At 33.4% G+C, this 57,671-nt stretch carries 59 protein-coding genes and 1 riboswitch; of the genes, 10 read left to right on the top strand and 49 right to left on the bottom strand.

What is annotated here, in order from left to right:
• Positions 1 to 106: 106 nt before the first annotated feature.
• The 12 genes from Q5O73_RS00295 to Q5O73_RS00240 all read right to left on the bottom strand — a co-directional run bounded on the left by Q5O73_RS00295 (position 107) and on the right by Q5O73_RS00240 (position 11,495).
• Positions 107 to 832, bottom strand: a complete 726-nt coding sequence (locus tag Q5O73_RS00295) for a hypothetical protein (protein WP_186840323.1) — start codon at positions 830 to 832, stop codon at positions 107 to 109.
• A 115-nt stretch (positions 833 to 947) separates the two neighbouring features.
• Positions 948 to 1,628: a LytTR family DNA-binding domain-containing protein gene (locus Q5O73_RS00290; RefSeq protein WP_186840324.1), complete on the bottom strand. Its 681-nt coding sequence runs from the start codon at positions 1,626 to 1,628 to the stop codon at positions 948 to 950.
• Positions 1,629 to 2,078: 450 nt separating this feature from the next.
• The gene (locus tag Q5O73_RS00285) at positions 2,079 to 2,843 is read right to left on the bottom strand and encodes a DeoR/GlpR family DNA-binding transcription regulator (protein WP_021953525.1); all 765 of its coding nucleotides are present in this window, start codon (positions 2,841 to 2,843) and stop codon (positions 2,079 to 2,081) included.
• 69 nt (positions 2,844 to 2,912) lie between these two features.
• The gene (locus tag Q5O73_RS00280) at positions 2,913 to 3,749 is read right to left on the bottom strand and encodes a Cof-type HAD-IIB family hydrolase (protein WP_186840326.1); all 837 of its coding nucleotides are present in this window, start codon (positions 3,747 to 3,749) and stop codon (positions 2,913 to 2,915) included.
• A gap of 54 nt (positions 3,750 to 3,803) precedes the next feature.
• Positions 3,804 to 5,495, bottom strand: coding sequence for a phosphoenolpyruvate--protein phosphotransferase (ptsP, locus tag Q5O73_RS00275; protein WP_186840327.1), 1,692 nt, complete (start codon positions 5,493 to 5,495; stop codon positions 3,804 to 3,806).
• A 17-nt stretch (positions 5,496 to 5,512) separates the two neighbouring features.
• On the bottom strand, positions 5,513 to 5,776 hold the full coding sequence (locus tag Q5O73_RS00270) for an HPr family phosphocarrier protein (protein WP_302624413.1): 264 nt from the start codon (positions 5,774 to 5,776) through the stop codon (positions 5,513 to 5,515).
• 184 nt (positions 5,777 to 5,960) lie between these two features.
• The gene (locus Q5O73_RS00265) at positions 5,961 to 6,269 is read right to left on the bottom strand and encodes a PTS fructose transporter subunit IIB (RefSeq protein WP_021953529.1); all 309 of its coding nucleotides are present in this window, start codon (positions 6,267 to 6,269) and stop codon (positions 5,961 to 5,963) included.
• A 122-nt stretch (positions 6,270 to 6,391) separates the two neighbouring features.
• Positions 6,392 to 7,627: a PTS fructose transporter subunit IIC gene (locus Q5O73_RS00260; RefSeq protein WP_302668778.1), complete on the bottom strand. Its 1,236-nt coding sequence runs from the start codon at positions 7,625 to 7,627 to the stop codon at positions 6,392 to 6,394.
• 44 nt (positions 7,628 to 7,671) lie between these two features.
• On the bottom strand, positions 7,672 to 8,115 hold the full coding sequence (locus Q5O73_RS00255; protein WP_021953531.1) for a PTS sugar transporter subunit IIA: 444 nt from the start codon (positions 8,113 to 8,115) through the stop codon (positions 7,672 to 7,674).
• A 194-nt stretch (positions 8,116 to 8,309) separates the two neighbouring features.
• Positions 8,310 to 10,274 (bottom strand): transcription antiterminator, encoded by a 1,965-nt coding sequence (locus tag Q5O73_RS00250; RefSeq protein ID WP_186840329.1) that lies wholly within the window; start codon positions 10,272 to 10,274, stop codon positions 8,310 to 8,312.
• 26 nt (positions 10,275 to 10,300) lie between these two features.
• Entirely contained in the window at positions 10,301 to 11,248 is a 948-nt protein-coding gene (gene manA, locus Q5O73_RS00245) for a mannose-6-phosphate isomerase, class I (protein WP_021953533.1), read from the bottom strand.
• Positions 11,249 to 11,360: 112 nt separating this feature from the next.
• The gene (locus tag Q5O73_RS00240; RefSeq protein ID WP_302624970.1) at positions 11,361 to 11,495 is read right to left on the bottom strand and encodes a hypothetical protein; all 135 of its coding nucleotides are present in this window, start codon (positions 11,493 to 11,495) and stop codon (positions 11,361 to 11,363) included.
• Between the two features lie 16 nt (positions 11,496 to 11,511).
• On the opposite strand from Q5O73_RS00240, the gene Q5O73_RS00235 reads away from it, so the two are divergent.
• Entirely contained in the window at positions 11,512 to 13,227 is a 1,716-nt protein-coding gene (locus tag Q5O73_RS00235) for a DUF885 domain-containing protein (protein ID WP_302668777.1), read from the top strand.
• A gap of 258 nt (positions 13,228 to 13,485) precedes the next feature.
• Here Q5O73_RS00235 and Q5O73_RS00230 read toward each other — a convergent pair whose 3' ends face one another.
• Together Q5O73_RS00230 and Q5O73_RS00225 are read right to left on the bottom strand one after the other, a co-directional pair.
• On the bottom strand, positions 13,486 to 14,082 hold the full coding sequence (locus tag Q5O73_RS00230) for a LytTR family DNA-binding domain-containing protein (protein WP_186840331.1): 597 nt from the start codon (positions 14,080 to 14,082) through the stop codon (positions 13,486 to 13,488).
• Positions 14,083 to 14,281: 199 nt separating this feature from the next.
• Positions 14,282 to 14,521: a helix-turn-helix domain-containing protein gene (locus Q5O73_RS00225; protein ID WP_302668776.1), complete on the bottom strand. Its 240-nt coding sequence runs from the start codon at positions 14,519 to 14,521 to the stop codon at positions 14,282 to 14,284.
• A gap of 334 nt (positions 14,522 to 14,855) precedes the next feature.
• Here Q5O73_RS00225 and Q5O73_RS00220 point away from each other — a divergent pair, with 334 nt between their 5' ends.
• On the top strand, positions 14,856 to 15,578 hold the full coding sequence (locus tag Q5O73_RS00220) for a helix-turn-helix domain-containing protein (protein WP_118589835.1): 723 nt from the start codon (positions 14,856 to 14,858) through the stop codon (positions 15,576 to 15,578).
• Between the two features lie 49 nt (positions 15,579 to 15,627).
• Here the strand turns inward: Q5O73_RS00220 and pfkB are convergent, their stop codons facing one another.
• The 10 genes from pfkB to Q5O73_RS00170 all read right to left on the bottom strand — a co-directional run bounded on the left by pfkB (position 15,628) and on the right by Q5O73_RS00170 (position 25,886).
• A complete protein-coding gene (gene pfkB / locus Q5O73_RS00215; protein ID WP_021953538.1) occupies positions 15,628 to 16,536 on the bottom strand; it encodes a 1-phosphofructokinase in 909 nt (302 codons plus the stop codon).
• 45 nt (positions 16,537 to 16,581) lie between these two features.
• Positions 16,582 to 17,106: a spore maturation protein gene (locus tag Q5O73_RS00210; protein ID WP_021953539.1), complete on the bottom strand. Its 525-nt coding sequence runs from the start codon at positions 17,104 to 17,106 to the stop codon at positions 16,582 to 16,584.
• 93 nt (positions 17,107 to 17,199) lie between these two features.
• A complete protein-coding gene (locus Q5O73_RS00205) occupies positions 17,200 to 18,543 on the bottom strand; it encodes a cation:proton antiporter (RefSeq protein ID WP_021953540.1) in 1,344 nt (447 codons plus the stop codon).
• 112 nt (positions 18,544 to 18,655) lie between these two features.
• Entirely contained in the window at positions 18,656 to 19,330 is a 675-nt protein-coding gene (locus Q5O73_RS00200) for an ECF transporter S component (protein WP_243053107.1), read from the bottom strand.
• Positions 19,309 to 20,949, bottom strand: a complete 1,641-nt coding sequence (locus tag Q5O73_RS00195; protein ID WP_302629315.1) for an ABC transporter ATP-binding protein — start codon at positions 20,947 to 20,949, stop codon at positions 19,309 to 19,311. The genes Q5O73_RS00200 and Q5O73_RS00195 overlap by 22 nt, the downstream gene beginning before the upstream one ends.
• On the bottom strand, positions 20,922 to 21,758 hold the full coding sequence (locus Q5O73_RS00190; protein WP_302668788.1) for an energy-coupling factor transporter transmembrane component T: 837 nt from the start codon (positions 21,756 to 21,758) through the stop codon (positions 20,922 to 20,924). The genes Q5O73_RS00195 and Q5O73_RS00190 overlap by 28 nt, the downstream gene beginning before the upstream one ends.
• Before the next feature lie 29 nt (positions 21,759 to 21,787).
• Positions 21,788 to 22,276 carry a DUF4430 domain-containing protein gene (locus tag Q5O73_RS00185; RefSeq protein WP_118589832.1) on the bottom strand — a complete coding sequence of 163 codons (489 nt, stop codon included), beginning with the start codon at positions 22,274 to 22,276 and terminating at the stop codon, positions 21,788 to 21,790.
• Positions 22,277 to 22,393: 117 nt separating this feature from the next.
• Complete coding sequence (locus Q5O73_RS00180) at positions 22,394 to 23,491, bottom strand: DUF4430 domain-containing protein (RefSeq protein ID WP_302668775.1); 1,098 nt, start codon at positions 23,489 to 23,491, stop codon at positions 22,394 to 22,396.
• Between the two features lie 29 nt (positions 23,492 to 23,520).
• Positions 23,521 to 23,706: riboswitch (cobalamin riboswitch) on the bottom strand.
• 59 nt (positions 23,707 to 23,765) lie between these two features.
• Positions 23,766 to 24,380: a nucleoside recognition domain-containing protein gene (locus Q5O73_RS00175; protein WP_021953546.1), complete on the bottom strand. Its 615-nt coding sequence runs from the start codon at positions 24,378 to 24,380 to the stop codon at positions 23,766 to 23,768.
• 135 nt (positions 24,381 to 24,515) lie between these two features.
• The gene (locus Q5O73_RS00170; RefSeq protein WP_302668774.1) at positions 24,516 to 25,886 is read right to left on the bottom strand and encodes an exopolysaccharide biosynthesis polyprenyl glycosylphosphotransferase; all 1,371 of its coding nucleotides are present in this window, start codon (positions 25,884 to 25,886) and stop codon (positions 24,516 to 24,518) included.
• 298 nt (positions 25,887 to 26,184) lie between these two features.
• On the opposite strand from Q5O73_RS00170, the gene Q5O73_RS00165 reads away from it, so the two are divergent.
• Positions 26,185 to 27,537 carry an LCP family protein gene (locus tag Q5O73_RS00165; protein WP_118589829.1) on the top strand — a complete coding sequence of 451 codons (1,353 nt, stop codon included), beginning with the start codon at positions 26,185 to 26,187 and terminating at the stop codon, positions 27,535 to 27,537.
• A gap of 20 nt (positions 27,538 to 27,557) precedes the next feature.
• Positions 27,558 to 28,622, top strand: a complete 1,065-nt coding sequence (locus Q5O73_RS00160; RefSeq protein WP_021953549.1) for an undecaprenyldiphospho-muramoylpentapeptide beta-N-acetylglucosaminyltransferase — start codon at positions 27,558 to 27,560, stop codon at positions 28,620 to 28,622.
• Between the two features lie 135 nt (positions 28,623 to 28,757).
• Here the strand turns inward: Q5O73_RS00160 and Q5O73_RS00155 are convergent, their stop codons facing one another.
• From Q5O73_RS00155 to Q5O73_RS00140, 4 genes are all read right to left on the bottom strand, one after another.
• Complete coding sequence (locus Q5O73_RS00155) at positions 28,758 to 29,210, bottom strand: hypothetical protein (protein ID WP_021953550.1); 453 nt, start codon at positions 29,208 to 29,210, stop codon at positions 28,758 to 28,760.
• Positions 29,211 to 29,304: 94 nt separating this feature from the next.
• Positions 29,305 to 30,033 (bottom strand): DUF4367 domain-containing protein, encoded by a 729-nt coding sequence (locus Q5O73_RS00150; RefSeq protein ID WP_021953551.1) that lies wholly within the window; start codon positions 30,031 to 30,033, stop codon positions 29,305 to 29,307.
• Positions 30,034 to 30,066: 33 nt separating this feature from the next.
• A complete protein-coding gene (locus tag Q5O73_RS00145; RefSeq protein WP_021953552.1) occupies positions 30,067 to 30,483 on the bottom strand; it encodes an HIT family protein in 417 nt (138 codons plus the stop codon).
• Positions 30,476 to 31,117, bottom strand: coding sequence for a rhomboid family intramembrane serine protease (locus Q5O73_RS00140; RefSeq protein ID WP_302668773.1), 642 nt, complete (start codon positions 31,115 to 31,117; stop codon positions 30,476 to 30,478). Before Q5O73_RS00140 ends, Q5O73_RS00145 begins: the two co-directional genes overlap by 8 nt.
• A gap of 219 nt (positions 31,118 to 31,336) precedes the next feature.
• Between Q5O73_RS00140 and Q5O73_RS00135 the strand changes: the two genes are divergently transcribed.
• The gene (locus Q5O73_RS00135) at positions 31,337 to 31,798 is read left to right on the top strand and encodes a GtrA family protein (protein ID WP_021953554.1); all 462 of its coding nucleotides are present in this window, start codon (positions 31,337 to 31,339) and stop codon (positions 31,796 to 31,798) included.
• Positions 31,799 to 31,826: 28 nt separating this feature from the next.
• On the opposite strand, the gene Q5O73_RS00130 is transcribed toward Q5O73_RS00135, so the two are convergent.
• The 3 genes from Q5O73_RS00130 to Q5O73_RS00120 are packed head-to-tail and all read right to left on the bottom strand — an operon-like array spanning position 31,827 to position 34,092.
• The gene (locus tag Q5O73_RS00130; RefSeq protein WP_302624153.1) at positions 31,827 to 32,387 is read right to left on the bottom strand and encodes a DUF5662 family protein; all 561 of its coding nucleotides are present in this window, start codon (positions 32,385 to 32,387) and stop codon (positions 31,827 to 31,829) included.
• Positions 32,388 to 32,408: 21 nt separating this feature from the next.
• Entirely contained in the window at positions 32,409 to 33,203 is a 795-nt protein-coding gene (locus Q5O73_RS00125) for a RimK family alpha-L-glutamate ligase (RefSeq protein WP_021953556.1), read from the bottom strand.
• Between the two features lie 10 nt (positions 33,204 to 33,213).
• Entirely contained in the window at positions 33,214 to 34,092 is an 879-nt protein-coding gene (locus tag Q5O73_RS00120) for a RimK family alpha-L-glutamate ligase (RefSeq protein ID WP_302668772.1), read from the bottom strand.
• A gap of 305 nt (positions 34,093 to 34,397) precedes the next feature.
• On the opposite strand from Q5O73_RS00120, the gene Q5O73_RS00115 reads away from it, so the two are divergent.
• From Q5O73_RS00115 to Q5O73_RS00105, 3 genes are read left to right on the top strand one after another with little or no spacing between them, the layout of a single operon-like run.
• Positions 34,398 to 35,075, top strand: coding sequence for a hypothetical protein (locus tag Q5O73_RS00115; protein WP_302624155.1), 678 nt, complete (start codon positions 34,398 to 34,400; stop codon positions 35,073 to 35,075).
• Positions 35,076 to 35,124: 49 nt separating this feature from the next.
• Complete coding sequence (locus Q5O73_RS00110; protein WP_302668771.1) at positions 35,125 to 37,026, top strand: BMP family ABC transporter substrate-binding protein; 1,902 nt, start codon at positions 35,125 to 35,127, stop codon at positions 37,024 to 37,026.
• Positions 37,027 to 37,053: 27 nt separating this feature from the next.
• Positions 37,054 to 37,647: a metallophosphoesterase gene (locus Q5O73_RS00105; protein WP_021953560.1), complete on the top strand. Its 594-nt coding sequence runs from the start codon at positions 37,054 to 37,056 to the stop codon at positions 37,645 to 37,647.
• A 499-nt stretch (positions 37,648 to 38,146) separates the two neighbouring features.
• On the opposite strand, the gene Q5O73_RS00100 is transcribed toward Q5O73_RS00105, so the two are convergent.
• The 18 genes from Q5O73_RS00100 to Q5O73_RS00015 all read right to left on the bottom strand — a co-directional run bounded on the left by Q5O73_RS00100 (position 38,147) and on the right by Q5O73_RS00015 (position 55,667).
• Entirely contained in the window at positions 38,147 to 39,982 is a 1,836-nt protein-coding gene (locus Q5O73_RS00100; RefSeq protein WP_302668770.1) for an ABC transporter ATP-binding protein, read from the bottom strand.
• Between the two features lies 1 nt (position 39,983).
• Positions 39,984 to 41,879: an ABC transporter ATP-binding protein gene (locus Q5O73_RS00095; protein ID WP_302668769.1), complete on the bottom strand. Its 1,896-nt coding sequence runs from the start codon at positions 41,877 to 41,879 to the stop codon at positions 39,984 to 39,986.
• A 160-nt stretch (positions 41,880 to 42,039) separates the two neighbouring features.
• A complete protein-coding gene (locus tag Q5O73_RS00090) occupies positions 42,040 to 42,372 on the bottom strand; it encodes a DUF2007 domain-containing protein (RefSeq protein WP_021953563.1) in 333 nt (110 codons plus the stop codon).
• 143 nt (positions 42,373 to 42,515) lie between these two features.
• Positions 42,516 to 43,265, bottom strand: coding sequence for a hypothetical protein (locus tag Q5O73_RS00085; protein WP_021953564.1), 750 nt, complete (start codon positions 43,263 to 43,265; stop codon positions 42,516 to 42,518).
• Complete coding sequence (locus tag Q5O73_RS00080) at positions 43,252 to 43,935, bottom strand: DUF6273 domain-containing protein (RefSeq protein ID WP_302668768.1); 684 nt, start codon at positions 43,933 to 43,935, stop codon at positions 43,252 to 43,254. The genes Q5O73_RS00085 and Q5O73_RS00080 overlap by 14 nt, the downstream gene beginning before the upstream one ends.
• A 262-nt stretch (positions 43,936 to 44,197) precedes the next feature.
• Complete coding sequence (locus Q5O73_RS00075) at positions 44,198 to 45,019, bottom strand: hypothetical protein (RefSeq protein WP_302668767.1); 822 nt, start codon at positions 45,017 to 45,019, stop codon at positions 44,198 to 44,200.
• A gap of 561 nt (positions 45,020 to 45,580) precedes the next feature.
• Complete coding sequence (locus tag Q5O73_RS00070) at positions 45,581 to 46,612, bottom strand: S8 family serine peptidase (protein ID WP_302668766.1); 1,032 nt, start codon at positions 46,610 to 46,612, stop codon at positions 45,581 to 45,583.
• A 142-nt stretch (positions 46,613 to 46,754) separates the two neighbouring features.
• On the bottom strand, positions 46,755 to 47,453 hold the full coding sequence (locus tag Q5O73_RS00065; RefSeq protein WP_302668765.1) for a LytTR family DNA-binding domain-containing protein: 699 nt from the start codon (positions 47,451 to 47,453) through the stop codon (positions 46,755 to 46,757).
• A 5-nt stretch (positions 47,454 to 47,458) separates the two neighbouring features.
• The gene (locus Q5O73_RS00060) at positions 47,459 to 48,742 is read right to left on the bottom strand and encodes a sensor histidine kinase (protein ID WP_302629103.1); all 1,284 of its coding nucleotides are present in this window, start codon (positions 48,740 to 48,742) and stop codon (positions 47,459 to 47,461) included.
• A gap of 810 nt (positions 48,743 to 49,552) precedes the next feature.
• Positions 49,553 to 50,254, bottom strand: coding sequence for a hypothetical protein (locus Q5O73_RS00055; RefSeq protein ID WP_021953567.1), 702 nt, complete (start codon positions 50,252 to 50,254; stop codon positions 49,553 to 49,555).
• 25 nt (positions 50,255 to 50,279) lie between these two features.
• Positions 50,280 to 50,729: a rhodanese-like domain-containing protein gene (locus Q5O73_RS00050; protein WP_021953568.1), complete on the bottom strand. Its 450-nt coding sequence runs from the start codon at positions 50,727 to 50,729 to the stop codon at positions 50,280 to 50,282.
• Positions 50,722 to 51,498: a hypothetical protein gene (locus Q5O73_RS00045; RefSeq protein ID WP_302668764.1), complete on the bottom strand. Its 777-nt coding sequence runs from the start codon at positions 51,496 to 51,498 to the stop codon at positions 50,722 to 50,724. The genes Q5O73_RS00050 and Q5O73_RS00045 overlap by 8 nt, the downstream gene beginning before the upstream one ends.
• Positions 51,495 to 52,130 (bottom strand): ATP-binding cassette domain-containing protein, encoded by a 636-nt coding sequence (locus tag Q5O73_RS00040; RefSeq protein WP_021953570.1) that lies wholly within the window; start codon positions 52,128 to 52,130, stop codon positions 51,495 to 51,497. Before Q5O73_RS00040 ends, Q5O73_RS00045 begins: the two co-directional genes overlap by 4 nt.
• 58 nt (positions 52,131 to 52,188) lie before the next feature.
• The gene (locus Q5O73_RS00035; RefSeq protein WP_021953571.1) at positions 52,189 to 52,662 is read right to left on the bottom strand and encodes a hypothetical protein; all 474 of its coding nucleotides are present in this window, start codon (positions 52,660 to 52,662) and stop codon (positions 52,189 to 52,191) included.
• Between the two features lie 117 nt (positions 52,663 to 52,779).
• Positions 52,780 to 53,577 carry a DUF6040 family protein gene (locus Q5O73_RS00030; protein WP_021953572.1) on the bottom strand — a complete coding sequence of 266 codons (798 nt, stop codon included), beginning with the start codon at positions 53,575 to 53,577 and terminating at the stop codon, positions 52,780 to 52,782.
• Complete coding sequence (gene mobQ, locus Q5O73_RS00025; protein ID WP_021953573.1) at positions 53,522 to 54,949, bottom strand: MobQ family relaxase; 1,428 nt, start codon at positions 54,947 to 54,949, stop codon at positions 53,522 to 53,524. Before mobQ ends, Q5O73_RS00030 begins: the two co-directional genes overlap by 56 nt.
• A 178-nt stretch (positions 54,950 to 55,127) precedes the next feature.
• The gene (locus Q5O73_RS00020; protein ID WP_021953574.1) at positions 55,128 to 55,436 is read right to left on the bottom strand and encodes a hypothetical protein; all 309 of its coding nucleotides are present in this window, start codon (positions 55,434 to 55,436) and stop codon (positions 55,128 to 55,130) included.
• Positions 55,437 to 55,451: 15 nt separating this feature from the next.
• The gene (locus tag Q5O73_RS00015; RefSeq protein WP_021953575.1) at positions 55,452 to 55,667 is read right to left on the bottom strand and encodes a helix-turn-helix domain-containing protein; all 216 of its coding nucleotides are present in this window, start codon (positions 55,665 to 55,667) and stop codon (positions 55,452 to 55,454) included.
• Positions 55,668 to 55,834: 167 nt separating this feature from the next.
• Between Q5O73_RS00015 and Q5O73_RS00010 the strand changes: the two genes are divergently transcribed.
• Both Q5O73_RS00010 and Q5O73_RS00005 read left to right on the top strand, forming a co-directional pair.
• On the top strand, positions 55,835 to 56,434 hold the full coding sequence (locus tag Q5O73_RS00010; protein WP_021953576.1) for a helix-turn-helix domain-containing protein: 600 nt from the start codon (positions 55,835 to 55,837) through the stop codon (positions 56,432 to 56,434).
• Positions 56,435 to 56,562: 128 nt separating this feature from the next.
• A partial coding sequence (locus tag Q5O73_RS00005; RefSeq protein ID WP_302668763.1) for a site-specific integrase occupies positions 56,563 to 57,671 on the top strand: 1,109 nt, incomplete at its 3' end.

Genomic DNA, 57,671 nt, shown 5'->3' with positions numbered 1-57,671 from the left:
TTTGATGTCAAAAAAAGCCTGACTGGATTTTTTCCCAATCAGACTTCTTTATTTAAATATTCCTTTTATATACTATTCCACATGCTATTCTTCAAACTTCCACATACTACTCCTGAAAGCTTTGTCCTATATCTACAGGTTTCTGAACATCTTTAAATTGCTGCTCTTTTACTAACTTTTTCTTGATAGAATCCAGCTTGGTATTCCAATTCTGTGCCAATTGTTCTTCTGTAAATTCGTCCTGATGTGCATTATTATAATCATTTTCAAGGCTCTTAACATATTTCTGAATAGGCAGTTGTTTCTGATAAACCATATATTCATAATCCCAATATTCATCTTCTGAACCAAAACCTTTTAACACTGAATTAAGCTGTTCCTTATTCTCCGGTTTGTTAAGTTCCTCTTTTAGACTATCAACATATGTTTTTACCTCCTCATCTGTAGCATCAAAGCCATTCTTTACAGCTTCTACATACAGTGCATTATATTCCTGAGCATACTCTTTTGCTGTTTTGTCAGCCTCCTGTCGGCTCTTTCCCTGTAATACATAAAAGTCTGACATCTGATTGAGTTCCGAATCAGTAATTAATATATCCTTTCCAACCTGACTAACTTCATCACCTTCTACCTTATTTGCCGAGTAGTTTCCCACTAATGAAGTTTTATATTTCTGTTCATCTGCTACTTTCTTTTCGTCATAAGTTTTTTTGAGTGATTGACCCCACTTTTCATTTTTATCAGTTACCTGAGTTGCATTACTTATAAGTGGAATACTTATTCCAACGGCTAAAACCATAACTACAGCTATTGCAATAATTTTTTTCTTCATAGTTCATCCAACCTTTCTCTATATTGTTTGTCAATATCAACATATTCCTTCTTTTATTAACTTTCAATCCTTTTGTTGTAAACGCAACCTTTTTGTTGTAAACGCTATTCACTACCTAATTTATTATATGTAAATTTTTATATTCGTATTTTTTTAGTTCATTAAATACCTTTGTACGCATTCTTGTACTGACAGGTATTTTCGCATTATCAATTATTAATTCGTTTTCTTTAATATTGGAAACATACGCAAGATTAGCTATATATGACTTGTGCACTTTCACTAAGTCACTTCCCCTCAATTTCTCTTCCATCTTCGTAAGACTCACTCTTTTTAAAAAGCTGGTATTATCTTTCATAAAAACTCTACAGTACACATCCTCTGCCTTAATATATAAAATATCTTTACAATTTCGGCCGTCGATATCAACATTCTTTTTCACCATACCCATTGCTTTGTTCAGATATTGACCAAGCTCTTTTTCCAAATCACTTTTCTCTATAAAACCTACTACATTCTTTCCAAAAGCTTCGTGTATCAGTTCTCCGTGATTAGTAACAAAAATTATCAAAGTATCCTTTTTCTGTTCTTCAAATATATTTTTAACTTCAATACCGCCAACCTTTGGCATTTTAATGTCTAATATTAAAACATTAATATTAACATTGGTATTTTCGACTTCCTCTCCATCTGCAAATTGTTCATAATGTACATTTTGTATGTTGTAATTTTTTCTGCACAGTTTTTCAATTTTATCTCTCATCTGCTCTTCATCATCACATATACCTACAATCATTGATTTTCCTCCCCTATGTTTTTCCGGTAAAACTATAGTTATGCAAACAAAAATATTTTTCAAGTGATATGTTTCGTAATTTTACGTCCTCTTTTGTGATTCTCTAGTATAAAAACAAATGGAAAACATAATGATCTGAAGTACAATTTCATATGCCACTAAACAAATTGTTATTGGTAAGGCTTCATTAATATAACCATACTCTCCTTAACTAGAATTTCACTTGAGCGTAAAGAGAATATCATCATTTACAAAATATGTCAATACTTTATAATAATTTTTTTATTTCTTTTAATTTATTTTTATAAATTTTACCACCACATAAAATCAGGGGCACCCCGAAATGTAATCCAACATTCTAACTTCTTGAATTACACCCGGGATGCCCCTTTTGAAAGATAAATTATGACATACTTATTAAAAACAATATTTTTGTTTATCTAATCTATTTTAATAGAACAATTCCACGTTGTACTGTTGCAAGTCCTTCAGTGCTTTTTCCTCCGGTTTGCTATCCATTACAATTCCTGCGAAATCACTAATATTTGCATATTTATAATTACCTTCACGGGCAAGCTTTCTCGTTTCCAACATAACGTAGGACTTGTTGCTGACATCCATTATCATCTTTTTAGTTAATGCGTCATCTGTAGCATATGTATAAACTTTGTCCCTGTCAGTGTCTACACCTACTGCACCCATAAAAGCCTTATCAAAATTAAATTCCTGAATCTGTTTGTTTGTATATGAACCAATGAAACCGTCTCTTCCCCTGTTCATCTTTCCACCAACAAACACAAAATTTGTATCTGAAGGTTGCACAAAAGAAAGCATAACATCTATCATATTACTTACAACGGTTATCTTCAGATTGGCTTCAATAATTAATTTAATCAGTTCTATATTACTGGTAGAAATATCAAGAAAAATCATATCCCCTTCTTCTATCAGTTCAAACGCCTTTTGCGCTATAAGCTGCTTTTCTTTTACATTCTTTCCCTTTCGCTGGGAAACATATATTTCATGGGTATTCACACGATTCTTAATGGCACCGCCATAAGTCTTTTTTAACAGCCCTTTTTTCTCTAACGCAGATAAATCTTTTCGAATACTGTCTTCTGTAACTTTAAATAACTCGCTTAATTCCTTAACTAATACGGAACCTTCTCTATTTACAATTTCGACGATTTTATTTTGTCTTTCTCTTGCCAGCATAAATCCTCCTTAGTAAAATTTATACCTACTATTGTGTACCATTATTTAATTTATGTCAAATAAGTCTTCTTATATTTTGCCGTTTTTTAACCATTCTTCTATGGTAATTCCAACGCCGCCGTCTGCGTTGCCTTCTGTCGTAATAAACTTTGCTTTTTCCTTTGCCAAATCATTTCCTGTCTTTAATGCATAAGAACATCCGGCATACTCAAGCATTGTGGCATCATTTCCTGAATCACCAAATGCCATAATATTTTCACTATTTATTCCAAGAAAATCTGCTAACCATTTAAGTCCATTCCCCTTGTCAGCTCCCACAGCAGTTATCTCCATATTTCCTTTATATCCTGCCGAATAAACCAAATCAGAAATTTCACTTAAATCCTTCATCAAAGGTTCAATACATTCATCAGGAATATGTGAAACATTAAACTTTTCAACATTTTTAGTCCTTATAATATCCCACGGGCTGTCGCATCTCTCCATTATTTTTCTGTATTCAGTTAAAAAGACTTCAGGAAGACCTTTAGCTTCAAAATAATGTTCATATGTATAATCCGTAATGTAACCTGCACCATCTGCATAAATCTCATATACCAACGGATATTTTTCAAAAACACTTAATATTCTCTCTAGGGATTTAAAAGGAAGGTAGCAGCTGCAGAGAACCTTTGCGCTGTGCATGTCCACCACAGCTGCTCCGTTTGATAGTATCAAATAGTCTACGCAACCTAACAAATCGCATTCCCTTTTTGTTAATGAATATGGTCTTCCGGTGCTTACGGCTATTAATGCACCGTTTTCTTTAGCCTTTCTAAACGCATTAATATTAATTGGGGGGATTGTTAAGTGGTCATCTGCAACGAGAGTACCATCTACGTCAGTGGCTATAAGTTTGATATTCATTTTGGGCTCCAATCCATTAAATATTGTAATACTATTTGCATTTCGCAAATTAAATTATAATAACTTTAAGACTTCCTCCTCAGTAATGCACTGCATAACCTTTTCGGCTAATTCCTTACATGCCCCAACATCGCAATCAGAAATAATCTTTCTTGTTTTCAAAACACTTGTGGCACTTACACTGAATTCATCCAGACCAAAAGCCAAAAGTAATGGTATTAACTTTGGATCAGCTGCTGCTTCACCACACATACCAACCATGATTCCTTCTTTTCTTCCGCACTCAATTATTCTCTTAATAGCACGGAGAACCGCAGGGTTATATGTGGAATACAGGTATGCTACCTTTGCATTACCTCTGTCAACTGCCATAGTATATCCTGTTAAATCATTTGTACCTATACTAAAGAATGCAGCTTCCTTTGCCAACGCATCTGCCATCATACATGCTGCCGGTGTTTCCATCATAACACCAATTTCTATGTTTTTGTTATACGGAACGTCTTTTTCGTCAAACTCTTTCATAATGTCAGCTACCATAGTCTTAACCTGACGAAGCTCATCTACTCCTGTAACCAATGGAACCATTATCTTTATTTTACCATATGCACTGGCTTTTACAAGTGCTTTTAACTGTGTTTTGTAAATATCTTGTCTCTGAAGGCAAAACCTTATTGCTCTAAATCCTAAAAAAGGATTTTCTTCCTTTTCAAGTCCAAGATACGGTACATCTTTGTCGCCTCCTATATCAAGGGTTCTTATAATTACCGGCTTACCTTTCATTGTTTCGGCAACCGCTTTATATGCTTCAAACTGTTCATCTTCCGTAGGAATGCTGTCTCTGTCCATAAACAAAAATTCAGTTCTGAATAATCCGATACCTTCTCCGTCACATTCAACAGCTTTCTTTGCATCTTCCGGCTTTCCAATATTGCATACTAATTCTACCTTTGTTCCATCTTTTGTAACAGACGGCTTTCCGGCATATGCCTTAAGAAGAGCCTTATCCTTTGCAAACTGTTCACGTTTATCTTCAAATTCCTTAACAACATCCTCTTCCGGATTAACTAATGCCTCACCACTTGTTCCGTCTAGAACAACAGTGTCACCATTCTTTACAATATCACATATTCCTTCAATACTTAAAACCGCCGGAATTTCCATTGCTCTTGCCAATATAGCTGAATGAGATGTTTTTCCACCCATCTCTGTAAGAATACCTTCAATATTTTCAGGCTTAATTCCTGCTGTCATAGATGGAGTCAAATCTTTTGCCACTAAAACAGTTCCTGCCGGTACCTGGGAAATATCAACATCTTCAATTCCCATAAGTAACTTAATCATTCTTGCTTTAATGTCTCTAAAGTCTGTAGCTCTCTGCTGTAATAATTCATCAGGTATCTGTGAAAACATTTCTGCTGTCTGCTCTAACACCTGATCAACTGCCATTTCAGCAGTAATCTTTTCAGCTATAATAAGTGAGGAAATCTGTTCCTCAATCATTGGATCCTGAAGCATTTGTATATGACCTCTTAAAATGTCTGCGTCCTTTTTACCAACAGTTTCATCCATTTTATCAGCCATCTTATTTGTAATTTCCACAAACTTTTCAATTGCCTCCTGTAATCTGGCAATCTCTGAGTCTGTTTCCGGAACATGCTTTGTTTCAATAGTAATGTCGTGGTCTTCAATTATAACAACTTTTCCTATTCCGATACCTTCGGAACCTGCAATACCTTTGTACATAATCTTACCTCTTATTATTATTCACCAAAATTCTGACTTTCAAGTTCAACAATCTTTGCCATTGCTGCTTCTTCGTCCTCACCATCACACTCAAATGTTACTTCTGCACCTGTTTTGATACATGCTGAAATGATGTTTATAAGACTCTTTGCGTTTATTCTCTTTTCACCAAATACAATTGTTATGTCGCATGCGAATTTACCCATTTCCTTTGCGATAACTCCTGCCGGTCTCATGTGTAATCCCTCCGGATTGTTTACTGTTAATGTCTTGCTTATCATATTTTCGTTCTCCTTCTTATTCGATACTTTATTTAAATTGCTTTCGCAACAGTTTTCTAATTTAATGTTTTACTCTACGATTCTCTCTTAATTTTATATATCCGGGCAGGCATACGCTCCACCCACCCGGATAAATTTGGCTTAATAATTTTAACTTGAGTTTGGCTTAAACAGCTATCTGCTATTATTTAAGCATTCCAACCATCTTAGCTACGATGGCATCTGCCTGCTTAATTGCCTGACCTGTAGTGATTTTAACTTTCTTTAAGTTATCAAAACGACCTGCATTCTTAATAGGCATATCTGTTGTTAATATTACTGCATCTGCTGTAGCAATATCTTCTGCTGTAATAGCATTTTCAATACCTATAGAACCCTGTGTTTCAACCTTACACTCAATTCCTGCTTTTTTGCAAGCCTGCTGAATAGCCTCTGCTGACATATAAGTATGTGCAACCCCTGAAGGGCATGCTGTAACTGCTAAAAATTTCATATCATTCACTCTCTTTCTTGTTAATTTAAATTCGACTTATCAGTTTATTTTATACAAGTTATATTTTCCTGACTTAAATCCGACTTATCAGTTTATTATACAAATTATATTTCTTATATGATTTATTCAAATGAGATATCAACATCTCCTAAATCCTCCGGTTCAGGTGCAACATAATCTTTCTTTAATAATGCACACAAACCAACGTAAATTGCTACACCAACTAAAATACAGATTAAGTAAAGTGGCCAACCTGAAATAAAGCTTTCACCCTGAATAACAGGAGCTACAATTAAACCACCCCAGCAAGCTGACATCTTAGCACCAACTCCAAGGAATCCTGCAAGACCACCTGCAATTGCTGATGCAATCATGTTAATAGGAATCATTCTTGTCGGATCAGCAGCTGTATATGAAATAGCTCCTTCTGTAATACCACAGCAACCCATCGCTATAGCACCGATGCCTGCATTCTGTTCTTCCGGTGAGAACTTCTTTCTTAAAACTAATGAAGCAACACCACATCCGATTGGAGGAATACAAATAGCAATACCAACAGGAGCTGCGAATGTGTAAATACCTGTACCTACAAATGCTACCATTAAAATTGAGTAAGCAACTTTGTTTACAGGACCACCAAGGTCAAATGCTATCATAAGTGATGCCAAAGCACTAATTCCTGCAAGGGCAAGACTTCCATGATTTCCATGTGCCATATCTGTCATTACACCTTCAAGCCATGTCATAAATGATGCAATTGGTGCTCCACATGAGAACATTATAGCACCTACAATTAACACACCAACTACAGGGATAATGATAATCGATTTAAGTGACTGCATTGACTTTGGAAGAGGAATCTTCTTTAAGTAATGTGCTACAATACCTGCAATTAAACCTGCAATAGCTGCTCCTATAAATCCGGCTGAAGCTGTCTGTACTGTTCTTGTTGAATTTACATAATACTGAACATTGTCAATTGTTGTTAAAACTGCTCCATCAGGAACTGTAACACCCTTAGTAATTTCTACCAAAGTCTGAACAGGTGCTCCTAAACCTGTAGGAATATTCAGTGCCATAAATCCGCCTGCCATACCTACTGCAATTCCGGGTCTGTCTGCAATTGAGTAAGCAATATATGCTGCAAATACAGGACACATTAATCCAAGAGCATCAGCTCCGATTGTCCATAACCAATAAGGAAGACCTGAACCCCATCCCGGAGCTGCTCCTTCACCTGTTAATAATACTGCGATGGCCATTAAGATACCACCACCAACAACAACCGGAATCATATATGACACACCATTCATAAGGTGCTGTTTGGTGTTTTTTAAGATATCTACCAATTCTTTCATAACTTTTCTCCTTTTCAAAACGTATTTTATCCTGACCTCAGGATTTAAACTGTGCCAATAAGTTCAATAACTTCATCGGCATTTTTTGCATTCTTTAATTGTTCTCTAAAGTCTTCATGCATAACCTTTCTGAACAATCCTGCAAGAATTTCTAAGTGTCTGTCACCCTGTCCCGGTGAAGGAACACCGATTTGGAATATCATGTCAACGCTTTCCGTATCATCCCATTTAACAGGATGCGCAAGACGTACAAAAGCAAGTGATGGTTCCTTAACATGTACTGACTTTGAATGTGGTGTAGCAACTGAGAAACCAACTGCCGTACTTGAACTTGCCTCTCTTGCCATAACATCTGCTACATAACCTTCTTTGTCAATAAGTCTGTCGTCCTTGTCCATCGCATCAGCTATTAATCTGATAATCCCTTCTGCATTCTCTGCCTTAACGTCAAACATAACAATCTCTTTGCTCATTAGTTCTTTAGCCAAACCTTTGTCCTCCTTTTCTTAAAATTATTACCACCATTGTGTAATTTCATTCTAAGGGCTTTATTACTTTTTTTCAATTCTCGCAAAAAAAGAAAATTGCACTAAAGTTAGTGCAATTATTCTCAAGCTTAGTATTTTTCTTGCATTGAAACGTTTTGAAAAATCAAAAGCTTTTCATTATTTTTTATTAATTTTTATTGTTTATAATGCAATTCTCTTTTGAATATGTCCCCTATCTCCTCCGGAGTCTGACATTTACGTATTTTTCCTATTCTGGTTTCTGAACCTACCAATCTGGTAAATGCCATGAAAAATGACTTAGTAGTTTCAATGTTGTTAAAGTTAAGGGCTAAAAGGAATATTGTGCTAACCATTTTTCCTCCCCAGTTTACCGGATACTCAAGTTTAACCACAAAAACTTTTGGTTTTATAACATTTTCCGGCATTCCATGAGGAATGGCAACTTCATTTCCAATAGCTGTTGATTCTATTTTTTCTCTTGTTATTACATCATCGTAAAATTCTTTTTTTACATATCCACCTTCGCAAAGACGCTTGCAAACCTCTTTAAGAATGGCCTCACGCTCCACTTTTTCCCTGACAATCAGTATATGGTCCTTATCAACTATTTCATCAAACTTTTCGCTTCCAAACCGTGGATTTGACAATGCCTCAAAGCATGCATCCTTAATTTTCTGTTCATCATCCCTGCTGACAATAGGCGATATATGTACTACCTTGTCCTCATATTCAAAGTTTGGCAGTAACGACAGGATAATATCAGAATCATAGTCCTCTATATTCTCTATTTTTTGGGAGGATAATATGGCAACTATCTTTACATCATCAATTTTGTTTTCTATTTTTCTTGCCACAATATTAGCTGCGGCAATTCCGCTGGTACCAATTAACACCGCTTTGACGTTTTTCACATTTCTGTGAAGTGCACCTCCTAAAAACAGTGCGATAAAAGAGATTTCATGGTCTGTAGGTATCTCTCCTGTATATTCTTCGTAGAATTTTCCCAATGTAAAGCATGTGGCAAAAATTCCCGAATACATTTCCCTTATATCTCCTAAGAAAGGATTGCTAACCTCAAAACCATACTGTGTTCTAATAAATGACGGTGGAATAAACGCTTCTAAGCTGGTTCTTAAAAGTTCATTTCCCTCTAAATCCGCATTTAAAATTTCAGAAAGATATTTTAAAATTTCAGCGCATATTTCCTGATTTTTGCTGTCAAATCTGCTATTATTTACCAGTTGTGTACGATTTTTCTTAAGCTGCACTGCTGCCGCTGCAAATAGTATGTCTATATACTGCTTCTCATATTCATTAATCTGCACTTTTCCCAGCTGCTCATACATCTGACACACTTTTCCAACAATTTCAGGATTGCTTAATTTTCCTTCTTCTTTGACAATATCCTTCTCTATAACATTTCCCATTCTGATTCTAAATAACTGGATGCTAAGATATTCTGCCAACATTCTAAAGGAATAGTCTGTATAGGCAACATCAAATTCCTTCTCTATTGCCCCTATTACTTCAATGGCCTTCTCATAATTATCCCTTCCAAAGTTATTTATCCACAAATACTCTTCTTCATAATTAACCCTGTAATCGTGTACATTGTCTACTTTATTATTTCCAATGGCATATCTGCAATAACTTTTCATTGCCTTTCTAATGGAAAATTCCTCACCGGAAATAAACACACCATGCCCTGCAACCCTGTTAATATGAATATTATATTTTTCAAGTTCCTTTGATATGGTGTTAATGTCATCGCCAATCATTTTCTTACTAACATTTAATTCCTCTGAAAACAATGACAGGGTATAAGTGTCCCATCCGCTTAAAAGAATGTACATTATATAACCCATTCTCTGTTTTTTGGACATTACCATTTTTTTGTCACGTTTCATGGCACTAACCTGCTCAATCTGGTTTTCAGAAAAGTCTGCCACAAAACCTATTCCCGGCTTTCTTTCCAAGGTCATTCCCTGCTCCTTACAAAAATCCGAGACCTCCTTAATATAGGTTTTTACACTTCTTTCTGATACGCCAAGATACAGTGCCAGAGTCTTTGACGTAATAGGTGTACGGTTATTGTCAATTAATTTTTCTAATATCTGAAGACTTCTTTCTGATAACATATCTCTTTCAACTTTCTTAATATCTTTTAGCAGTATGATATCATTACTGTTAATTTTCCCTCAATGTTACATTGTTTTAATGTAGCAGGAATAATAAAATGTTCACCCTTTCCTATCTTCTGTCCGTTTATCATTCCGCTTCCATCTATAACACTTGCATTAATAAATGGTTTATCATTTTCAAAACTGTATTTTCCGTCTATTTCCCATCTCTCTAATGTGTAGAAAGGACATTTTACTAACCTTTCACTGCTCATTCCCGGATAGTTATTAACAATTCTCTCCTGGTTGTAATCAACGTGAGGAGCTTCAATACAGTCTATACTTTGTTTTAAATGCAACTGTCTTGGTTTTCCGTTCTGCAGTCTGTCATAATCATAAACTCTATATGTTATGTCACTGCTTTGCTGTGTTTCTATGAGCAATGTTCCGCCTTTAATTGCATGAAGACATCCGGGGTTTATCTGGAAAAAATCACCTTTTTTAATTGGAACAACTCTTATTAATTCATTCCATCGTCCCTGATTTATCATATCTGCAAGTTCTTTTTTATCCTTTGCATTATGACCTATGACAATACTGGCATCTTCCTTGCAGTCAAGAATGTACCAGCATTCCGTTTTCCCTAATGAACCATTTTCATGTTCTGCCGCATAGGCATCATTAGGGTGTACCTGGATGCTTAAATCCTGCTGCGCCCCTATTATTTTTACAAGAAGTGGGAACACGTCGTTTTCAATATTTCCAAATAACTCTCTGTGATTTTCATAGCACCATGACAATTTTTCTCCGGCAAATTCTCCGTTTAAAATTGTGCAGTCACCACTTTTGTGTGCACTTATTCCCCAACATTCACCTGCATTGTCTCCAGCCTGCTCATATCCAAAATTTTTCAATAAATCTCCACCCCAGATTGCGTCCTTAAATACCGGCTGCAAAAGAATAACTTCATTTGAGTAACTTTGTCTTTCCATGTTAAATACCTCTTTTTCGTTTTTTCTCAGTAGCTAATTTCAACAATCCTCTTTCCAATATAACTTTGATTGTAACATATTTTACAAAAATATCATACATTTTAATATTTTTTTATATTTTATTATAAAAGGACTTTGGAGTCACTACAAAAATGACGTTAAAATTAACTACTTTTTCTGATTTTTTCAAAAGAAATCTCTTTTCATCGATTATTATTGGCATTTTTATTATCTTTTTATGTGCCATTACTGTTTTCCCTCTTTTGTCTGAAAAAAAAGAAAATTCCTTTGAAAACAATACACAGCAAAACTTTAATATCTACGCAGACAAACTTTTAACAGACCAGCTCTCTTCCGACACTCTCAGTTTGCATTTTTATTTATCTGATACTTCAAAATACGGACTGGATAACATTACCCCCACTTTGGGAAACTATACATATGAGTCTATGACTTCATCCCAAAACCACTTTATAAACGAAATTAATCTTTTAAAAAACTTTAATTATAAAGACCTTTCCACGGAGCAGCAGATAACCTATGATGTTTTAATGGAGTATTTTAAAGATCAGCTGGATTTTTCCGACTTATGCCTTTGTTCTCAGGTATTAAGTCCTACTACGGGGCTTCAGGCTCAGCTTCCTGTTCTTTTATGTGAATATTCCTTTTCCTCCCAAAAGGATATTGAAAATTATCTTTCTATTTTGTCTCTCATAAAGGATTATTATGGACAAATATGTGAATTTCAAAAATTAAAGGCTGAAAATAATTCTTTTATAAGTAAATTTGCCTGCGACAAAATAATTGCCCAGTGTAAGGAATTTATCGGCAACAAAAATACCTGTGAAAATCTTTTGCATACATCATTTTTAAACAGATTATCCGGTGTTACATTTTTAACTGACCAGGAAAAAAATAATTATATAACAAGGGATATTAATGTAATTGAGGAAAGCATTTACCCTGCCTACGAGAATATCGCCAATACCTTGTGGTCATTGCAAAAAAAGGGAGCCTGTAAAAACAAAAACGGTCTTTTCTACCTGAAAAGCGGCAGGGATTACTATGAATATCTTGTAAGAAATTATACGGGAAGTTCTAAATCTGTCAGTGATTTAAAAGCTGAAATTCAGCTTAATCTCACAGGGTATGTGCAGGCAATTTATTCTATTCTCACAAAAGACCCTGAACTGGAGAAAAAGTTTTATGGTAAAACAGAATCCGACTTAAAGCCCAATGACATTATATCTTCACTGTCAAAGAAAATTTCCAATAATTTTCCTACAACAGTGGGAGACAGCCGGCTTTCCGAAATTTCATACACCTTAAAATATGTGGATAAAAGTCTTGAGGATTTTTTAAGTCCTGCTTTTTATTTAACTCCTCCTATAGATAATCCACAACATAACATTATTTATATAAACGGTAGCGAAAGTATGAAAAATCAGGATTTTTATGCCACAATTGCCCATGAAGGAATACCGGGGCATATGTACCAGTCATGGTTCTTTTCATCTACTAATCCCCACCCTGTAAGGCACATTATTAACTACGGTGGCTATACTGAAGGGTGGGCAACTTATGTGGAATTTATGTCTTATCAGTATCGTTATAAAGACCAAAATCTTGCCAAAGCCTTTGCCTGTAGTTCTGCATATTCTCTGGCTCTTTATTCTATTTGCGATATTGGAATTAACTATGACGGATGGACTTTTAAAGACACTACTAAGTATCTGGCAGATTATAATATCACTGACAAAAAGGTTTGTGAATCCATTTTTCAGTCTGTTATAGAAGAGCCTGCCAATTATCTTCAATATTATGTAGGCTTTATGGAAATAACCCGGCTTAAGGATTCTCTTAAAAAGAAGCTGGGAGATTCCTTTAACTTAAAAGATTTTCACAAGGCTTTTTTGGCTGTGGGACCTGCGCCTTTTGATGTGGTAAATAAGTGGATTATGTACGAATATGCCAAATAATTTCTAAATTCAACAAAACCGGATATTCTGCCTGTATATCCGGTTTTGTTTTAGGTATTAATATTTTATCTACAGCCCTTTTCAACTGTATATTATGATGTGATTGACAAACTCGCGTAGCAACGAAATAACCCCATTACATCATTGGATGGCACAATCTATTTTGTGCACTCACATCACAATATCATTATAACAATACTACTTAATAATTTACATTCTTGTACTGAAATGTACTTTTTCTGTATTGAACGGCGATTTTTAACTGCTAAACTTACTTTTCATACTTTTTATCATTGATGGCCCGATATCTATTTCCTCTTTAGTTCCTGTAATTGTTATAATTCGGTTTACATAATCTATACTTTTAATGTGTCTTTTATTTACCACGTAAAATCTGCTGCACCTTACAAAATCCCCTGAACTTATTTCTTCAATGATATTTTCAAGAGTTCTGTTTTTTACGGTAAAAGCTTCCTTTTTCGTGTATATGTAAAGTCGTCTTCTTTCACTTTTTATGTACAATATATCCTGTATTTTCACAGAATATATTATGCCCTCATCTTTAATATAAAGATTCCTTTTTTTAATTTGAGGTTTGGGAAATTCTAATGCAGTTTCTACAACTTTTATAAGTTCACTTCTATCGTAAGGCTTTTCCATAAATGCATAGCAGTGTAACTGCTCGTACATAAATAACTTGGGATCTTCTAAATATGACAAAAAAATAATAGGTGTAAAACAATATTGTTGCACCCTACGTATTGCCTCTGCAAAACGTATGCCCCCTACACTGTCTCCGTCACTGTCAGTTGCCACGGTATCTATAATAAAAAGGTCAATATAATCATGTAACATTATTCCACATGCCTCCTGAAAGTTATCTGACCTATAAATTTTTATTTTGTGATTTTTAAATTCCGGTAAATTCAATACTCCCTTTTTATTATCATTTAATAATAGAATTTTTTTCATTCTTCATTCTTATCCTTTGTTTTTCCATAAATATTATCTAATTTTAAAAGCAATAACATTTTATCATGCTCAGAATACTTTCTTATATCTTTTTCCCCTTTTTATCAAATAGAATTTCGTCCGCCGAAATATTATATGCCTGGTTTAACTTAAACAAACATCCCGTAGATAAATTTCTCTCTCCGTTTTCTATTTTTCTGTATGTTGAGTATGACATTCTAATATCCTCAGCAACCCTTTCCTGAGATAAACCTATCTTTCTTCTGAGTTTTATTACACGTTTAGAATATTTCAACATTTCATCTCTTGTATATCTTTTCATATTTCACTCTCATAATGTATAAGTTAGTAAAAATGCTATTCTTTTTTATTTATTAACACCAGTCACTATTACTGTACCAAAGGGACATAATTTTGCAGAACCGGCCTTCTAATGTATTTGGGATTACCTATATTATTATTCAATAAAGTTTCATTATTACTTTAAATTGTTACTTTTTCCTTTTATTATTATATTCTTATAACTTTTTTAAAAAATAATTTTCTTTTTTACACATATACCGTTATTGTTGCACTAAATATGTTATAATTATAAGTACTATTTTCTTTTATCATATTTCACACACATCTTATATGCTAAAAGGAGAACTATTTTCATGAATAACAAAGATGAATTCCTTTATTATTACAAAACCGTAATTATAAACAATATCTATAGAAAACTGTACTTTTATAACTGGTCTCTCAGGCAATTATCGGAAGAAGCAGGTCTTCCCTATGAAACCATTAAGAAATTAACAGGTGGAAAAATAAATAATCCATCTATATATAATTTGATAAAGATTTCTGAAGCTTTTCAATGTAGTGTTGACGAGCTTATTTCAGATACTGCTTCTGTGCAAAATAACAGTCCCTCTTTGTCAAACAGATGCTTCAGTTTTTTATCCGAATTATGTGATCTTGAAGATCATCTTTTAGAACATAATCAAAAATTTGACACTGATTATATTGCTATTGTTAATGCACATGGCTTCTATTCCCGTGGTTTTTCATGCACAAACTTAAGCTCTGATATTTACAATTTTGCTAAATACAGAAAAAAGTATGGTGATTTAGATATTTTAGGGATAACCATTTATGACTCATCCCCTGACCGTTTATTTTACAAAGATGAACTTATTCTGATATGTAAAGACAGATATCCTTTTTACGGAGACTGTGGAATATTTATGTATAAAGATAAGATTTATATTAGAAGATATGTCCCTGACAGGTATTTTTGCCTTGAGGCATTACGTGGTTTTGACAAGCCCCTCATTCTTAAACATATTGACGAATGTCTTTTCTTAGGAAGAATCATTGGTATTATTAAAAAATAAAACAGAGCAGGCTTAAACCCACTCTGCTTATAATAAAAACACTTATAAATTACATTTCAAATGTTTTTCCTAAATTTTCAACTTCTTCTTTTGTGGCAAGATTATCGCTGAAAGCACTGGCACTTCCTGTAAGTAAGCCGTTTCTAAGTGCCTCTTTGTAATCCCCTGATTTTAGGTATCCTGCAATAAATCCCGCTACCATGGAATCTCCGGCACCAACGGAATTTTTCACCTTGCCTTCAGGGCATTTGCTCTTATATACTTCACCGTTTTCCGCCACTAAAACAGCTCCTTCTCCTGCCATGGAAACTAAAACATTTCTGGCACCTTCCTGCTGCATCTTCTTTGCATAAGGAACAACATCCTCTCTTGTTTTAAGCTCTACGCCATATATTTCTCCCAATTCATGATTGTTAGGCTTAACAAAAAATGGTTTATATTTAAGAACATTTAAAAGCAAATCCTTTGTGGCATCCACAACTATCTTTACATCCTTATCTTTTAAGTGTTCCATTATGTCACTATACATTGTTTCAGGCATTACTGATGGAATACTTCCTGCAAGAACCAAAATATCTCCGTCCTTTATTTTGTCTAACTTCTTGTACAATTCCTTAATGTCTTCGTCCTTTATTGCCGGTCCCATACCGTTTATTTCGCTTTCTTCCTGAGCACGAATTTTAACATTAATTCTTGTTATTCCATCTTTAACCCTGATAAAATCAGCATTTACTCCGTTTTCTTCCAACATTTTCTGAACATTGTCACCGGTAAAACCTGCCAAAAAACCAAGGGCTGTATTTTCTATTCCAAGATTACTAAGAACCATGGAAACATTTATTCCCTTACCTCCCGGAAACATAAGCTCCTCAGATGTTCTGTTTACACTTCCTAACTTTAAGTCATCCACTGAAACAATATAATCAATAGATGGATTAAATGTAACTGTATATATCATTTCGTACCTCCGCATTTTCACTTCTTAATTCAAAATATATATTATTTAAATTACATTTGCAAGCATTACACTGGCAATTGTCCCTGAAATTGTTGTCAAAATTGCACCAGCTAAAGTCCATCTTGTTCGCGTTACTTTTGCAGTTATATAATACACGGACATTGTGTAAAACACAGTTTCCGTACAGCTCATCATTAACGATGTTACCTTTCCCATGTATGAATCCGGACCATATTCCTTAAATATATCAAGAACCATTCCCGTAGCTGCTGATGATGAAAATATTTTGACAATTGTAACCGGCATTAGTTCTCCCGGAAAACCTATGGGATTGGTAACCTTTCCAAGCAATTTTCCCAACACTTCCATAAATCCTGATTCTCTTAAAACGGCCACTGCCACCATTAAACCAATAAGGGTGGGCATTACTTTTATAACTGTTTTAAGTCCTCCCGTGGCGCCGGTTACAAAATCATCATATACATTTTGCTTTTTTATTATGCCATATAAAACTATAAATAACATAATTCCCGGAATAATAAAGGATGATATTGACACTATTACTGACATACAAATAACCCGAAAACAATTCTATTCACATATATTTTATGGCAAAAAATAAGAACCTATGACTTTGTGCCATAGGTTCTTACGTTAAATTCTTTATTTCTTTACTCCGGTAACCATTTCAGTTCTCTCTTCAACATTTTCTACTAACTTACTTGTAGCAACCACATCTGCATTTGGTCCCTTTTTCATAAATACAGGTTTTAATATAATCGGTGTAATAATTGTAGTTACAATTACCACTATAATAACCGGTGCTACAACGCTTGAACTCATTAGTCCTGCCTCAATACCTTTGTTTGCAACTATAAGGGCAACTTCACCTCTTGAAATCATTCCCACACCGATTCTCAAACACTGGTAATCCTTGTATCCGCACGCCTTAGCTCCAAGCCCGCATCCTATAATCTTTGTAAGGATGGCAATAATTGCAAGACCTACAGCATACAGTGCAATAACCGGTCCCATATGCATAACTGCGTTTCCATCTACCTTAAGACCTATACTTGCAAAAAATACAGGGCTTAAAAACATATATGCCACAACATCAAATTTTGATGCAATAAACTGATCTTTCTGTGTCATGGAGATAATTACACCGGCAAAGAATGCTCCTGTAATATCTGCAACGCCAAAGAAATATTCTGCACAAAACGCCATAATCAGACATATAACAAATGCTATAATTGCGTGTCTGTGCATTCCTTTTCCAGCGTGCTCGTACCATTTCTTGTATAATTTGTAAATAATAAATCCAAATACACCTACAAATACGAAGAATAATAAAATCTTCAAAAGCACTATTCCCAGTGATTCTGAATTACCTGATGCACCAGAACCACCTGTTCCAAGACTTATAACCACTGTAAGGGCTATAATTCCCAATATATCATCGATAATTGCAGCTCCTAAAATTGCATTTCCTGAAGCTGTCTTTAATTTTCCCATTTCCTGAAGGGTTTCAACGGTAATGCTAACAGATGTTGCCGTTAAAATAACACCTACAAACACCGCCTGTACAAACACTGTACTTCCCTGCGCCGGTTCAATCCAGCCTTCTTTTAAGAACCAGAACGTAAATGCTCCGCCACCAATAAGGGGTACTATTACACCACAAAGTGCAATTATAAAGGATGCCAGTCCGCATTTTTTCAGTTCGTTAATATCTGTTTCAAGACCTGCACAGAACATAAGAACAATAACACCTATTTCCGCAAGATGGTCAATAAACGCTGTCTGGTGAAGTGTTAATGCCTCTAAATGATGTCCTCCTACAACTACTCCTGACAATAAGTTACCTAAAACTGCCGGTCCTAAAATCAGTCCTGCTAAAAGTGCGCCTACAACCTGTGGCATATTAAAACGCTTAGTTACAAGTCCCAAAATCTTTGTACTTGCAAGTATTAATGCAAGCTGCCACAAATAACCGTATTCTTCCATGATTTTTCCTCTTTTCAATTGCTAACATATTCTTTTATCAAATTTCACACCGTATCATAGTAACACCTTATTATTGTTTATTCAACTTTTTTCGTCTTTTTTTTACCAGACCTTAACTAAACATTTTATACTTAATTTTCAACCGCTCCAGCTTCTTTATGGTGGCATTTGAAATTAAAAATAATACCACAAAAGTGGAAGCTGCATGAATTAAATTAAACCCAATTCCGCTTAAATATGTTGCCACAAAAGTTTCTGTTTTAGGGGTATCAGTATACATAAAAACCGTGGCTGTATCCAGTATAAATCCGTATATAACAAAGGTTGCCAGAAAACCGTATATGGAAATTATCCACTTATTGTAAGCATACTTTATGTTCTTTTTTGAAAATAAAACTCCTGATAAAAAGCCGATTATGCCAAAGGCTATCATCTGCCACGGTGTCCACGGGCCCTGCCCAAAGAAAAATCCTGATACAAAAGCCGTAAGGGCTCCACATAAGAATCCTGACTGCCTTCCTAACATGACCCCCGTTATTATAATAATGGCTGCACAGGGCTTTACCTGAGGTGTCATAAAAAACGCCAGCCTTCCCACCACAGCTAATGCCGTCATAACTGCCAGTGTCACTATTTCTCTGGTTTTTGGTTTTCTTTTTTCAAATGACCACAGGAATATAAATATGGATATGACAATAATGCACATTGACGTGAAATAATACCCTCTCATCATTAATCCATATATATCTATTGAGGCAGTATGCATTATACATTTTTCAGATAACATACAATATCCTCCATTTTCACTGCACCTTTAATGGTGCTTCTTGACATTTTTGCCACTGTAGTAGTGTAGAAATTGTTTGATGTAAAAAAATCTCTGCTATTATTTACTGCTATTAATTTTCCATCGGCAAACATTCCGCATCTGTCTGCGTACTCACCACAAAAATCCAAGTCATGACTTACAATAATAATTGTTTTGCCGTCAGCACTTAATTTTCTTAACAAGTTTCCCAGTTCTTCTTTATAAACTTCATCTATTGCCTTGGTAGGCTCGTCTAACAAAAGTATATCAGGATTTCCCATTAAAATCTTTGCCAGCGCCACCTTTTGCTGCTGCCCTCCACTTATATCATAGGGATGCCTGTTTAATATATCCTGAATTTCCATTTCTTCTATTAGACTGTTCTCACAACCTTCAAGTTCCTTAGAAACCTTGTCCCTGCTAAAGAGGTTTTGCACGCTTTGAGGAAGCAATGCCACCTTTCCCTTTTTGGCAATTTTTCCGCGATAAGGCTTTTTCACCCCGGATAAAAGCCACATTGTTGTACTTTTCCCCGTTCCGTTTCCTCCTAGAATAGCAAATATTTCACCTCTTTTTACGGAAAAATACAGGCCCTTTATTATATCTCTTTCATATTTTTCGTACCTAAACCACAGATTTTTACAGGTAATTGCCATCTCTTTTTTATTAATATCTGCTTGTTTATGATTTTCCTGAATGAATTTTCCCTTTGACGAATCCCCCTTCCTGTCTGACCGGTCAGTGGGGGTTTCTTTATCCTGTAATTCCCTTTCAAGCCATTTTCTTCCATCTTTTATGGAAACAGGGGGAGTACCTTTTTTGCCACATTCATAATAAACTCTCGTAGCATAAGGCATAAGCTTAGAAATCTTCTGATTTTTGATTTTATCTGCAATTTCTAAAGGATTTCCCCATTCCATGATTTTTCCATTATTCATAACCACCAGTTTATCCGCCATATCCAAAACATAACTTAACCGATGTTCCGACATAATAATGGTTACACCTAAATCTTCATTGATTTTTTTTAACATACTTACAAACTTTTCCGTTGCAATGGGGTCTAACTGGGAAGTTGGCTCATCTAACAATAAAATTTCCGGATTCATGGTCATTACTGCTGCTAAATTAAGCAGTTGCTTCTGTCCTCCTGATAATTTATCAGGCTTTAAATAATACAAATCCGTCAATTCAAAGTATTCTGCTATTTCTGCGGTTTTCTGTCTTATTTCTTCAGATTTAAGGCCAATATTTTCCAAACCGAAAGCCAGCTCGTGCCACACCTTATCTGTCACAATCTGATTATCAGGATTTTGCATAACAAATCCTATTTTTTCTGCCTGCTGCCTCTCCTTTAAATCCTTTATATTGATGCCATTATACAAAACATTTCCCGTTATTTTTCCATTAGGACATATAGTAGGCTTTATGGTTCTCAAAAGTGTACTTTTTCCACACCCTGTCTGACCGCATATAACCATAAACTCCCCTCTATGTATCTCCAGATTAATATTACATAAAGCAGGATTTTCCAAATATTCTCCCTTTTCCATATCCGGGTAGAAAAATGTTAAATTTTTGATTTCAATCTGCGCCATCTTATGCCCTCCAAAATATTTACCGCCATAGGGGTAACACACAAAAGTATATATGCCACGTAAACCATAATTTGCCCTTTTGTCCTAACAAAAGGATAATAATAGGTGTACAAATCTCCTGCTACCCACCGACTTATAACCACCCCAAATAACATTATCATCCACAGGCTTAATAAAATATCTCTTTTTTCTATTCTATAATTATTGTAATTAGTTCTTTTAGCACATCCATATCCTCTTGCCGTCATCGAATCTGCCGTATCCACGGAATTTTCCAACGCCCATGTTATGGTAATGGAAAAAATATGAAGGCTTGACTTTATTTTATTAAAGAACCCTTCCGGTTCCCCTTTAAGAGCCTTGTGGGTCATGGAAATTTCCTTAATTTTCTTTGTAAATTTTGACACAAACCTGAAAATCATAGTTAAAAGCAACGCCACCGATGGCATTATCGCTCCTATTAATGCCAGAATTTTATCCTCAGTCATTATTTCATTAAAGGTGGAAAGCCAGAAAATCATGGCTACTATTACCAAAGCTGCGAAAACTCCGTATACTATAGATTCCAGGGTTACGGGATCTCCCGTAAACATATAAAACAACAATGTTGCCCCTTTATGGGAAAAAAGCGGATTTATTACTGCCGAGGCCGTAAAAATAAAAAATGCCATAATACAAAACTTTACACTTTTTTGTTTTTTTAAATATATATGGTAAATTATGGCACACACTGTGGAAATAATCACCATTACCTGCTGCATTTGAAACATTGTGATTATTAAAACCACCATATAAAAGATTATGTTCACCACTGGGTGAAATCTTGAAAATTCATCTGTCAATTTTTTAAATCCTCTCCTAAATCACAGGTGTAATGCCACTCAATGTTGTCTCCATCCTTTATTTTGTAATCGCTACACCCCACATTTGGGTATTCTCCATTTACGCAATACATCCATCCTGACAGCTCCCCACAGGAAAATTCGTAAATATTATTAATTCCCTCTATATATGCAGTTCCTGTGGTAAAAGATGCTTCCATTAATATATTTTCATTTTTAAGTTCTCTTTTTAAAACGTCATAAACATTTTCCCCTTCATTAAAACTAACTTCTTTTTTCTTTAAAATAATTCCATCTTTTGGAATATAATCCTTAACTGCCTTATCAAGCTTGTCCTGATTATCAAAAATTTTGGAACATTCCACCATTATTGTGCATTTCTTTCCACTGTTATCCGGGGTTTCTTTTTTTCCACACCCTATAATAATTAAACTTAATACAGCAATTAAAACAAACAATATTGCCTTTTTTAAATAATATTTCATCTTTTCACCTTGGTTTACATAATTTTACGAATTTAATTTCATAATAAAGTTTATCGGAAGGGACTTTATTAAACTTCCTTCCGATATTTAAGTCTGATTCTAATATGTTTTTATAATTTATTTTTTGATTTTAACAGCTTTAACCTTGCTCCAGCTTCCATAGTATTTAATACCATTAACCTTCTTGTAAGCACGAACTGTTACATAACATTTCTGATTCTTTTTAAATTTCTTAGTTGTTAAGGTGTTCTTCTTTATAGACTTAACTACCGCCTTTTTGAATTTCTTATTGTTAGAATATTTGTACTGGTATCCTGTAACACCTTTGATTTTCTTAACAGCTACTTTTGCCTTAAGTCCCTTAACATTCTTAATTCCCTTAACAGAAGCCTTTTTAACAGTTGTTTTCTTTACAAAATCCTTCTGAACATTCTTAAGCTTTGTTAATTCATTCTTAACCTCTGTCTCTGAAGGATTGTACTTTTCAAGAACTTTAATTGCATTGTTATATTCTACCTTTACATCAGCATCCTTCATCATTGTCTTGTTATTTACAAGAGTTGCTGCTTCCTTTATAAGTTCATCCTTGTTAGCAAAGGTTACTTTCTTAATTCCTGTATAGCTTTCTGTGTCGCTTCCAATATCTGCACCGTAACCATATACTGAGAACTGCCATCTGATAACGTCACCGTCTTTAACAGGTGTTGAAGCTGCTCCTTCATTAGAAAATACATTATTTATGGTAAACATCCAGCCTGCCATTGTATGATATGAAGAACTTCCAAGGCCTTTGTTTGCGTATGAGTTTCCATCATTTGCTGTGTTAGTTGGTGCTTTAACAGGATTTGGATTGCCCCAAACTGTTGTGTCAGGCATTGCAGATATTTCTGCCGGAATGTTTATCTTGCCTGTATCTGCATTTTCAATGCTTGCAAGGTATCCATTGTCATCGTACTTAAATCCCTTTGCATCCATAACTCTCTTAAATACAGTATCTACTGTATCTCCATTCTGGATTTCTACCTGAACCGGGCTTACAAGATATCCCTGACCTATGGTAATTCGCTCAACAGTCATTGTTACAGTTCCTTTTTTTGCAACATTCTCAGCAGCAATAACAGCATTATCTGTTGTTTTAGCCGGCGTTGCCACTCCTGCCACTACCAACATACATGAAAGTAAAATGGCAAAAAATTTCCTTGTTATCTTATTCATTTGTTCCTCCTTCTTCGCCTTGCCTGCGAAATCCGGACAACTGTGTTGACGTATCCTGACTTTAGTTCAACCTACTAAAAGCGCCTTCCGGTTTTATCCGTGGCATAATGCTTTTTTCGTCCCTATTACAGTAGAGAAAGACTGTGCCGGATTTTCACCGGACTTCCCTTAAACTGAAAATTTTCCCTTACATAATCTGTATTGGATTTTCTTCAGACCACAGTTATTCCATGTATTTTTTACGTTCCTATTCTATAACACCCCCTATTTCCTGTCAATTTACTTTTCCCTTTAAGGTACATTTACACATTATTTTGCAAAAAATAATTCCCACCACTGTGCTTATGGTTGTGGCGAGTATTGCTGGTGCTACAATTGATGCGGGATTAGCAGAGCCGTATTGGCTTCTGTATGCAATCATATTTACGGGAATTAATTGAAGTGATGATATGTTAAGTACCAGAAATGTACACATTTCATTTGTGGAAATGTGACCGGGAATTATCCGCCCCTTTTGAGGTACCGGGTCTGCTGCAAGTTCCTCCATTGCCTTAAGACCTGCCGGGGTTGCTGCCCACCCCAGTCCAAGAATATTTGCTATTATATTGGTTGTAATGTGGGTTCGTGCTTTGTGATTAACGGGAAGTTCCGGAAACATCCACTTTATTGCCGGCTCTAACATTTTTTCAGCCTTTGCTATAAGTCCGCTTTTTTGTGCCACTTCCATAAATCCCATCCACATGCTCATTATCCCCAGCATTGTAATACACAGCTTAACCGATTCCTCCGCTGACTCAATGGCACCGTTTCCCACCTGTTCTATGTTTCCTGTCAAAAGTCCATATACCACACCAATAATAATCATAAATGCCCATATATAATTAAGCATAAATTTACCTCTTAAATGGTTGTTAATTAATAATATGATGGAATATTGGGGATTTATGTTACAGGCTTTATAGTATACAAAAACAAGAGCCATCCCATTAATTTCTAAGGGAATAGCTCTTGTATATTTTAATCTTTATGATTTTTCTTTTTCATGAATGCTGGCTGTTTTCTGATTTTCATCAACACCTTCTGTATTGTCCTTCATGAACATAATCTTGAAAGTCATTAAAATCAGCTGTATATCCATCCACATTTTGTAATGCTGAATATAATACATGTCAAGCTTTAGCTTGTCATATGGTGTAGTATTATACTTACCATAAACCTGTGCATATCCGGTAAGACCAGCCTTTACCTTTAATCTGAATCTAAATTCAGGAATTTCTTCTTCATATTCAGCAGCAATCTCCGGTCTCTCCGGTCTTGGGCCCACAACTGACATCTGACCTATCAGAATGTTAAACACCTGAGGTAATTCATCTAAATGTGTAGCACGAAGAATCTTTCCTACCTTTGTTATGCGGTTGTCATTCTTTGCTGCAAGTCTGGCGCCATCCTTTTCAGAATCAACCTTCATGCTTCTGAACTTTAATATTTTAAACACCTTACCATCCTTTGTAAGTCTTGGCTGTGTATAGAAAATCGGGCCTCTGTCCCAAATCAGATTGCCTATGGCAACAAGTATTGTAACCAATATGGTTGGTGGACAAAGAATAAGTGCGATAATTATATCCACAATTCTCTTTACAAAATCCTGCTCCCACTTAAGTCCCTTAACTTTAGTAACCAAAAGCGGTGAGTCAAATAATGTATTCTGACCTGCTCCCGTAATGATAATATCTGACAGTTTAGGAGTAATATATGCTCTCTTATCATACAAATAACAATCCTTGACTATTTTATTTCTCTTGGCACTTGGAATGTCACACAACAAAACTGCCTGATGGCTTTTTATTGCCTTCTGCAATTTTTCCGAATCCTCATCACAATGGATAGAGTCTTTTATGATATATTTATCTTTTCGCGTTTCTATTTTATTCACCAGATTATCAGGATCCCTGTCACTATATATAAGTAATATGTCCTTAGGCGGATACATCCATTTGTAAATGCCCATTGCCAATCCACACCATACAAGACAACATAAAACATTGTCAAAACACATTCCTATAATTGGTGCAGGATTTACCATTTTCATTGAAAGTAATGAAATCTGTAAGTAAATAATGAAGTTTGTAAACAGCAATGCAAGCAGCTGGGAGAACACCAGATTTGAATACTGGAGACTTCCTAATTTGAACGCCCCGTATACGTTACTGAATATAGTAAACATTAACGCATACACAAAAAGAAGTACCATGTGTCCTTTACGGAAGAATTCCTGCATCATTCCACTGCTATAATAATGGTCCCAAAAGTACCAAAATATAGCTGTTTGGGATGCAATTACCGTTGCAAGAAGCAACAAATAGATAATTCTTCTAAATGCTCTTGAATTTCTCATTTCTTCTCCTATTAAACTAATAAGCTGGCTTGTACCATATTTCCAATACAACTCCAGCTCCAAAGATAACATTATTCTACCAAAGCATACATTATTTGTCAATTAATGCTATGTCCTATGCCTTAGCCATTATGTTGTATCTTTGTTTTTTTTTAATTATGTAGTATAATGAGCACACACTTATTATGTACATAGTTTGTTCATTAATTTGTGTTTTAATTACTTTTGCAACAATTTGATATATCTTACGATAAAACAGATTTGTAACCAATCTGTAGCTTTAAAATTGGAGGTTTTTATGAGCAAAAAGCAAAACAGAGTTTCTGAAGCCAAAACCGGTGATTATGGTTACCGCTCCGAAACAAGGAATTTATCCAAGTCATCTTCTAAAAAACGTAAATCCGGTGGTGGAAAAGCCCTGGGCGTTATTTTAGTTATGATACAACTTATTTTATCTATTGTATTTACAGGACTTATTGTGTATAAGAAGCTTGCCTTTTTAACAGCTCCGGTACTTGCGGGAGTTATAGGGGTTCTTATTGTTTTTCTTGGTCTTGTATTTTTCCTTTTGCAGAAATCAGGCAAAGCTCCTGTTTTTGGAAAGGTCATCTCGGTAATTGTTATTATTATATTGTCACTGCTTATTTATTTAGTAGCGCCGATTCCTCAGATGTCCGGTTCAAAGGTGTCAAAGGATCCTTTTATTGTTGTAATTTCTGCAGCAGATACTTTTGGTGAATTGAATTCAAAAGAAAATACAAGAACTGATACTAATATTTTGGCTGTTGTTAATCCTAAGACTTATTCAGTTTTAATGATTTCAACACCTAGAGATTACTATGTTCCTGTTCAGGCAAAAAGTGTCGCTCCTGAGTCCTATGATAAGCTGACCCACGTTACCCTCTATGGAAACGGAATTGCCCACAAGGACGGCAAGGACCTGACATCCAGCGACTGGCAGTGGGCATATGAAGTACAGTGGCATCCGGGACAGGACGCTTTGATGGATACCTTAAAGTATTTATACAAATATGATATTAAAAAATCTGATTATCATTACGCAAAAGTAAACTTTACAGGTTTCGCCGACTTAATTGATGCTTTGGGGGGAGTTACGGTAAATGTTGAAATTCCTTTTTCAACTGAAGCTTATGCATCATATGACGCAAAGCATGAAGGAAGTAAGATTTATACTTACAAAAAAGGAAACATGGAAATGGATGGTGCCACAGCCTTAACTTATGCCCGTGAGCGTCACTCCTTTGCCAACGGTGATATGCAGCGTAACAGAAACCAGGTAGCAGTTTTAAAAGCTCTTGAGAAAAAATTATTAAGCGGCACAATGCTTATTAATTATAACAAGATTCTTGATGCCATTAAGGGAAGTTTTTCAACAGACCTTGATATTTCATCCCTTGCTAATATGCAGCTTTCTCTTTCTACAAAGAAGGATTACAATGGTTGGAATATTATGTCCTACAGCGTAACAGGTCAGACTTCCTGGCAGACATTAACATACACAGGTTCTTCAAAATCCGTTGTATTACAGGATGAACAATCAGTAAGCAACGCCACAAACCTTATTAATATGGTATTAAACGGTGACGATGCTTCTGCCATAAAAAAACAGATAAAAAAATATAATAAATAGATGTTTAATGGAGTAAGACAATGAAAAAAATTATATTAACAGGTGGCGGTACAGCCGGCCATGTCACACCAAATATCGCATTACTTCCTAAGCTTAAGGAATCCGGTTTTGAGATTAAATACATTGGTTCTAAAGGTGGCATGGAACAGAAATTAGTGGAAGATGCAGGTCTTGATTATTACGGAATATCTTCAGGTAAACTTAGAAGATATTTCAGTTTTAAGAACTTTACAGACCCTTTCAGAGTTATTAAGGGATACTTTGAAGCTAAAAAGATTATTAGGAAATTCAAACCTGATATTGTTTTTTCAAAGGGTGGTTTTGTAACGGTTCCTGTGGTTTTTGCTGCAAACAGATACAAAGTACCTGTTATTATACATGAATCAGATATGACACCGGGACTTGCCAACAAGCTTGCCATTAAAAAGGCAACTAAGGTTTGCCATAATTTCCCGGAAACAGCTAAATATCTTGGAGCTAAGGCAGTTCATACTGGTTCTCCTATTCGTGCGGAACTATTTACGGGAGACAAAATTGCAGCTCTTGACAAATGTGGCTTTACTGCCAACAAACCTGTAATTATGGTTACCGGCGGAAGCCTTGGTGCTGAAAATGTCAACAGGCTTGTAAGAGAAGCCCTTCCTGAACTTTTACCTGATTTCCAGATTGCCCACCTTTGCGGCAAGGGTAAATTAGATGAATCATTAGTAGGAACTTCAGGTTATGCCCAGTTTGAATATATTAGTGATGAAATGAAGGATTTCTTTGCAATGGCTGACTTAATTATTTCCAGAGCCGGTGCTAATTCCATATGCGAGATTTCTGCACTGAAAAAACCTAACATTCTTATTCCTCTTTCTGCAAGGGTAAGTCGTGGTGACCAGATTTTAAATGCCCGTTCCTATGCGAAGCAGGGATTTAGTGAGGTTTTAGATGAAGATGTGGCAACAAAAGATGATCTTATTGCCATGGTACATAAAGTCTTTGATAACAAATCACATTACATTGAATCCATGGAAAAATCAGCCGGAACCGGCGGAGTTGATAAAATTATAGGCTTAATTAATGAGATAACTGATAAATAAAATTATACACAAAAAGAAAGCGTGACCTGTCATAAACAGTAGCCACGTTTTCTTTTTGCTTTTATTTCAGGTATATACCTGTATTTTCTCTTTCTAATAGTATAGTCTGTATTTTCTTTTGTTTTTATATCCAACCTAGTATGTAACCGTTTTTGAGTAGCATGCAGCAGCTTCCGTAACTTTTGAACCGGAATATACCTTTACTACCACTCTTAACCTGTAGTCATAACCTTTTGTAACAGTAGGTTTCTTCTCTAATAAAAAGCTACCTGTTCCACTACAACTCTTTGTCCACTCTTTGTAAGTTGAAAAACTATCATCTTTAGATGTTGACCTGCGCTGAAGTGTTAATACCAATTCAGACTTAAGGTTTTTCTTCATAACATGTCTTCCGGTGCATATTGCCGTGCCACTGCTTAATATGGCTAAATCTGACGTTATGCTTGAAATATTGGTATACCGTAATTCCACATCACCGGGATTTGTAGTAGTTGTACCTGATTCCCCTATGCCTTCATCTGCATATACATTGCCTGAAAACAACAATGTCAAGGTTAATAGCATACATAACAATTTCTTTATTCTCATAACTTACCTCCTTTCGCTACATCCTTATAATTAACAACGTACGAAAAGGCAAATCGGAACAAAAAAATTTTACTTTTGTATATTTGCACAATTTTTAATTACATTTTTTAGTACTTTTTGCTATTTTAATTACAGTATCTTTGTCAATTTCATTTGCGGAAAGTTCAAAGAAGTATTCATCCTCTTTCCATGTTATGACTATATAATTATCTTCTTCTGATACTAATGCTTTATTTCCATTGATGTCTACATATTCCACCTTTGCGCCTTCTGTATCTACCTGTAATGTGGAATCTTCTGACATTTGGCTGAATATAAAACTCTTATCTCCACAGCTGTACTCATAATCCTTAATTCTTGTTGTACTCTGTGATTTTGTTAAAGTGAATCCCTCCGGAATATATGAAATTTCATATGTATTGTCTGTTCCTATGGAATATTCACTATTTTCTTCATTGTATATTGAACCTTTACTGTCATCACTAACAATTTTGGTATTAGTTGCAGATGATGACATTTTAAAATTCAATATTATCTCTCTAAGTCCCGGTACTGTAACAATTGAAATATTAATGAGAATCAAAATAACGGCAACTGCTGTAACAACCTTATATGGGAAGGCTTTTATGCCATTTCTAAGCCATATTTTTTTAAATTCTCTGTTACATATTTTTCTAAAGCCTTTAACCTGTTCCTCATCAGGATATGCAAAGCCATCATTAACATCATAATGCTCTTTATCAAGAATCTCCTGTCCCTTTATATTCATATATCCTGACAAAGCTTTTCTTAAAGTATCTTCCGTAATTTTTTCATCTTTCAATTTCAGTACCTCGTAACCTATGTATAAAATTAGCTATTTGCTTAAAATTTCTTTAACCTTACCTGCTAACTCATTTAAATAGTCACTATCTGCTGTTCCCTGTTCCCACTTAATATTGGCAGTATCACCTTCATAACGGGGAATAACATGAATGTGGAAATGAAAAACTGACTGACCTGCCATTTCCCCATTATTCTGTAAAATGTTAATTCCCTCACATCCGGTTGTTTCCTTAAGTGCCTGGGCAATTTTCTTTGCCACTGAGTATGCTTTTCCTAATAAATCATTAGGTATCTCAAAAACATTTGCCACATGTGCCTTTGGTATAACAAGGGCATGTCCCTTAGTTGCCGGCCCTATGTCAAAAATAACTCTTACATCATCATCCTCATACAAAGTAGTTGATGGGATTTCTCCTGCTGCTATTTTACAAAAAATACAATTATCCATAATAAATTTCCTCCTGTTTTCTTTTTTTAGGTCTGTATAAAATAAAAGCCAATAGCACACCAATCAGGGCTCCCCCTAAATGTGCCATCCAGTCTACGCCTTCTTCCATGTTTCCAAATACCATAAGGACAAACAATATAATTAATCTGATTGCAGTTCCGTTACCGTCTAATCTTCTGTTTTTGAAAATTATCACAAGCATCACCCCGAAGATTCCAAATATGGCACCTGACGCACCAATGCTTACAGGGGCATCATTTAACTTCATTTCAATAAGTGATGAAAATACTGCTCCACCTACTCCGCTAACCATATACGTTATAAAGTATTTAACAGCTCCATATTCCTTTTCCATCTGGTAGCCTAAAATCCCCAACATAAACATGTTGTTTAATAAATGCTCCGGACCTGAATGAATAAACATATGGGTAATAAGTCTATACCACTGTTCCCCTTCATATACACTAGGCCAGTACATTGCACCATGCTGATAAAGGTACATGGAATCCTCAGTGTCCCCAATCAGCTCCATCCCCAGAAATATTACCACGTTTATCACTATAAGCGCTATTGTCACATATGGCAGACTTCTGTTTACTAATTTACCGTTTTTATTGTAATAATATCTATCCATGCTGTGCGTCCTTTTCCACTTTATTCTGCATTTAATATAACATATTTTATTATACTTTACAAAAATAATTTATGGTATTATTATGGGGTATGTGCCTTTAAAATGCGCTACATTGATTTGAGGCGGAAACCAAATAAACGAAGTTTATTTATTAAGATGTTTCCGACGACTTGCCGCCGACCTAAGGAGGGGGCACTACATTAACTTAGGAGGAAACCAATGAAGACTATTAAAAATCTTTATTATCAATATAAGGAAATTATTATGTATTTAATTATGGGAGTTTTAACAACTCTGGTGAACTGGGTTGTATATGCCGTTACTGTCAGGGCACTTCCCATAAGCGGTGAGGTTACAAAAGTTGCCGTTGCTAACGTTATAGCCTGGATTGCAGGTGTAATCTTTGCATATTTCACCAATAAAATCTGGGTTTTTGAAAGCTATAGCTGGAAACTGAAGTTTGTACTTAAAGAAATGTCCATGTTTGTAGGTGCCCGTCTTATAACCGGTTGCATCGAATGGCTTGGAGTACCGGCGTTGGTTAAATTAGGACTTAACCAGAAATTCCTTGGAATTGACGGAATGTTCAGTAAAGTTTTAGTAAGCGTAATTGTTGTTATTTTAAATTATGTATTTAGTAAGCTGTTGATTTTCAAGAATAAAGAAAATCAGGCAGATTAAAAATAAAAGGTAGTTGGAGAATTTCCGACTACCTTTTATTTTTTCGTTGTTTTTCCTCTTTAACCCTTTTTCTTATATATTCAAAGGTTTCTTTTTCTCCCTTTTCATAATTCATAACAAGAAGTTTTGACAATTCCTCCTTTGTTTTGGGATTGATGCTTCTGTGAGGTGTTCTGTAGTTAAAATAATCCAGTGGGGATTTATCCGTGTAATTTTTCCCTTTATAGATTTTACTTGCAGCTAATCTGTCGCAAAACATTTCTGCCACATAATTATATGGCATTTCCACCGGTTCATTTCTCTTTGTTTCCAAATTATAATCCACCCAGTATTCGTAATGATGCCTGTTTCTTCCTTTATGGTGCATCCACGCCTTGGAATATCCGTATTCTTCCCTTTCGCCTTCGTTAGGACTTCGCTTGCCGGTATAATATTTCACTCCCGGCACAAACTCAGTAGGTGTATACTTTGACAAATCATGTCTAAGTCCCTGCCACAAAATTCCTGCTTTTGCACAGTTTGCTATAACCTTATGTCTATGTTTCGTTATTGTTCTAAAATGCCCAAACAGCCTTTTCCAAAAATTCATCTGTCACTCCTGATTTCAAATTTATTTTCTAACTTCCCTTGCAATATACTCTGCAAATAGTTTTACGATATGAATGTCAGTATTTTCATAAATCATTCTGGCTCCTACGGCATCCTCTATTTCATTAAAAACTGCCTTGCCTTTATGAAAAATAAAGTCAATTCCGGCGTAATCCATTGGCAAAACATTAAGTATTTTTTTAACCATTGAGATTTCATAATCCTTTAATGTATAGGGTTCTGCCTTTCCCCCTAAGCTATAATTGCTTTTGAAACTTTCAGCAGAAGTCCGCTCCATTGCCTGTACAATTTCATTTCCAATAACATACACCCGTACATCTCTTCCTAAATCTGAGCAACATTTCTGGAAAATAAAATCATTTCCCTTCATTTCATTTATAGCTTCATTCTTCTGCTGGAAGTTTTCAACCATAAAAACCTGGGTTCCACCGTGACCATTGCAGCTCTTTATAATATAAGGCTTTCCTGAACTTTCTGCTTCCTCTTCACTCATGAGAGGCATAAAGGGAACAATTCCTTCTAAATATTCATAACTTTTTCTTTTATCATTGGCTATTTCCGTTATTTTTCCACTATTAAAGACTCTTATGTTTTTTCCCTCAAAATATCTTGAAACATCAGCATTCCTACTACGGTTTATAACAAAATCAGGATTTTCAAGTTCTGCTAATTCCACCCTGTCAATAATAACCAATTCCACATCTATATTATATTCATTTAGTGTTTCTGTGATAAATTTAATAAATCTTTTATTTTTAGTCAAATCCTCTGTATTGTAAATAATGTACCCTTTCATTGCAACTCCATTAATTAATTTTCTTTAAAATATAATCAATAATTTTTTCTGCCACATTTACACCTGTGCAGTCATAAATGTTTTTAAAATGGGCATTGGAATTTACTTCGCACAAAACCGGTTCTCCATTTTTTCCAAACATTATATCAACCCCAGCGAAATCCAATCCTAATTTTTCGCATACTTTAAGTGCCATTTCGCATTGTTCTTTAGTTGGCTGATACTTTTCCATTGAACCCCCGTTAGTTATATTAGCCCGAAAATCATTCTTATTAACACGTTTCATTGCCGTAACAATCTCATTTCCCACTACATGTATTCTTACGTCCTGACCTTTAGAGCTTTCTATATACTCCTGCATAATAAAATCACAGCCACCGATTTTCTTTATTTGCTCCACAGCCTCATAGTAATCTTCCACCTTATACACCTGCTCCCCGAAAGAGCCTTTATTTTCCTTGATAATCATAGGATATCCCAGGCTTCCCTCTACCTGAAGTACAAAGGTGTAATCAGAATATTCTTTTTCAAAGGTCATTGGTGCACAGTAGGTTTTCGGCATTTTTATATCTGTGTTTTTTAGTTTTATAAAGGTAAGTGATTTATCATCACAGATTTCTATGGCATCTGCACTGTTAAAAACCCTAAAGCCTTCTGCCTCAAGAAGCCTTGCCAGTTTCACATCCTTATCCCAGAAAATAACGAAATCAGGTTTTTCCCGCCAGTTTACCTTTGAAGAATCTGCCGGAAGTATGGAATCTAACCTGTCATTTTCCAATATTCTCAGTTCACATCCTGCTTCCTCTGCCGCCTTTAAAAGCCATGCATATATTTCATCAAACTTTTTGCTCTTAAGATAACCGTTTACTATAAGCCATCCTTTTTTCATGTATGTTCCTCTTTTCTCTATACTAAATGTTTTGTAATTATTTCCCCATAACATCAAAGAACGGTTAAGGCCCCCTTGCCATTAACCGTTCCGGACTGAAAAATATGTTAGTATACTTATGAGTCTTAGGAGAGACTCTCCTGACAGATAAAAATCTGCCTGGGAAATAAGTATTAGGTACTACATTGCTATTATAACAAAATAAAATTAATATTCAACATTATTTTTGTTTAACCCGCCTTTAATTATATAGTTTTTTATGGTATCATTTGTTAATAAATATGGATTTTGGAGGAATATACTTAATGAGTAGCCGTACATCTGTTAATAAAAACACAAATCAGAAACAAAAAAACACTAAAAACAGTGCACCTTACATAATTATTGCATCTTTGTGCATTATTGTTGTCTTTGTGGTAGTAATATTCACACTGAAATTTGGAGATTCCAATAAATCTGCACCTTCCAACCAGACAGCTGAAAGTCAGACGGCAAAAACCATTTCCGTTGTTGCGGAATCCGGTGCCCAGGATGGAACGTGTAACGCTAAAATCACCAGCGAAAGAAAGATTAAATTTTCTGATTCCTACAAAGAAATAAAAAAATACGAAGATAAACAGTATGATACTGTAGATGGAGATTATAAGGAATCCACAGACGGTTACGGATATCTTACTTACAAATTTGATATTGCCAACACCGCTTCATTCTTTGGAATGTCTGTAGCACCGTCAGACCCCAATGCCCTTTTACAGTATGTTTTTTTTAATGATAAATTATTGGAAATCCGTATACAATACGGTTCTTTAGGTGAAACTTCCTATGAAACCATTTTATCAGATATTACGAAAAAATATGGTGACGCTACATATTCAAGAGAATATTCTAATGGAAATAAAGAGAGTTGGTGGAAAACCAAGTCTATAACCCTTACGGCTTATTACCAAAATGAGGGAGTAAGTGTATACTATCGTAAGAACTAATTTTTAGGAAGGATTGTGATAATCTTAACCGGTTATCCTGTTAAATTTTATGTCATATAATGATTACATTCGTGCCTCAAAAATGGGGCAAAAGGATTATCAGTCAAAGCTTATTGCAGGAGAAATTCCTACTTTAGAAGCCCTTGATGATATTTTACACGAAACAAGAAATTACAGAGAAGTTTCTATTGGTCTGGTACAAATTCCCTTAGACCAGATTGTAGGCACCAAAACCAGTGGAAGAAGTAATTCTTTTTCCAGTAATTTTATGCCTATTCTTGATGTGGATTCTGAATTTGCCAGCAAGTGGATAAACCTCAGCATAAGTCAGGTTAATGAAGGAATTAATTCACCTATTATTGCCTACGAATATATGAACAAATTTTATGTTTTAGAGGGCAATAAACGTGTCAGTGTTTTAAAGTATTTTAAGGCTACCTCCATAATGGGGGAAGTTACCCGTATTGTTCCAAGAAAAACCGACGATAAAAACATAAAAATCTATTATGAATATATGGATTTTTATGAACTTAGCCATATAAATTATATATATTTTTCAAAGCTTGGAAGTTTTGAAAAGCTTCAGTCTGCTGTAGGTAAAGCCCCTGATGAGCACTGGTCTGACGATGAAATGGCAGACTTCCGTTCATTATACTTATTATTTAAAAGCGAATATATTTCCCACGGAGGAGATGAATTAAAACATATAACTCCGGGAGATTCATTTTTGTCTTTTATTACTTTATACGGATATAAAGAACTTTTAGCCAAAAGCGACAATGAAATTAAGAAGTTGATTTCCCTTAATTACACTGAATTTGAATTAATGTCCAAAAAACAGGTTGATTTGAGAATGACTGCTTCCATGAAAAAGCCTTCCGTTTTAACTAAATTGCTGACACCTTCACAAAATTCCCTGAAGGTGGGATTTATATATGAAAAGACCTCTGCCTCTTCTTCATGGACTTACTCTCATGAATTAGGCAGGGCCCATTTAGAAGAGAGTCTAAAGGACGAAATAACTACAGTATATTATGACAATGTTACTGTAAATACCATAGAAACCACTTTGGCAAAGGCAATTGCTGAAAATTGTGATGTTATATTTACCACTTCACCTGCTTTTTCCCAGGCAAGTCTTAAATATGCAATTGCTCACCCTAAAATTCATATAATAAATTGTTCTCTTCATGCTGCTCACAGTCATATGCGTACTTACTATGCACGTATGTATGAGGCGAAATTTATTATGGGTGCCATTGCCGGTGCCATGTCTGAGCATGACAAAATCGCTTATATTGCTGATTACCCTATTTATGGAACCATTGCCAATATAAATGCTTTTGCTCTGGGTGCAAAAATGACCAACCCCCGTGCCCAGATACACCTTTTGTGGCGCTGTCTTAAAGATTTTGATTTTGACCAACAGCTTTCAGATTTACAGCCGGATTGCGTTTCCGACCATGATTTGTCTGTTCCCGAAGCCGGTAGCCGCTATTATGGTTTATATAAAATGTACAGTGACAGTGTCTGGAATCTTGCCATTCCCGTGTACCACTGGGGACCTTTTTACACCCAGTTAGTGCGTTCCATATTAGACGGCACATGGAAATCCAGTGAAGGCAAAGATGCCACAGCCATTAATTACTGGTGGGGAATGTCCCAAAAAGCCATAGACATTATTAGCTCTCCATGGCTTCCTGAAGGCATAAAACGTCTTCTGGGACTTTTAAAGAAAACTATCTGTTCCGGTGAATTTAACCCATTTTCCGGTGTTATTTATTCTCAGGACAGAACTATTAGAAACAGCGAAAATCAGACATTGTCTGTAAATGATATTATTACAATGGATTGGCTTTCTGATAATATTATTGGAAAAATTCCGGTTATTGAAGAATTAACGGAGCATGCCAAGCCTGTTACCCTACAACAGGGATTACATGACAAATAACGGATTAATAAGATAAAGGACTTTAAAATGAAAATATTAGTAATTGCAGATGTAGAATCCCCTTATTATTGGGATTTCTACTCCGAGGACAAACTTAAGGGCATTGATTTGATTATATCCTGTGGTGATTTGGCACCTCAATATTTATCTTTTCTTGTAACCCTTTCCCATGTTCCTGTTTTGTATGTACACGGGAATCACGATGGATGCTACAAGGATACCCCTCCTGATGGATGTATTTGTATTGATGACCGGATATATGTACACGATGGATTGAGAATCATGGGACTGGGAGGCTCCATGAAATATCACACAGGTCCATATCAATATACGGAAAAGCAAATGCGAAGACGTTTTAAAAAGCTTATACCCAGGATTTTCCGGCATAAGGGAATTGATATTTTAGTCACTCATTCCCCTGCTCTTAAAATTAATGATGGTGAAGACCTTCCTCATAAGGGATTTGAAGTATTTCGGGAAATAATGGATAGGTATCACCCTAAATACTTTTTACACGGTCATGTACATAAATCATATACCAGCAAATTTAAACGCTATGATGAGTATCAGGGCACTATTATAGTGAATGCCTGTGAAAAATGCATTATTGATGTAGAGTAAAAGGCTGATTCAGAAAATTTCTGAGTCAGCCTTTTTCGTAAAAAATCATTTTTTAATTTTCCACATACTCCACACTATATGTTGAGTCTCCTTCATTTATGATATTTATCACCATTTTATTTTTCACTTTTTTCTCCTCTACCAATGAAACTGCAACTTTAGATACCTTACTTTTTTATACTTTCATAAATCTTTTCTTTATCATATTCTGGTGCGAATTTTTGTGCCACCTCACATATACTTCTTATGTTTTCAATATTTTCTTCCAGTTCATCTGCTATCTGTTCAACCGATTTGTTTTTACTGAGCGTCCTGCCGAAACTCTCTTATTTTACCAATCAGTATACCATATTCGCCTAAAATTGAACACTGTTCAAGTAATTTTTGATTATGGCCTATGTTAAAGTAAGAACACATATCTGTTTTCGGAAGAAAACAATGAAATATAAAAAAGAGCCGTACTCTAATGATTAATCATCAAAGTATCAGCCCTTTCATTTTAATTATAATGTTTTGCCTGAGTATTATACATATTGAAATACAAACCTTTGGTGTTTTTCATTAATTCCTCATGAGTTCCCTCTTCAACTACCAAGCCATTCTCAAGAACTATTATTCTGTCGCAGAACCTGCAGGATGATAGTCTGTGAGAAATGTATATTGCCGTTTTCCCATGAACTAGTCTGTCAAAGTTTTTGTAAACTTCATATTCGGAAATAGGATCAAGAGCTGCCGTAGGTTCGTCCAGTACGACTATTGGTGCATTCTTATATAATGCCCTTGCAATGGCAAGTTTCTGACCCTGCCCTCCTGATGGTTCAACACCATTTTCCACAAACATCTTGTAAATATGGGTTTCATCTTTATCTTCAAGGCTGCCAATCCATTCTTCAATTCCGGCAATTTTGTATATTTCTTCTAAATCGATATTTTTATCCTCAAAAACTGTTACGTTTTCCTTAATCGTAAAAGCAAAAAGTCTGAAATCCTGAAATACCACAGATAACAACCTTACATATTCTATGAAACTGTACTCTCCGGCTTCCCTGCCGTTTATTAATATTTTTCCTTCGTAATTATCGTATAGATGACATAGTAATTTTATGAAGGTTGTCTTTCCGGCACCGTTTTGTCCTACAATGGCAACATGTTCCCCTGCCTTGATTTTTGCAGATACATTTTTAAGAATGTACTTTTCCGTGTTTGGATATTTAAAGCTTACATTCTTAAATTCAATTTCACACTTATTAATTTTTGCCAAAATATCTTCTGTTTCTTCCAATGTTATATTGTCTGACAATCCGTTTTCTACTGTTGTTTTATCAAATTCATTGTCTTCAACAGCTACACTTTCAACAAAATCAATATAGAACTTTAGAACTGAAGATGTATAATTCATTTCAAGATATGAATTAATTATGTTTCTAATTGCACTTGCAAACTCGCCTGTAGCCTGAAATAAACTTGAAAACTCACCAATGGTAATTGTCTTGTTAAAAATATTTACTACAAGAATTATATAAATTGTCATATCACTTATAGAATAAAATATGTTATTTACATTCCAATATTTCAAAAAGCCTATGAAATATTTTTTACTTGTACCATATATTCTGTCAACATAGCCGTCATATTTCTTTTCAAATATTTCTGACGCATCATAAAGACGAATGTCCTTTGCATATCTGCTTTCCTGCAATTCAGTATTAAAATATGTACTGCCTCTTTCCACCGTGCTCATTTCTTTGAAGAATTTACGTCTGCCCTTGTTTACTTTCGATGTAGTATAGGAGTTTACTGCAAAGGAAATAATTACCGGAATCATCAGCCACGGAATCCTTGTACAAACAAGAACTACAACTCCCAATGCTACAAAGAAATTAGTAATTATGTTTGCCAATGCTGTAATAAGACCGTTAACCTGCCCTGTTTCGTTTAATGCTCTCTCCGCATTTTTAATAATATCTAAAACATCTGTGTCCTCTGTATTTTGAAACTTCATGTTAACGCAGCTCATACACAAATTGGTTTTAAGTATTCTATCAAACTTTTCGCAAATCTTAGAGATGTTTTCTCCTGTCCACTTCTTCACATTTGCACAAATAAAGTTTCCGCCACAAATAAAGGCTACCCAGAACACAATCCACCCCATGTTTCTTTTAGATGCATCTGCAATTTCATCAATAAGGTACTGGGTTCCTAAAATTGTAATAAAAGGAGACACGGAATTAATAATTATGTTTACTATAAGAAACATATAATACATTTTATCATTTTCCCATGCGAATTTTCCAAAAAACTTAAAGCATCGGATACTTTCTTTACTATTTTTCATACTACTGTCCTCCTTCCATTTCAACTTTCAATGCTTTTGCATCTCCATTATTAGTTGTTTCGGTGCTTTCCGCATTATCACTATTTTTTTGTTTTTCCTCATAATACTGGGACTGAATGCCAAACATATACGCGTATTTTCCATTCTTTTCCATTAATTCCTCATGAGTTCCCTCTTCCACAATCATTCCGTCTTCAAACATTGCAATCTTGTCACAAAATCTTGTACTTCCTAATCTATGGGATATGAAAACTGCCGTCTTACCCTTTATCATGTTTTCAAATTCACGATACATTCTGTCTTCTGCCAAAGCATCAAGTGCTGCTGTAGGTTCATCCAAAATAACAACTTTTCCATCTTTATACAAAGCTCTTGCCATGGCAAGTCGCTGTTTTTCACCACCTGATAAATCAATTCCCTCTTTATCAAATATTTTTAATAAATTGGTATGCACACCTTTTTCATAGGAGTTGATTTTTTCACTTAATCCACTTTGCTCTAATACCTTATGTACCTTATTCATATCTGTTTTGTCTTCCCCGGCAAAGGAAACGTTCTGATAAATCGGCATTGCAAAACTTTCCACATTTTGAAATACAGGTGAAAACAGTTTAAAATATTCCTCTCTGTTATATTCTTTTATATCAATGCCATTTAAAAGGATTCTGCCTTCACTTGGTTCATATAACTTCATCATAAGTTTTATGAAAGTAGTTTTCCCGGCACCATTGACACCAACTACCGCCAGTTTTGCTCCATCCTTAATGGTTAGATTAACATTCTTTAACACATAATTATCGTGTCCCGGATATTTAAAACTTACATTTTCAAATCTAAATTCAAACTTATTAAGATTTATATCTGTAATATGACCGTCCTTTTCATCTGCTGTTTCTTTATCCTCTTTCCAGTCTATAAAATTTCTGTAATCATTAATCATAAGACAATTGCCTCTTATGCTTGAATAAATCCAGTTAACATATCCCACTGAATTATGAAAAGTTGTTACCAATCCCACATAAAGGACAAAATCCGATATTTGGTACGCACCTGTAACAACGTTGTAAACAAGCCATGTATACATAAGAACCTTCTGAATAAGTAATATCAGTTCCATATCAACATTACACACAATCCATCTGTTATGATGTTCCTTGTTTTTAACATTGTAAACGTTATTTACGTCATCTAATTTTCTTTGGAAAATATTTGACATGTTAAAAAGTCTGATATCCTTCGCAAAATCAAAATTCTTAGTGGTTGACTCTAAGTAAGTCATTTTACGCCATGTAGGCGCCATGGCATCAGAAAATTTTTCCTTATCAAGCTTCGTGAAATAGGTTAATATTTTTGCCGTTCCAAATGATATTATAATAAAACATACCATCATCAGTAAATTTTGAATACCGATTAACACGGCTGACAAAATCATCAATGTCCCCTGAGCTATAAAATTTCTGCTTTCATATACCACTCCATGAAATCCACTTCCTCTGGTAACTGCTGTTTTTGCTCTTTGGACATAATCAAGGAAATCCGGGGATTCCATATTTTTAAAATCAGTGTGAAATAGCTTGTCCATTCTCTTCTTTTCAACATAGCCCTCTGTCTTCCGGTATTCAAACTCAAAGCTGTTGTAACAGGTAGTGCTGATAATATCAAAAATCAACATTATCAGGCAAATAACTATTGTATAAATAATTATTGTTTTAAGGGGCAAATCATTCTCAATAAATGACAACACATATTTAGGAGCATATGAATTTAACAAAGTTCCCACTATGTCTCCTATAGGCTTAATTAATGTGATTGCCAGCAATCTTAAATTGCTTTTTCTCTCAATATTCAGGGCATAAATAAAATTATTTAAAAACCCGTATGTCTTCTGTTTTTCCATAAATCTCCTTATTATTAAATTCTTTTACTTATACCAAGTCTAACAAATGTAACGTTTTTATACAAGGTGGATTATGATTTAGAAGAACTTCTTTTTAATGCAAAAATAAAAGGCACAAGCTGACCTGTGCCTCAAATAATCATATACGTTTTTTATAATTTTATAAATAATCTGCCACGGCCATGTAAACATTTACCAGAAAAATTGCAACGAATATAACCAGCAAAATCCGACCTAACCAGACTTCTCCTTTTCCTCTTTTTACCGTTTGTTTCTTTTTTTCAAATCCATTATCTTTTGCTATTTTTACTGCTTTTTCCCAGTCCTCATCACGAACCAGAACGCTCTTGTATATCATTACATCTGAGCCTTTTACCCTGAAGTAATCCCCGGCTCCTCCTGCACGAACGTTCGTCTGAATGTTGCAACTCTCTAACAAGCCTACGAGCATCTGTAATTCCACTTCATTACTTGTTGAATATACTTCTTTCATTTCTTCCCTCCGTTAAGTATTTCTAAAATTTTATATGTAAGTTGTTTTTGCTAATACAAATTTTAGCAGATACCAGGTGTTAGTGCAAGTAGGGGTTGATTGGATTTACTTATAACGATTTACTTATAAATCTGTTTAATATTTTATTTTACAACTACCGACACGGCTTTGTTTTCATCGTTTATGATACTTATGCATTCCTTGATTTCTAATTTTTCCGCCTCTTTTTTAGTAATTCCAACAGTTTTCTTTGTCTTTATATCATATGCAAATGCATCTTCTGCCATAGCGTATACCTCTTTGTTTTCTGCATCGTCCCAAAATGTATCTCCCTTAGTAATTGTATAACCATCACTGCTTTTGCCCTCAGGATAAACCACTTTGAAATCCAGACCGTTCAGTACCTCTGACCATTCCATTAATGTAAGTTTAGAAACCACTTGACCCCCATCATTTATGGTATTTTTATCATTAAAATTCAGAACTACCTTTTTATCTGATTTTTTAGAATACCCACACAAAGTAACAGATTTTCCATTTTCCCCTGATACTGATATCCAATGCTTACTATTTTCACAATATGCATTTATTGACACTAACGAACTATTATCCAAAACTTTATTTCCGTCGCATAAAATTATAATTTCTGATGGATAACATTTACATTGATCCATTTCTTTAATAGTAGTTGCTGCCGTTTTCAACACTGATGGTACATTCCTGGTATGTACTTCAACCTCTTTTTCCATAGTACCCCCTTCATTTCCTGATATCATTAATTCTGATATTTTATCATGATAAGAAAATGTGAAAACACACATTCCCACTATAAGCATTAGCGAAATCATACACACCATAATTGACAGAAACTTTTTATCTTTACTTAACAACAAATCTCTCTCCTCCACTATATTTTTCATACACTATTTTTGTGGATGAATCTATACAGAATGCCGGTCTTACTCCTGCACTATCAAATGCATTTTGCATACTAAGTTCATCATTAAATGTATAAACGTAAATCAATGAACCCAAAGATGTAACTGGTGTTCTCAACATCCACGTAACTGACTCACCATTCATAATACACATTCTATTTTTATATTCTTCAAAATAGTCTATTTTTTCACCCTCATTAACATTATATTTACAATCTTGACAAGACTCTTTTAATGAAGGTAAAAAAACCTTTCTATTTATCAACTTCGTTTCATTTCCTGCAATATTCAACGCTTCCTTAGCAGCTATTGTAATGTCAACTGATTCTACCTTATCGCTTATTTCATCTAAATAAGTTATGTATTCATTACTTAAGAACTGATCAATTTCACTGTCCTCATAATACGAACTGTAATCATTAAATCTACGTACTTCCGGCAAACATTCCTTTCGCAGCAACAAAGTTTTACCATCTTGATAATCGCTCTGCAATACAAGAAATGGCACATACTTACCGTTTTCTTTAACATATACTTCGTATTCATCTTTATTATTATCATAGGAAATATCTGATATGGTTGCGTTATTTTTATCAAAACCACAAGAAGATAAGATAAACATCATAAGACAAATTAAAATACTTAGATAAGATATTTGAAATATTTTCTTCATTTTCTCTTTCCTCCATTTGAGCAAAATTATTCCAGCGATTTGCAGTTGCTTATTTATGTATTGGTACAATAATGCATATTATAAACAATCAATTCAATAATACAATACTTGAGTTTTATTTTATTCTATAATACTGGAAACGTATCTCGTAAGTAAAATAGGTGTACAATTTTCAATTTTTGTACACCATTTGCCTCATAGTTTTGTAGTAAACTTATTTAATTTCTACAAGCTCTTCTTCATTAATGTAAACATTTCTTATCATACCTAAATCGATTAAATCATCAAATTGATTAGTGTATTGAACTTTGGTTGTACCGTTAAATTTACAACCGGATTTACTAAACATATTATCATTATTGCTAAGACTTTTGATAATGTTATCATTTTCGCCCTTTATAACAACATTCAAATCAGTCATTTCATTGTTTGTTAGAAGTCTTAATCCTAAAGGTGAAACATATAAAATATTATCATTATATTTATATTTTCTACAATTATCACTAAATTTTAAATCGAAAGTATATTGTCTATATTCGTTATTAACCTTTTCTTTTGTATCAATTATTTTAATACAATTATTTAAATCTATATTTTCTAAATCATTTGTGCTAATGTCAAATGATGCATAAACAAATAATTTATTATTTGCATATTCTGCATACTTATTAAACGTCCCCGATGCTTCATATTCAAATATAAATCGTCCGTCTTTTCCAAATGATTTTATGGTCTTATTATAGTCATTTATATTAGATTCAACTTTGTTACCATTTTTATCGCAAATTGAGAATACTAAATACCCCAATTGTGTATTCTTTTCGCATAAGCTTTCTTCTAGAGAAATAATATAATTATCAATTTCTATTTTCTGATTTCCCTGTGTTAATATTTTTTTAACAATACTTTCCTGATTTTCATTATTTGAAAAGAAAAACTGAAATAAACTTTTATTTAAATGAGTATGTATGACTATATTTGATGCCAAAATTAAAAGTATTATTGTAACTAAAGCAATCACTATCTTTTTCTTCATTGTTTTAAACTCTTTCTTATATATTATAATATCGCTCTTTTATGGTTAGGGTTATTTTTTAAGTATTATTATATTTAATGATTTTACATATAACTTACTTATTATGTGCACGACTGCAATTGTATTATGCTAAATTTGAGATAGCAATATATAACTTTATGGTATTTTATAATAAAATGTAAAAAGTTCAAGTGTTTGTGGGAAGGATTTTAGGTTTTATACTTAATTAATACATTTATTTGTAATAATAATTAGTTATCCATTTTTCTCTTTTTATTCCAAATAATAGCTATCTTCTATGCAAAGAATGATGAAATTAGTACTATTACAATTCCTATCCTACAACATTTTATTAATATCATTCATCAATTCTAACTTCTTTTTCTAGAAAATATTAATAATAGAATTAATATTGTATCAATAAAAAACATAATTACTGTATATTGTGTTTTCCAAAAGAAATCATCCATTATAATACTCATAAAATTAAACAAACAAATTAAAATTGATATTATCATTATCAAAAGGATAACGATTTTTTTCTTTTCAACTTTCATTATTTTACTCCTCCTTCAATTTTTGTATTATGTTCAAAATATTTAGCTGATTATTATCTTTTATTTTCCCTTTTAGGCATTTATTTTTAGATGCTGCATCTAATAGTATTTTCTTCATCTCATTTGCTGACTTTATTTCTTCACTCATACTATATATTATTGCACAGGCCTTTGCAACATATGGCACAGCAAAAGAAGTTCCACCCATATAAGAAACTTTATTATCTTTTGTTAAGCATAAAATATCCGTTCCTGGTGCTACAATATCAACACTTTCACCATAGTTAGAAGTAGTACTTAAACATCCATCACATCTAAAACTTCCTACCGTAACAACATTATTAAAATTATAACTACAAGGATACATTTTCACTTCATCTATGTCTAAATTATAATTACCAGCCGCTACCACAAAAAGCATATTAGATTCTTTTATTACCTTTTTCAATTTTAAGTTCTCTTTAAACATAAGCAAACTTACAACACAAATTTCAGCCCCATTTTCTTGAGCATAAAGTATAGCGTCTACCAAGTCATCACACTCCCCATCATTACCTTGTTGCATGATTTTTAATGGCATAAATTCAATAAACTCGTTTTCTTCAAAATTACCATCTTCTGTTGAATTTGTACATAGTATATTGGCTATACTTGTACCATGACTTGTATCCTCCCTAGAAAACAATTTAGTGTTGTTATCTTTAAAATTATATCCACATATGTCATCCACATACCCATTTGCATCGTTATCAATATTATCTATCTTTTCATCAGTATTTTTCCACAAATGTCTTTTTAAAATAGCATTTTCAATATTAATTCCTGAATCAATAACTGCAATAGTACATTTACGATATTTTAAATATTCATTTAAATCAACCATTGAAATATCCATTTTCTTGTTAGCAATAGCTTTTTTATCAATCCAATCAATATCATCATCAATAAACTTTTTGAATTTCCCATTATTATTATATTCCCACTGAATGATTCTTTTATCTTTCAAAACAATCTGAATATATCCTTTTACTTTCATAAACTCAATATCTTTTGCCTAAATGGTATATATTTTTACTTAAATGGTAGTTCTAAATGTGAAAATGTTTATTATTAATGTTTTGTAAGCACAATATTGCTTACCATACTTTTGCAACAAAAAAAGCCACTTACGTGACTTCTTAACCATTTGCACATTCATATTGTCTTTTCAAAAAAACTTTTTTAAACTCACTGACCTTCCTTCTTGATATATCTATATCATTACCGTTCTTCATATATATTACTGTGCCTTTTAGTGATTCTATTTCGTCCAGATTTACTATAAACGAATTATGGCATCTGTAAAACCATTTATTGTCCAGTTTCTGTTCCATCTCCGACATACTGTCGTTACATCTTTTTACTCCCAATGTCGTATAAATCAGTACCCCCAGTCTTTGTGCTTCAAAGTAATAAATTTTTTTTAGCGCTACCACCATCAGTGCTTCTCCAACGATATTTAAGGTTATCTTTTTATCCTTTTCAAGCAATTTTTTTGCTGAATAAAACGCCTCTTTCAGCTCTTCTTTTAAATTCACTTTGTCCAAATATCTAAATGCATTTACGAGATAACCTCTTCTACTCATTTCCGTATGTGTTGTTAATATCATAAAGATGGTGTCCTTATTTTTCTCCCTGGCTTTTTTAATAGTTTCAAAGCCATCCAACTCATCCATTTCTATATCTATTAAAGATATATCATATTCATCCTTAGATTCCAAATAGGATATTGGATTGTCATACACTGTAATCTCTATTTCATTTTTCATCTCTTCCTTAATGCATTCTTCTGCCTTTTCTCTCCAGTAAGCCTCATCATCAACTATTGCAATTTTCATGTTATTTACCTTTTTATAGAAATAGTTTCCATAAACTCTTCCTTTCCTATCTCTATGTATATAAGACCATTATTCCTTTCTACGCATTCTCTAACATTTTCAAGTCCGAAACCATGATATTCTCTGTCGCTTTTTGTTGTAACCAGATTCTTATTTTTAAATTGTCCATTATCCTTATAGGTATTTCTTATGTTTATAATTATGTTTTCATCGTTGTATCTGCAATCTAAATAAATCTGTTTCTTTTTTGACTTACCTGCTGCTTCTATGGCATTACTTAAGATATTTGAAAATATTGTACATAAATCATAAGCATCAATCCTACACTCTGTAGGTAAAACACCTGAAACTTTCATTTTTACACCTGAATCTATTGCCTGATAATAGTATTTATTCACTATTGCTTCCGCTATTCCGTTTCCGATGCTAACTGCATTTCCCAACTCATCTATTTTTATGTTTATTTTTTCTAAATAGTCATTTACTTCTTCATACTGTTTGCTATTTATAAGTTTTGTAAGCAATTCTAAGTGATTTCTAACATCGTGTCTGAACTTTTTTGTGTTTTTTTCACGTTCTTCAAGATATTCATAATAGTTTTGCTGCTCCTTCAAGTACATTTTTGTTTCCAGTTCTCTTTCCTGAGAAACATTTTTTGAAATCTTAAGTAGAATTACTGCCCCCAATTGTATGAATATCCCAATTATAACAGTTATGAACGCACCTGAAAATACTAGTTTATGTTTTTCAGACAATTCAATTGTTGCAACTTTTGCAACCGTCATCACCACAATGGAATTTACAACAATTAGCACTGTCAGTAATACCAGATTTTTATATTCTATTTTTTTCAATCCGTATTGATAATGTTTCCTATAAATATAGCCTACCGTATAAATAAACATTAACGATAAAACCGACGCCATAAGTTCTTCAAAACTCTTAATACCAAACGGTAAAAGTCCCCAAAAGAGTTTTACCAAAATTAAAAACATAGTGTCTATCATAGACATCATAAATGGAATCCATATAGAAAATAAAAGCAGTAACTTTCTTTTTTCTGCATACCATATTCTAAACACTGCATATGTTGTAACAAAGTATACAATTGAACCAATCTTCATTTTCTCATCAAAGTAAATAATACCTGATGCCAGTGCTATGATTGTAGCTATCAATATGATTTTATACTTATTAATTCTCTCTTCAAAATTTCCAAACAAATTCATTGCCATTATTATTTTTATAAAATGACACAAATCTGTTAATATTGCTATAAATAGATTCATATATTCCTCTTGCTGTTACTAAGTTACATCCATTATAACAAAATAACCTTCATTGCAAAAGGAATATATAATAACATTTTATATATTAATAATATGTGTTTCTAGAAAAATCTAAGAAACCACTATTTCTATATGCAACGCATGACGAAAATACAATTCCATATGTAAATAATATAAAAATCAATCCCTTATACTTTTTCCTTCCATTTTTATCTGATTTTTATTGATATTTTTTAATATTGATGTTGTTGTCACATTAATTCTTTAATAATGATTTTAAAACTGAAATATGTTGATTGGTAGCTATTTTCAGAATTGAATGATTTACTTGAATGAGTCACATACAGCTCGATTACGCTTTGCTTCATCTCGCTGATGCGGCATTCGCCGCATAAAATAAAAAGAATAAAATTCGGCATGAAAGCAAGCTTTCGCCAAATTTTATTCTTTCCATTTTACGTGACTCATTGCTAACGCACAAAAAAAGTACCACCCCAGGCAATTTAATGTCCGAAACGGTACCCGCAAGTGCGCCTCCAGGGGCTCGAACCCTGCACACCCTGAAAGCCCTAGTGCATTTTATATCAGTTTATTAAACATTATTTTGTATTATAAAAATGCCCGCAATTCCTTTGTTTATCGGGCATTGCAGGCAATATAAAACTTTATGGTATTTTATAATAAAATGTAAAAAGTTCAAGTGTTTGTGGGAAGGATTTTAGGTTTTTATATAAACAACATCTATTATTATAAGTTGCTGTGTTACGCTGAACAAATTTAACTTTGCTACTCATTAAAATTTTAACTTCACTATGACTTGCTCTTTTTACCACTAGTATATTTTTTTCTAAAAAGCTCTACCATGTCTTCTAATTTATCTAAATTATCAATATCACTTTCTGTCACATAAAGGTTTATATAGCCTTCTACTACATTTCTAAAATCTAAAATTAGTCCTTTTTTCATTAATTCATAGATATTATTAATTCTATCCTTTATAAATTCCATATTTTCGTCCTGATCATTTTGATTTATAATAATCTTACAATACGAGAATTTCTCAATAATATAACCCACAATTTTTTTATACTGTTCCACATCATCCATATATATGGTATTCCAAATACCATCATCATGACACAAATATGCAATCGTATTGTTTATTGTTTTTATTTTATAGGAATTCAAAGGATTTTTCATATGACACATATATAGCAATTCAGCTAATTCTTCTTTTTTTACGCACTTAAGAACATTCTGATCTACAAAATTTACCCAACAAAAATCTCCCCAATTTTCAACATCTTCACTTACAAATTCTTTTCTATTATCTCCTGAAACATACTCCAAAAACAAATCTGTATTAAATTCCGAATTTATTGGCTCTCCTGCTAATATTAAATAATTATCACAATATCCTAATGCCTCTGTAAATTCATGAAAATCTATACCAGATGAAACTATTTTGTTTTTTTTTGTGTATATTTTTAAATATATAAAATCACTCCACATATAACCTCCTATATCAATTACATTTTTATTCCAAGCAATTACATGCCCCTGTTGAAACATTATTACTATTTGCACTAAAAAGTTTATCGCATTTCATATTAACCAGATATACCTTCCTATATCCCTTTTCATACATTATGTTAAACATTTCACTCGCTCTATTACCACTATAACACATTAAAACAATTGTCTTTTCATCGTATTTATTGTCATCTAAAAATTTAAAAAATATATCTTCTTTCCCTTCTGAATATGGTATATTTACAAAATTATCTAAATGACTCTTAGCATAATCTTCTTCATCCCTTAAATCAACAAATAATAATTTAGGTTGATTTGAATAATATATCTCATTAAATTCTTTTTTTTTCGTAAGTATCTTTATATCACTACTGTCTTTATTCGCTAAAAATATAAAAACTAAAACAATTATTGTCATTGCCACTAATATAATTGCCTTTATTCTATTATTCATACTTTTTCCTTACCTTTGAAATATTTTTATAACTAGTATACTCATATATAATTCCAGCAAAAAATATACTCATAATACCTGATACTAGTAACACTAACACCTTATGCCAATCACAATTATACGTTGTTGCCGTTATTATTTCGCTATATAAAATATAATATATTTCGTCTTTATAATATCCAAAGATATTATAAAAACTACCACCTGATGCTATTACAAAGATTACAATAAGTACAACTTGAAAAAACATTGCTACTATTTTTTCTAATTTAATTATTTTACATATACACGCATATATTATTCCTATACCATACACAAACCAAAGTGCAACTAAATAGATAAGCATTAAATACATATAATTTATTATAGAATATTGCACACCCGTCATTATAATAAATGATATTGCTAAAACTATTGTCATTAACATATTAGCTACTGAACTTATTAAAAATCTACTACATAAAATTTGTTTTTGACTCTTGATGCTGATAGTTATATTATACAATACTTTATTCTCATACTCTTCTTTAAAGATTTCTCCATATGGTGTTGCAATTCCATTTGAAACAATCCTTAGAATAATTAAATAATATATCAAAGTAAAGTAAGTTAAACGCTCATAGTTATTTATATTATATCCCTCAATTTTAAAATAAACTCCTAAACTGCATAACAAAAGAAGAGCCATAAACATCAATGTATACTGAATAAAATGTCTTTTAAACTGCATGCAATATCTTCTTAATTCGACAAACAAACTTTTTATCATTTCATACTCTCCTTCTTGTCAATTGTTAATACTTTATAACCTATTTCTTCTACAATGCTTTTCTTAGTATGAGTAGACATAATAACACTTCTTTCCTTTATTTTGTTTATATCATCATAGAATCTTCTTAAAGTTTCTTCATCTAAATTTTTATCTGGCTCATCTAATAAAATTAAACTTTTTGTTGTATTTATTGCAAAAATAATCACTAGTTTTTGCCTGGTTCCTTCTGATAAATATTTAATAGGCTTGTTTAATGATTCTCCTATTTTGTATCTGATTAAATCATCATATATTTTAATTCTGTTAAAATCTCCAATTTCTGAAAAGTACTCTATGTTATCTTTAATTGATAACTCTTTATAAAAAAAGGAAGAATTATCTAGATACAACACACTTTTTTTAATAAATCTTTCCCATTTTTTATAACTTAAATAACTCATTGGGAACTCAATCTTAATTTCTTTATTATATTTTATTATTCCAGACTTAGGAACATAAAGTCCAGATAAAGCTTTCAGGAAAGTAGTCTTTCCCGATCCATTTTGTCCCAAAACAGCAATTTTATCATTTTCCTCCGTAACAAGTTTTATTGTACTTTCTACACCTTCTATGTCTATACTAATTTCCATCTATATTCCTTATCTATTAAAGGGGATATTTTTCAATCCCCCTTATTCTCCTTATATTTTACCACGCTAATGCTTTTAAAAAGCACGCCCAAGCGACTGCATCATCAGCAACCCCTGTAAATATATTAAATAATGATAATACAACCAAGATTGCCGAAACCGTAACTGCTCCCACTTTGAGTATCCACTTAAATACACTACTTCTTTCAACTTTCGGATTATATGTTTTTACGGCACTTTGAACCTTTTTGTGTTCCATTACCTTTTCCATTACTTTTCTAGGTACTTTGTCTTTACCATTTTTTCCATCACAATATTTGAAATTATTTAATTTTAAACAATATACATGTTTACCTTTCTGATAAAAATGCAAGTGCCAATAGGTTTTCCCATCTGTATTAGGAGAATCGAGTCTTACTTTCCAATCCCCCTTATTATACACATATGTAGTACTTGCACTAACTATAGTTGTCCCAATAACCATAAGTAAGATTGTCATCAACACCAATATTATTCTTTTAGTTTTTTTCATATTTCCTCCTATCACAATCAACTTTGTATTTAAATCTCTAATTTCACAACCATATGGTAATCTTTCTTGTAGATTTTGTCAAATTATACCATATTCAACTTTAATTATGCAAATAATTTATTTAATGTATTCTTTTGCTAACATAAAAACAACTAACGCAACTCCAATCCCCCCACTTATTAATATCAGCACATAATTTCTTCTAACTATATCTTCAACATTCACCATCACTTTTATAATGGCATAAATCACCAACACAACCATTGCACCGATAACTAAATTGATTTTCCATAAATTATTTATTACATCTCCAAAAATAATTATTGCCAGTAATTCTGTTAATACAACTATAGCTGCGTTTCTATCTAATACTTTATTTCTAATCAGCTTTACGATTTTTATAACTAAAACCATTATTAACATAACGATCAACAAAAGCATTATTGTTATTCCAACATATGCCAATATTTTCACACCGTCTTCCATGTTTTTGTTACCTATATTACAATTTATTTCCAATCCAACAATGTTATATGCTTTTTTAATTAATCTAATTACTCTAATAAATATATTTTTAATCCAATTACCAATTTGAAAAATGTCTTTTTTCAAAACACTATTTCTATATGCAACGCATAACGAAAATACAATTCCATATGTAAATAATATAAAAATCAATCCCTTATACCTTTTCTCCATTTGGTTTTCTGTTTTCAATTTTTCCATCAGGACTTGTTGACTTACTTCTTTTTGTAAGTCCTGCTTTCTTAATTCAAGTTTTTTCTCTTTTTCTGACAATTTTATTTCTTTATTTTCAAGTAATTTCTTTTGCACCTTGATTTCGTTTATTATTGCGTTGTTATCTTCTCTTTGCCTGTCTGTCTGTTCTTTTATTTTCATTGCTTCTTTCATCATTTCTTCTGCTTTCCTCAACTGCAAGTCGCTCTCGCTCAAGCTCTCTATTTTCTCGTTCAACGATTTTATTTTCTCTGCTTGATTCTGAATCTGCAATGATGCTTTCTGCAATGTCTGTTGCAGTTTTAAGTTGTCTGATGATTGTTTCTGTATCTTTGCTTTCTGCGTTAATATTGTTGTTTCCATCTGCTGTAACTCCGCTGTCAGTTCTTCTGCTAAGTCTGCCAGCTCGTTCATTTTTAATTTTTCTGATTCTGTCATCTATCTTACTACTCTCCTTCCTCATTCTTCTTTTGATTTCAGCAATTGCTGATTCTGTTGTTTTAATGTTTTGTTCTGTTCTATTAATTTTCTGTTCTGTATCATTAATGAATCTACCTGTTGACTCAACAGACTGTTTTCCTGATTCAGTTCTTCCATTAGGCTCAATGTATCCCCTACCTTTTCTATCACTGCCAATACTTCCTTTAACTCTTCCAACTCTTTCATATATCTGTTCAACCCTTTCCTTTAATATTTTTGTTATTTCAGCAATGCTCTTCTTAATCTGCATTACCAGTTTATTTGATTCCTTAACTTTTCTGTTATACTCACATCTGTCTGATACTTTTCCCTTTTGTTCCATTTGTCTTGCTGCATAGCCTTCATGAATTGTAGGTTCAATATCTAATCCCTGCTCTTCAAAACTTCTATGATCTATTTTTTGTTCCTCTATAAGAAATTTATTGCAATAATCAGCCCAGTTTTTTCTCCATTCCTTAAGCTGTTCTTTTGAATTCCATTGATTTTGAATCACATCAATTCTTTTCCAAAGTTTTTCTTCGCCCTTTCCTTTTCTGATTCTTACCTTTTGTTTTCCATTTTCATCAAGCAATGGTATTTTGTTTCCATTATCATCACGTGCGAACTCTGTCTTTCGCATATTTGACCAACTTCCATCTTTATTAAATGCTCTCATTGTACACATACAATGCACATGATGATTTCCTTCTTTTTCATGATATGCCCAGTCTGCTGCCATTCCTTTATTTACAAAATTCTCCTTTATAAATTCCCGCATTCTTGAAATTGTCTGCTCCCGATTCCACTCATTGGGAACTGCTATTTCAAACTCTCTTGCATACTGACTGTTTCGTTTATTTTCCCTTTTTTCAACTGCATTCCATAAAGTTTCTCTATCAGCCAAATCTTCAGGTGCATTTTTAGGTAAGAGTACTTCTGCAAATACAACTTCTTCTTTTCTTGTATAGTTAAAAGATAAACCAAGTCTTGTATCCTTTAATTTTTGTCCTGAAATATATGCAGCTGACGCAACAGCACATTTTCCAATACTTGATTTAATTATTCTTGTTGTAAAATGATATATTGCCATATTTACACCTCCATCCAAGTGAAACTTGGTGCTATCCAAACGCATAGTTTGGCTCCCTCTGAGTAAGAGCGCACAATGAGCAACGCGAATGTTTATAAACGTTGGGCTCCGCCCACGTATAAGTGCGCCCTTCTTAAAAGAAGAAGGGAATAGAAAAATATCTACTCCCTTTCACAAACTACTTATTTGAATTAACATTTGTTTCCTTAACTCCCATTGCTGTTGAAAAATATTTACCATTTTGTTCCTGCTTGTTTAAAAATCCTATCAATTTAGGTATGTCATCTTTTTCAATAGGTTTTCCCAAAACTGATTCAACTGCTGCACCTACCTCAATTAACCTGTGATTTCGCTTTCTTCTATTTTCCTCAGCCTGCTTCTTTTCCAACTCTTTAATCTGTTCCTTTAAATTGTTTGCCTTTTCCAAATATGCAATTTGTTTCTTTGAAAGTTCATCTTTTCTTTCTTCATATGTTCTTTTTGCCATTTTAAATTCCTCCTATTATTTAATTGCTTCAACATCATTTCTTATTCTTAAATCTCTGCCTTCATTTTTTGACAAAAAATTTTCCAGCACATCTTTTTTAATAAGAAACTTTCTGCCTACCTTTATTACAGGTATTTTTTTCCACTCAATTAGATTTCTTAAAGTATTCTTTCCTATACCTGTAGATTTTGAAGCTTCTTCTACTGTATAAGCTAATTTGGCATTTTGCATGTTTATCATCTCCTTTCTCGCTTGCATATTGCAATTATTGTTTTATAATATAATTTGCTTTTTAAAATTTGTCAATATCTTTAGCAAATTAATTTCAATATTCAATATTGCATTATGCAAATATGTATGATATTATTTTGTTATCTTAAAGAGAGGAGTTTATTCCTATGAGAGATAAACAATTATGTGCTGATATTGGAAAACGTATCAAGCAAAGACGTAAAGAATTAAATCTGAGTTTAGGATATATAGCTGACAAAATGGGCGTTAATATATCCACAGCTCAAAGATATGAAGCAGGACTTATTGATAATTCTAAAAAAATTGTTGTGGACAGTCTTGCTGAAATACTTCACACTACACCGGAATGGTTACGTGGAGAAACATCAGATTTGAACTCTGATGTAAAAGATTATATGGAACTGAAACTAATTGATTCATTCAATTCAGTTTTAAAATCTTTCTCTAATAATTTAACTGAAGACGCATCAATGTTTTCTAAAAACATGTTTTTATTATTATTAAATGAATTTGCAGAATTTAACAAATCTTTTGAATTTGCTCTTTCTAATTATTCTAATAATGATAATAGTGATATTGCTAAAACTATTGGGTTTAGTTCTTCAAATGAGTTTAATGAAGTTATGTTTTTAAGAGAGCTTAACAGTACAATAAATACTTTTACCGAGTTAAGCGATATTCTTAGAACTTATGCAAAAAATCCAACTGTTGCAAACAACAGACTTAACGCTCTTTTGAAGCAATAATATTTAAATAATTTTATGTAGGAGGTATTTCACATGGTTACAAAAAAATAAAAAGTTAATTACTTGAAGAAAAATGATATATTAACCTATTATCCTTTCCCAAGTACTTAACTTGGAAAGGAAATAATATGAATAATTTTGAATCACTACAAACAGGAAGTGTAAGAAAAAAAGGTTCTCAATGGTATTACCGATTTAGAATAAAAGATCAGGATGGAAATTGGAAAATGCATGAATTCAAGGGCGGTCAAACTAAAGCCGAAACTACTTTTATGCTAAAGCAGGCTCTTGAAGAATATCGTCAGGATGGTTCTATATTTTATGCTGGTTCCTTAACCGTAGGACAGCTTGCCGATATGTGGTACAATGCCGAAATTGAAAATAGTAATCTTACCACTAATGGCAAATACGGATATAAAAATGTAATAAATAATATTCACAATAATCCTTTTTCTCAAATCAAATTAAAGGATTTAACTATAGAAGACATTCAGGAATATGTTGACGGATTATATTTTGGCGTTTATGACAATGAAGGCAATCAGATTGCCAAACCTTATGCAAAAGCAACTATGAGGAAATTTTTTCTTGTTCTTAACAATATGTTTAAGTATGCGGTCTATCCCAAAAAACTGCTTAGAGAAAATTTAATGCAATATGTTAAAAAGAGAAAAGTTGCAAAAGATAATTCTCTTTTTGGTAACTCTAATGAAGCTAAAATACAAACCATAACGCATCAGGAATTTTTAAAAATAATTAACTACTTATCTTCCGTAGAAGATTATTGTTATTTGGCATTACCAATTCAAATTGCTTACCATACAGGTATGAGAGCCGGAGAAGTATGTGGACTAACTTGGGATGATATTGATTTTGAAAATCAGGTTTTATATGTTAGACGTTCGATGTATTATGACAAGGATTTGAAAACTTGGGAGCTGAAAGTTCCTAAAAATGGCAAGCCACGAGCTATAGATTTTGGAGATAGTCTTGCCCATATTTTATTAATTGCAAAACACGAGCAACAACGAAACAAAAAAATCTATGGCGATTTGTATCAGAATCAGTTTTATCATACAACCGAAATAAGAGGTAAATCACATTGTCAGATTTATACGGACTATAACGAATCTTATATTAAGAATTCCACACGTTTTTGTCATGGAATTCATGTGGATGATATTGATTCCAACGTTTCACTATCTCCTTTAACTTTTGTATGTACAAAGCCTGATGG

This window comes from Eubacterium sp. AF15-50 (assembly GCF_934835595.1).
GTDB lineage: Bacteria > Bacillota > Clostridia > Lachnospirales > Lachnospiraceae > Eubacterium_G > Eubacterium_G segne.
Note: the sequence above shows the minus strand (reverse complement) of the source record. Positions and strands in the feature narration are given on the sequence as shown.

What these genes read in the sequence shown, in the direction of transcription:
- Q5O73_RS00260 (WP_302668778.1), bottom strand. Translation starts at nt 7,627, where the DNA reads ATGAAAGAATTGGTAGATATCTTAAAAAACACCAAACAGCACCTTATG.
- Q5O73_RS00290 (WP_186840324.1), bottom strand. Translation starts at nt 1,628, where the DNA reads ATGATTGTAGGTATATGTGATGATGAAGAGCAGATGAGAGATAAAATT.
- Q5O73_RS00210 (WP_021953539.1), bottom strand. Translation starts at nt 17,106, where the DNA reads ATGTCAGTAATAGTGTCAATATCATCCTTTATTATTCCGGGAATTATG.
- Q5O73_RS00220 (WP_118589835.1), top strand. Translation starts at nt 14,856, where the DNA reads ATGAATAACAAAGATGAATTCCTTTATTATTACAAAACCGTAATTATA.
- manA (WP_021953533.1), bottom strand. Translation starts at nt 11,248, where the DNA reads ATGGAAAGACAAAGTTACTCAAATGAAGTTATTCTTTTGCAGCCGGTA.
- Q5O73_RS00115 (WP_302624155.1), top strand. Translation starts at nt 34,398, where the DNA reads ATGAGTAGCCGTACATCTGTTAATAAAAACACAAATCAGAAACAAAAA.
- Q5O73_RS00110 (WP_302668771.1), top strand. Translation starts at nt 35,125, where the DNA reads ATGTCATATAATGATTACATTCGTGCCTCAAAAATGGGGCAAAAGGAT.
- Q5O73_RS00270 (WP_302624413.1), bottom strand. Translation starts at nt 5,776, where the DNA reads ATGATAAGCAAGACATTAACAGTAAACAATCCGGAGGGATTACACATG.
- Q5O73_RS00040 (WP_021953570.1), bottom strand. Translation starts at nt 52,130, where the DNA reads ATGGAAATTAGTATAGACATAGAAGGTGTAGAAAGTACAATAAAACTT.
- Q5O73_RS00070 (WP_302668766.1), bottom strand. Translation starts at nt 46,612, where the DNA reads ATGAAAGTAAAAGGATATATTCAGATTGTTTTGAAAGATAAAAGAATC.
- pfkB (WP_021953538.1), bottom strand. Translation starts at nt 16,536, where the DNA reads ATGATATATACAGTTACATTTAATCCATCTATTGATTATATTGTTTCA.
- Q5O73_RS00250 (WP_186840329.1), bottom strand. Translation starts at nt 10,274, where the DNA reads ATGTTATCAGAAAGAAGTCTTCAGATATTAGAAAAATTAATTGACAAT.
- Q5O73_RS00095 (WP_302668769.1), bottom strand. Translation starts at nt 41,879, where the DNA reads ATGGAAAAACAGAAGACATACGGGTTTTTAAATAATTTTATTTATGCC.
- Q5O73_RS00140 (WP_302668773.1), bottom strand. Translation starts at nt 31,117, where the DNA reads ATGGATAGATATTATTACAATAAAAACGGTAAATTAGTAAACAGAAGT.
- Q5O73_RS00265 (WP_021953529.1), bottom strand. Translation starts at nt 6,269, where the DNA reads ATGAAATTTTTAGCAGTTACAGCATGCCCTTCAGGGGTTGCACATACT.
- Q5O73_RS00195 (WP_302629315.1), bottom strand. Translation starts at nt 20,949, where the DNA reads ATGGCGCAGATTGAAATCAAAAATTTAACATTTTTCTACCCGGATATG.
- Q5O73_RS00075 (WP_302668767.1), bottom strand. Translation starts at nt 45,019, where the DNA reads ATGAAGAAAAAGATAGTGATTGCTTTAGTTACAATAATACTTTTAATT.
- Q5O73_RS00285 (WP_021953525.1), bottom strand. Translation starts at nt 2,843, where the DNA reads ATGCTGGCAAGAGAAAGACAAAATAAAATCGTCGAAATTGTAAATAGA.
- Q5O73_RS00105 (WP_021953560.1), top strand. Translation starts at nt 37,054, where the DNA reads ATGAAAATATTAGTAATTGCAGATGTAGAATCCCCTTATTATTGGGAT.
- Q5O73_RS00160 (WP_021953549.1), top strand. Translation starts at nt 27,558, where the DNA reads ATGAAAAAAATTATATTAACAGGTGGCGGTACAGCCGGCCATGTCACA.
- Q5O73_RS00065 (WP_302668765.1), bottom strand. Translation starts at nt 47,453, where the DNA reads ATGAAAATTGCAATAGTTGATGATGAGGCTTACTGGAGAGAAAAGGCA.
- Q5O73_RS00010 (WP_021953576.1), top strand. Translation starts at nt 55,835, where the DNA reads ATGAGAGATAAACAATTATGTGCTGATATTGGAAAACGTATCAAGCAA.
- Q5O73_RS00035 (WP_021953571.1), bottom strand. Translation starts at nt 52,662, where the DNA reads ATGAAAAAAACTAAAAGAATAATATTGGTGTTGATGACAATCTTACTT.
- Q5O73_RS00145 (WP_021953552.1), bottom strand. Translation starts at nt 30,483, where the DNA reads ATGGATAATTGTATTTTTTGTAAAATAGCAGCAGGAGAAATCCCATCA.
- Q5O73_RS00130 (WP_302624153.1), bottom strand. Translation starts at nt 32,387, where the DNA reads ATGAATTTTTGGAAAAGGCTGTTTGGGCATTTTAGAACAATAACGAAA.
- Q5O73_RS00240 (WP_302624970.1), bottom strand. Translation starts at nt 11,495, where the DNA reads ATGGCACATAAAAAGATAATAAAAATGCCAATAATAATCGATGAAAAG.
- Q5O73_RS00225 (WP_302668776.1), bottom strand. Translation starts at nt 14,521, where the DNA reads ATGAAAAGATATACAAGAGATGAAATGTTGAAATATTCTAAACGTGTA.
- Q5O73_RS00135 (WP_021953554.1), top strand. Translation starts at nt 31,337, where the DNA reads ATGAAGACTATTAAAAATCTTTATTATCAATATAAGGAAATTATTATG.
- Q5O73_RS00205 (WP_021953540.1), bottom strand. Translation starts at nt 18,543, where the DNA reads ATGGAAGAATACGGTTATTTGTGGCAGCTTGCATTAATACTTGCAAGT.
- Q5O73_RS00200 (WP_243053107.1), bottom strand. Translation starts at nt 19,330, where the DNA reads ATGTTATCTGAAAAATGTATAATGCATACTGCCTCAATAGATATATAT.
- Q5O73_RS00090 (WP_021953563.1), bottom strand. Translation starts at nt 42,372, where the DNA reads ATGAAAGAAGTATATTCAACAAGTAATGAAGTGGAATTACAGATGCTC.
- Q5O73_RS00165 (WP_118589829.1), top strand. Translation starts at nt 26,185, where the DNA reads ATGAGCAAAAAGCAAAACAGAGTTTCTGAAGCCAAAACCGGTGATTAT.
- Q5O73_RS00170 (WP_302668774.1), bottom strand. Translation starts at nt 25,886, where the DNA reads ATGAGAAATTCAAGAGCATTTAGAAGAATTATCTATTTGTTGCTTCTT.
- Q5O73_RS00080 (WP_302668768.1), bottom strand. Translation starts at nt 43,935, where the DNA reads ATGATGTTTATCTTATCTTCTTGTGGTTTTGATAAAAATAACGCAACC.
- Q5O73_RS00100 (WP_302668770.1), bottom strand. Translation starts at nt 39,982, where the DNA reads ATGAAAAATAGTAAAGAAAGTATCCGATGCTTTAAGTTTTTTGGAAAA.
- mobQ (WP_021953573.1), bottom strand. Translation starts at nt 54,949, where the DNA reads ATGGCAATATATCATTTTACAACAAGAATAATTAAATCAAGTATTGGA.
- Q5O73_RS00125 (WP_021953556.1), bottom strand. Translation starts at nt 33,203, where the DNA reads ATGAAAGGGTACATTATTTACAATACAGAGGATTTGACTAAAAATAAA.
- Q5O73_RS00155 (WP_021953550.1), bottom strand. Translation starts at nt 29,210, where the DNA reads ATGAGAATAAAGAAATTGTTATGTATGCTATTAACCTTGACATTGTTG.
- Q5O73_RS00230 (WP_186840331.1), bottom strand. Translation starts at nt 14,082, where the DNA reads ATGTTACATGATTATATTGACCTTTTTATTATAGATACCGTGGCAACT.
- Q5O73_RS00060 (WP_302629103.1), bottom strand. Translation starts at nt 48,742, where the DNA reads ATGAATCTATTTATAGCAATATTAACAGATTTGTGTCATTTTATAAAA.
- Q5O73_RS00120 (WP_302668772.1), bottom strand. Translation starts at nt 34,092, where the DNA reads ATGAAAAAAGGATGGCTTATAGTAAACGGTTATCTTAAGAGCAAAAAG.
- ptsP (WP_186840327.1), bottom strand. Translation starts at nt 5,495, where the DNA reads ATGTACAAAGGTATTGCAGGTTCCGAAGGTATCGGAATAGGAAAAGTT.
- Q5O73_RS00180 (WP_302668775.1), bottom strand. Translation starts at nt 23,491, where the DNA reads ATGAATAAGATAACAAGGAAATTTTTTGCCATTTTACTTTCATGTATG.
- Q5O73_RS00055 (WP_021953567.1), bottom strand. Translation starts at nt 50,254, where the DNA reads ATGTGGAGTGATTTTATATATTTAAAAATATACACAAAAAAAAACAAA.
- Q5O73_RS00045 (WP_302668764.1), bottom strand. Translation starts at nt 51,498, where the DNA reads ATGATAAAAAGTTTGTTTGTCGAATTAAGAAGATATTGCATGCAGTTT.
- Q5O73_RS00175 (WP_021953546.1), bottom strand. Translation starts at nt 24,380, where the DNA reads ATGCTTAATTATATATGGGCATTTATGATTATTATTGGTGTGGTATAT.
- Q5O73_RS00050 (WP_021953568.1), bottom strand. Translation starts at nt 50,729, where the DNA reads ATGAATAATAGAATAAAGGCAATTATATTAGTGGCAATGACAATAATT.
- Q5O73_RS00185 (WP_118589832.1), bottom strand. Translation starts at nt 22,276, where the DNA reads ATGAAATATTATTTAAAAAAGGCAATATTGTTTGTTTTAATTGCTGTA.
- Q5O73_RS00295 (WP_186840323.1), bottom strand. Translation starts at nt 832, where the DNA reads ATGAAGAAAAAAATTATTGCAATAGCTGTAGTTATGGTTTTAGCCGTT.
- Q5O73_RS00020 (WP_021953574.1), bottom strand. Translation starts at nt 55,436, where the DNA reads ATGGCAAAAAGAACATATGAAGAAAGAAAAGATGAACTTTCAAAGAAA.
- Q5O73_RS00280 (WP_186840326.1), bottom strand. Translation starts at nt 3,749, where the DNA reads ATGAATATCAAACTTATAGCCACTGACGTAGATGGTACTCTCGTTGCA.
- Q5O73_RS00030 (WP_021953572.1), bottom strand. Translation starts at nt 53,577, where the DNA reads ATGATGAAAGAAGCAATGAAAATAAAAGAACAGACAGACAGGCAAAGA.
- Q5O73_RS00015 (WP_021953575.1), bottom strand. Translation starts at nt 55,667, where the DNA reads ATGCAAAATGCCAAATTAGCTTATACAGTAGAAGAAGCTTCAAAATCT.